The sequence below is a fragment of the Lactobacillus sp. MRS-253-APC-2B genome (genome assembly GCF_012843675.1).
GTDB classification, from domain to species: Bacteria; Bacillota; Bacilli; order Lactobacillales; family Lactobacillaceae; genus Limosilactobacillus; species Limosilactobacillus pulli.
Genome location: NZ_JABAFO010000010.1, coordinates 1 through 55,186 on the forward strand (window position 1 = coordinate 1; position 55,186 = coordinate 55,186).

Sequence of the window (55,186 nt, forward strand, 5' to 3'; positions counted from 1 at the left end):
TCAATCGTAATGATTGATGACCCTGCACATTTGTGTTCGTCGAAACTGTATTCAGTTTTCAAAGGTCTACCGTTGTTTGCTCATTTCAAACAAACAACTTAATCAGTTTAACAAATTGTCAACTACCTGTCAAGAACTTTTTATTAACATTTCTTAGCAAGTCGGCGAAAAGTAATGAATCTCAAGCAATCAGCAACTCATCGCCGCGACAACGTTATCTAATATACAAAGATTGTCATCATATGTCAACGACTTATCAAAAGTTTTTCAATTATTTTAAAAAGTATGAATATTAAGCTCTATTAACTTTAATTCATTCTGTAAAATTCGAATATTCTTACGAATATAAGCGGAATTAGTCGTCAACCTATTATTGAAAAATTTTTAATCAATAAAAAAACGCCGACAAAGCTGCCGACGCTTCTTTAAATCAAGCACAAAATTATTTGGTTGCATCAAATACGAAATTAGATGGCGTAAATTTGACGCGGTATGCACGGTAAACGTATGTCCGGTCAGTTTTCGATGAACTGATAGTCAAGTTAAATACCTGGTTGTTGTTCTTATCAACTTCGATAATATTGCTTTGACTACCATCATGCTTGTAGCCAAAGTCAATCAAGGTATTGCCATTGCTTAAACGCTGTGCCGAGCCAATCACCCGTGTAAAGTTATCCTTACCCAAGCTCTTACCATAAGACCAAGTCTGCTTGATGGTTTTCTTCTTAGTATCAATCGTGTACTGAACCGCTTGTGAGTACTTGCCAGATGTCTTGGCATTACCGTTTGTGACATCAATGTTGTTATCATAAAGCAACACTTTTAGTTTCCCATTTTTACTGCTCAAAAGCGTCAAATCATGCTGATCACCGGTAATCGTCGTACCTTTGGCTGGTGTCAACAGTTTGCTGCGATACTTCTTTGGCCATGAGCTTTTCTTTTTGCCAGAGTAGATCCAGTTAATTTTACCTGACTTATAGTTGATCGACATTGTTATATCCTGATTACGTGCTGAAACCAAGAGATTACCCGTCTTTTGATCATAGTAAAGCGAGTTCATGTGCAGCCAGTCGATCTTGCCACCCTTGGTTGTAGTACTGCTGTAGTTGCGGTACATGCTTGAAGGCAGCAATTTCTTAAAGTCGATTACCTTGACCGTCTTACCAGTCTTGTAATCAATTTCGGCGATCACGTCTTCCGCGTACTTGTCACCGCCAGAGATCGTTACCAACAGATTATGATTTGACAGTTCAAGCGCGTCATGATGAACCGCGGTAATGTATTGTTCAAGTGAGCTCTTACCAAGCTTGTCGCTGAAACGATAACGCCGATAGATGCGGCCAAGGTAATCAGTTTCAGATAAGATGTTGTAGGACCCTTTATTGCCATTCGTCCGGTTTTGAATCAGCAAATGACCATTACTGAGCTGAACAAACGTGTGCCGGCTATAAAGCGTTGAATACCAGCGAATATTACCATCAGCATCGACAGCAAATGGTTCTTCAGAGGTCTTGTTGATGTAGGTCAGCTCGTTATTGCCGATCTGCATCTTGGACTTATTGCTCTTTGAAACCGTGATCTTAGTCTGGCGCAGGTTCTTAGGCAGCTTGCCCGTTTTAATGGTAAACGTTTTTTGTTCCGTCGTGCCATCTTTGTAGGTAAGCGTGACGTCAAGCTACCCCCGAATAAAATTCGGGGGCTTGTAGACTTCACCCATCAGTTCATCGCTGAATGAGTTACTAGCTACAATTTGCCTAGATAAAGCCAGCGCAGCAACATCTCAGATAATAAATTATCTTCGGATGGCACTACGTCTTACAGCCAATAACTAGGCCATTTAAGATCAAGCTAACGCTTAATCTAGGGGCGCAAGTTTCCAAACGTCCCTTTCTAAAACTAATAAATTGCTTCTAGATTCTGGTCGGGTCTGCTTAGCAAGCGTTGCCCCTTCGCTAAGATATTCAAAGCAGCATTGTGATCACGAATGTGATGAACATGGCAATTAGGACAAGTCCATTCACGATCATGAAGAGTTAATCGTTTGGTACCTTTGCTGCCCATCACGAAGCCGCAATCATAACAAGTTTGGGTTGTGTAAGCTGGATTAACTTCGACAAACGTGCGTCCATACAGCGGGGCCCTATATTCCAGCATACCCAAAAAAGTCCGCCAACCAACATCGGAAATACTCATTGCCAGGGCATGATTTTTAAGCATATTTTTACTCTTCAAGTTTTCCGCAACTACCAAATCGTGGCTCTTGATTAGTGCAGTCGAGGTTTCATGAAGAAAGTTTAGGCGCCGATTACGAATCCGTTGATGGATTTTGGCAACGACCAGCTTCTCCTGCTGGTAATTCTTGCTTGCCCACAAAGGACGATGCTCTTTTTTGGCACGCCGTGCCCGGCGAGAAAGAATTCGTTGGTGTTTTGCCAAGTGCTTCTTGATGGCACGATAATAGTGGGGATTAGCAACCTGCTTCTGATCACTGGTAGTAAGAAAGTTTTCGGTGTTTAGATCAATACCAACTGCTTGATTGGTATTGGGTAAAGCCTGGTGGAACGGCTCATCACTTTTAAGCAGTAATGAAACGGTCCATTGCCCGGTCGCGTAGTGCTTAATTGTAACAGTGGCAATCCGTACCAACCGATTAGTTGGCAATGAACGGTGTAATTTCACCTTAATAGAACCTAACTTCGGTAGCTGAATATGGTTATGATCTAAAAATTTGATTGACCCATTATAAAGTGAAGGAGTTCCCCCGTGTTTCTTTACGGTTGCACTCGAATAATGATTGGAAGTCGAATATGACTGAACAGAACGGCTTTTGCACTTAAACTTTGGTTTTCCGGCAGTGTGTACTTTCCGAAACATATTCCAAGCGGCTTTATAATTAACTTCGGTATTGGTGAACATATCACTATCAAGGTCATCATCACCAAGCCAAGGATATTGTTGAGCAGTGATACGAGCTAAACCAGTCGGCCGTTTCTGGCTCTTCTTAATTACCTTGCCGTTCTTGTCATAACGCCAATATGCTTCTGGAATTGGGTATCGCTTATCAAGTTTGTTTTTGATAATTCTACTATCAGTCCAGCTATTAGCTAACAATTGGTTATAAATGAACCGTGAAGCATTCAGATTCTTCCACAAAATCTTTTCTTGTTTCCAATTTGGATATAAGCGTAGCTTTAGTCCCATCATATATGGCAAATCTTCTTTTTTCGGCATGTTATTTCACCCCCCTTTACTAATTTCCATTGTACTACTAAATATCGGAATGCCACATTTACAACGCCAGCACTAGTCAACGAGACGAAAGATATTCTAAGCACATTGCCAATCTTCATGATATTACGATAGAAAAAATGGAAGTGATGCCAGATCATATTCATATGTTGATCAGTTTTAAGCTCAAGTATTCAGCAACGAATATCGTTAAGGCACTAAAGGTTGGCAGTGCGCGAATATTCCTGCGTAATCATTCAGAAATCAAGCAAAAGCAGTACTGGGACGGCCATTTGTGGTCACGTAGCTATTACATGGGGACACTACTGCACTAATAAAGGGGCATTCCTCCCCCGATTAAAATCGTGGGATTCCTGCCCGAGTTTTAATTGAACCTGGTTGGAGTAGTTGGCATAAAGCCCCACGATCGGTACCTGATGCGTAGTCTTATACCCCTTAACCGTATTGGTAATCGAGGTGTTATCCGTCTTGCCGACAACCGTGTAAGTTACCTTAGCGACCTGGTCTGTTTTAAAGATCATCAAGGCGGTCAGCGGCGAGGTGCCATATGGATTAACCTTGACGTAAGCATTATTCAGCGTCCGCGTAGTACTTTTGACGATTTTAGCGTAGCTTTTGGTCTGCTTGGATGTTGGATTATTCTTCAGCAGATGACTGTTGATGTTCTTAATAATCTGCTTATCAAAAATCACTCCGAGCGAATAACGACGATAGCCCAGCCAGCCGCCAACGCCGCATAAGACCAGCAGCAACGCAATCAGTACCAGCCAGCGTCCCTTTTTGTGATGCAAACAATCACTTTCCTTAAATTGAATTAATATTCTGCCTTGATTGATACTCTATCGAAAGCCCGACCATCAAAGCTGATATGCAAAGTTTAAAAAAGAATTGCGAATCCTTTTAGGAGAAGTTTTGAATAAAGAAACGACAAAATGTAAATTTTATACGATATAAATTTTGCGTTTCTTAATTTTTGCCTTTAATAAATTCATCAAAAAGTCAATTTCAGCGCTTTTTTGACATTTAGCAAGCTTTTCGACAAATAGCGAAATTTAATCCTATTATTACTTGGTTTTTGCATTATAATAGGAATGTAAGCACTTTAATCACGATAATTCATCAGAAAGGTGGCTGTTCAATGAGTACTCAAACAAAATTTTCTGAAAAAGACATCGTTAAGACCAACCCGATCTTCTCACGGACGCGGACGACGATTGAATCGGCATTTTATGCCAACAATATGACACATATTGCCGATACCGCGACTGCTTATCGTTTGGCGGCTGACAACCCTAATACCATCGTTACCGACCTGCCAATCAAGCATACCGAAGAACTGGGGCTGCCAGCCGATGCCAAGATGCTGGTTGACAACCATGGTCAGATCGTGGGCCGGACTGCGGCAGCACGGCGTTTGATCGGTTCACCAGACGTTGATGCCGAAAAAATCGATGGCGTCTTGCGCGAAGCTATCTATGAAGGTCATGAACGCGACTTTTACACGACGGACGTAATCGTGGGGCTAGATGAAGACTTTATGGTAAAGGCGCACTTGGCTCTGGCAGAAGGCTTTGAGGTCAATCTGCTTTCCTACATGCTCAACTTCCAAACAGCTACCGAAAATTGGCTGAAGCGCTATGCCGATTCACGGGCCTATGACGAAGGCGACATCTATCTGTACTGCGACCCATACTGGAGCAATCCTGACTATCCACATGGCCTGGTTGTCATCGATGCTCAGCACAATGCGGCCGCGGTTTTGGGGCTGCGCTACTTTGGCGAGCTTAAAAAGTCTACTTTGACACTGGCCTGGGCAACCGCGCACCGACATGGTTTTACGGCTTGTCACGGTGGCGAAAAGACTTTCCACTTCAGCGACCGTGATGATCAGACTTTTGCCTTCTATGGGCTTTCCGGATCAGGCAAGTCTACGCTGACCCACGCTAAGCACGACGGCAAGTTCGATATTACCGTGCTGCATGACGATGCGTTCGTAATCAATCGTGAGGACGGCAGCTCCACGGCTCTTGAACCTGCCTATTTTGACAAGACCAACGATTATCTGCCAGGCAGCCGCGAAATTCAGTACTTTACCACGGTGATGAATGTTGGCGTCACGCTTAATGAAGCCGGCCAAAAGGTACTGGTAACTCAAGATCTGCGCAATGGCAACGGGCGGACCATCAAAACGCGCTACGCTTCTACCAACCGAGTGGACCGCGAAATTGCCCCAATCAACGCCGTCTTTTGGATCATGAAAGATGACAGTCTGCCACCAGTCGTTAAACTGACTGATCCCGTCACCGCGGCTACGTTTGGCCTGACGCTGGCTACCAAGCGCTCTACCGCTGAAAACGTGGTGGGAGCTGATCGCAATGCCCTGGTTATCGAACCATTTGCCGACCCATTCCGTGCCTATCCATTAAGCGAGGACTATCAAGACTTTAAGGCTTTGTTTGAAAAACGCCATGTTGACTGCTATATTGTCAACACCGCCAACTTCAACGGCTTAGACATCCCTAAAGAACTGACATTGAAGGCTTTGGAAGACATTGCCCAAAACCAGGCCGCCTTCCAGCCATTTGGCAAGCTGGCCAACATGGAATACATTGCCTATGATGGCTATCCTGTCGACTTTAACGATGCCGAATACGTGACTAAGCTCAAGACGCGCCTTGAAATTCGGCGTGATTGGGTTAAGAACTATGAAGCTCAGCACTCGGGCGAAAAGCTTCCATCTGAAATTCTGACCAGTCTGGATAATCTGATCAACTCCCTAAACTAATTAAATACTAACAACCTTGATCTTCCAGCGCTGAACTGCTTAATGCGGCTCAGCGCTTTTTAGATGCGACGTCAAACTTTTTCGCGCGACAAGATCATAGTTTTGATCAATTTTCATAACATGGTTGGTCAGCCAGATTTGATATTGATCAACATAATACGGATCAATCGGACGACAGCTGGCTTCATAAAAAACACGCTCCCGTTCTATAATATAGCCAATCAGCGCCTGCCTCCCCATTTTGGTGGCCGTATCGGGTAAAAGTCGGCGCGGCCCTTCAATTTTTGCCAGCGGCACGACTTGCGATGGACGCTCTACTTTATAATCAAGTTTTTGCTGAGTACCAAAATATCCTTTGACGTAGCTGGCAACCCGACCATCAAACTGCAGCAAGTCGCCAGTCAACAATTCGCCTAAAGCTAAGAAGCCTTTCGTATAGTTAAGCCATAAATGATCAGTAATCAGTTCCCCAGTCTCTGATAAGGCAACTTGGGTGAGTAAGAGCGTCGGCTGATAGTAACGATATCTTTTCTTATAGCCAACGCGTTCAAAACGATCGATAAACGTGTGTCGCTTTTGGCTGCCGAGCTGCTTAAGCTTTTTTCTCATTTTTTCTGCTTCCTTTCTCAAATCATCTATCAGCGTCTTCATAAATGCTTTAGTCGATTTAAGCAGAAATGCATTTTTAGGGAGAAAAGTTCTGAATTTACGTAGCATAATATAAAAAGCAATCGCACACCACCAGTTTCCCAAAAGCTGGTATAGCGGGATTGCTTTTCTCAAAGTCGTTATCGATTATTAATTTTATCTTCCAGCCAGGCCAATTGATTTTCTTGGCGACTGATCGCCCGAGCTAAAATCAAGTAATGGCCATAATGCTGATCAATCTGTTCTTGACGGCTGAACAATGTTTGTCGACGCTTGCGCAGGTGATTAAGACTGTTGCTGACCAATTGAATCTGGTGCTTAAACAATTTTTCCAGTCGCGGATCATTACGATCATTGATGAAAAAAGTCTTTAAAGAAAAAAGGTCTTTGGATACTGGGAGCTTATCAACAGGTTCCATCAGCCAGTCGTTAATAATCTCATGTCCATAAGCTGTTAGACGGTAATGTATCTCTTTATCATTATCTTCTTTGGAGTAGCTTTCAATCCAACGATCTTGTTCCATACGCTTTAGCTCTGGATAAACCTGACTATGTGATGATTGCCAAAATTCCCCGATATCAAAGCGAAACTCATCCATAATCTGCTTTCCAGTACAGTCCTTATTAAGCAGGATCCCCATAATAACATAGGGCAGTATCCTTTTTTGCGGCATTTTGCAGCATCCTTCCTTATCTGATTCTGCAAAACATTATATAACAAGCTACTTAGCCAGACGATGGTAATTTTCATCAAAGAAACGGCCATTGCGAATATCGTCAGTCATGCCGGCATAAGGGGCTTCATTGATGACTTCTTCATTATCCTGACCAGCGTCGCCCATGTAGGTAATCGTCGCAAACTCAGGCACTACTAATTTTGGATAGGTTTCATACTTTTCACGCGATTCATGCATTAAATCAATGTGTTCGTTTTGGAAACAAACCGTAATTTCTGGATGTTCCTGTACCCATTTTGGAAAGAAAATCGTACCATTAAGCTTATGTTCATTAGGAACGAAATCCAACGCGACATCAGTTCCCGTTGGTTCAGTCCAGGCAATCTTGTAAATTCCTTCCGTTAATTGATGAATGTGCGCTGGTTGATCCTTAACCCAACGGCCGGCAACCATTCCGCCATGAATCCGATAGTCAACCGTATGATCATTTTTAGCGTACCATTCATATTCCCAGCCATTGTCATACGTATAGATGAAATGTGTTCCCAAAAAGTCATCCAGCGTTTTGAAATGTTTGTCCATGTGATTTAAGTTTGCCATATTTATTTCCGCCTTTCATAAATGTCGTTATCAACATAAAATAGATTATCACTTTATGTCGTTATCGTCAAATATCACCGACTAAAATAATTTGACCCCCATTCCCAAAAATACTTTTGAGAATGAGGGTCTATTGAAAATTTTTGGATTTATTTTAAAGGCTTAATAACACGATTAATCTTCACTTTGTTTGGGCAAAGCAAACGATACGATCAGCGCGATAATTGCCAAAGCCAGCGTAAAGTAAAGTCCCGTGTGTACCCCGGACGTAAAACGCATCGCTTGGCTGCCAACTGCCGCATGCCGGCCTAATTCCAAGAAACTGGTAGCCAGAGCAGTTGCCAATGCTCCAACGATCTGCTGCATCGTATTCAAAATCGTACTGCCATCACTGGAGGCTGGTCCCCGCAATGCATTTAGAGCACTGGTCTGCGCTGGTGACATTGCCAATGGACAGCCAATCATCAAAATCACGTGAGCCGCAATTACATATGCAACTGCAGAATGATCAGTCGTCAAAAGCAGCATGACGATCCCGACGATGGCAATCACAAAACCAATCATGACTGGACGCTTGGCCCCAATTGAATCATACATCCGTCCAGCAAACGCGGAAACCAAAGCATTTACCAGACCACCTGGCAACATGACGATCCCAGTTAAGGCAACGGCCAACAGTAAGCCATTTTGCAGATACATTGGCATCAGATACATGGCCGAAAGAATAATACCAAAATCAAGCATGACCAATACAGCGCCAATTGTAAATGCCTTAACTTTGAAAACGCGCAGATTTAAGATCGGCGTTTCTAGTTTCAGCTGACGAATCACATAAGCAATCAATACCAAAATCCCAACCGCAAACGAGCCTAAAACTGGCCAAGAACCCCAGCCATCCAGACTGGACAGACTCGCGCCAATTACCAGACCAGAAAAGCCAAGCACGGATTCAATGATTGAAAGCAGATCAATGTGAGGACGCGTTGGCTGACCAATGTTTTCCAAAGCAGTTACGGCCAGGCATAAGGCGATGACCAAGAAAATTTCAAATGACCAAAAGATCCAGCGCCAGGAAAGCTTGGCCAGAATCAAACCAGTCAAAGTTGGCCCAATTGCCGGGGCAAACATGATTACCAAAGCGCAGATGCCCATAATGCTACCAATCTTTTTTGGTGGGAAAATCTGCATCACAATCGTAAACATCAGTGGCAGAATCAGACCGGTTCCAATCCCTTGAATCATTCGACCCACCAATAGAACCGCAAAGTTAGGCGCCAGTGCTGAAATTGCCGCACCGATAATAAAATCCAGCAGGGCAAAAATCACAATCTGGCGAATCGTAAACCACTTGGCAATCAAACTGGACAGCGGCAAGACGATCCCAATAACCAGCATGTAGCCAGTCACCAGCCATTGTAAGACGGCCGTACTGGTATGAAAGACGATCATCAGCTTTGGCAGCGCGATGTTTAATGAAGTTTCACTAAACATACCGACAAAAGCCCCCAAAAGCAGACTGGCCATCGTCAAGCCAGGGTGTTTGACGCGAAAAGCAGGTTCAGAAAAATTTTGCATATATTTTGCTCCTTTAATCAAATTGACTTGATTAAAGACCAAACAGCAAGCAGACTTAATTTGATGTATTCAATTAACGCTAACTCTTAATCTTAATCAGCATGTTTGCCATTCTAGCAAAAATTGCCTCGGTTTCGTAAGTACTTTTTTTGTAAATGGCAAATTTTTTCTAAAATCACCTGTCTTGCGCTTTTATCAAGAAACTTTGATACGATTTGCTGCAGTTGATCATATACAAATGTAATGTTTTTAATTACAATTAACACAAAAATATAAAAGAAAGCAGGTATCACAATGCGCAAACCAGTTCCCATGTTAGACAGCCATCTGTCAGGCGATGAATTTCTCAAGCTGATTGTCGATAGTTTTCAGTCCGTTGTGTTTGGCACGGTTGATCAAAATGGCGATCCCCATACCAACGTCGCTGATATCGAGGTTTTAGACGGCAACCGGCTGATTTTTGCAACGACCTATCAAAAACCATTTTATCAACGTTTAAAGATTCATCCCCGCATCTCGATCACGGCTTTAAAAGGCAGCGAAACTCTGGACAGTGTTGGCTTCACCTTAACCGGCACGGCAACTGAGGTCAATCAGCAGTATCTGGAGCAGATTTTTGACGCTCGACCGGAAATGCAGCAGATTTCATTAAATCATTCTGAACGACGCAGCATTTTAAGACCATTTGCCATTACGCCGATTACCGGTTCGATTTACGACCTGCGCCAACAGCCGATTTTCCAGAAGCGAATTGAATTTTAAAGCTGGCTGTCTCAAAACTCATCTAAAACAGCACGACCCTGCCGCAAATTTTGCGTCAGGGCCGTTTTGGTATGCTTAACTCAGATATATCGTTATAGAAGGCTATAATCCTCTTGTTATTATGATGTGCTTACATTCCATTTTCTATTTATAATTATCTCAGATCGCCTAGACAGATTTTGTCTACATGAAAATATAAATAAAAAATTAGGGAAATTCCATGAAAACATATAAATCAACTACCAGCGAACGGCAGCTTTTCATCTATCAGCAATTGACTGCCGGCCGCCATATTCAAAAATTACAGCTAGCCAAACAGTTTACCGTTGACGCGCGGACTATTCAGCGGGATTTTGCCAATCTGCGAGCATTTATTGATGAATATCTGCCCGAATACACGCTGAATTATGACCGTCAAAACAATTCCTACTGGCTGTCTGCCAACGGGATCGGATTAAACAAGGCGCAGTGTCTTTGTCTCATCAAGATTCTAACCGCCAGTCGGGCCCTCCCCAAAGATCAGCTGATCGAGCTTTCCAATCGTCTTTTAAAAATTCTCGACGAAAAAGATGCTCAAAAAGTCAAACAATTGATTAGCAGCGAGCAAAGCACATATCAGCCGCTACGTAATCTTCAAAATAAAGACTTGATGAATCTGATCTGGAACTTTTCGGAATATACTCTCCTGCATCGAACCATTCGCATCGACTACCGCAATCAGGCCGGCCATATCAAAGCGCACACTATTATTCCGTTGGCGCTGACGTTTTCTGACAACTATTTCTATCTCATCGGCTACACCAATACATATCAAAAAAACATCATCTACCGCTTGGATCGCATTATTGATTATCACATTTCGCAAAAAAGCATCCCACAATCCGAATGGCAGTCTCATCAATGGAATGAGGGTCTGACCAAGAAAAAGCTGCAGCTGATGTATCCCGGCAAAAACGTTAAGATTCTTTTTGAATACCGCGGTGTCGTTGAAGCGGCGCTGGATAAATTCCCGCTTTCCAAAATAGTTCAACCAAAAACCGATCAGCAGCCGGCGATTATTGAAGTCGAAACTTATGATACCGGCGCGATGATGTGGCTGCTTAGTCAAAAAGACATGGTTACGGTGCTTGAGCCAGAATGGTTTCAGAAACAGATGATCACGACTCTGCAAAAAATGCTCAGTAATTATCAATAAAGACAGAAAATGGCTCCACCACGATCTTCGTGACAGAGCCATTTTCATTTTGCATTATTTTGCTTAAGCAACTGGATACGCAACTTCCTGATTTCCCTGTTCAAAGGCCGTCAGATGATTCTCAACTCGGTAAAGCGCCTTGCTGAATGAGTCAAGCTACTCCCGAATAAAATCCGGGGGCTTGTAGACTTCACCCATCAGTTCATCGCTGAATGAGTTACTAGCTACAATTTGCCTAGATAAAGCCAGCGTAGCAACATCTCAGATAATAAATTTGATTGGTGGACTTTCATCCTGGTAGTATCAGTATTTCTACCATTAATGGCTGCATAGACGCCATAGAATGTCATATAATACAAACATGATGATTAGAAGGCCGGTGCGCAAAACGGTGTTGAGGTAGCTCCTCACGTACCGAACCGGTTGAGGGCGCTTAATAGGCGCTCTTTTTTACTAGCTCACAGCGTTAATGATGTGGGCTTTGTTTTGGATCTTTGTCAAATCGTAATTGTAGCTTAAGGGGACGGCTTTTGTCCTCTTTTTAATACCCGAAATCTAATATCAGCACTCACCAATACAAGATAGTGTAGATCCAACATACCAAGCTTAAAATGTCTGAATGGCATAAAACCGACCAAACAAAAACGCCCACTGGAATGCGCGATGTTGCGCTCTCCAGGCGGGCAGTCGAAATATATCGTGATCGGTACGCTTATGCTGATGGTCACGGCTATCTGTTCACTACTAAACATCATACACCGATTCAAATTTCAGCATTCAATACTTTCTTGAGAAACGCAGCTAAGAAGTTAGCAATTGACAAACCAGTCAGCTCTCACATCTTTCGCCACACTCATATCTCTAAGCTGGCTGAGCTAGGCGTGCCGATATACGTTATCCAGCAGCGGGTTGGCCACTCTAATAGTCGGGTTACTCAGGAAATCTACACACACGTTACTCATGAAGCGCTTGTGAAAAATCTTGATCAATTGGAAAATTTATGATAAGTTGGCTACTTATTGGCTACTTAGGACTGCAAATTGGCCAAAAATTCACAAACTCAATTGGCATTTTAAAAATTAGGCAAAAAGAAAAACCCTTGCACAGCAAGGGTTTTGGTCGACACTCGACTACTTAACGTCGCGACGGCGTTCAGGAATACGAGCGGACTTACCAGTACGTTCACGCAGGTAGTACAGCTTAGCACGACGAACGCGACCGTAACGGACAACTTCGATCTTAGCAACACGTGGGGAGTGAACTGGGAAAGTACGTTCAACACCGACACCGTTACTAATCTTACGAACAGTGTAAGTAGCAGAAATGCCTGCACCGTGACGCTTGATAACGACACCTTGGAAGATCTGGATACGTTCACGAGTACCTTCAACGATCTTGGCGTGGACGCGAACCGTGTCACCGGCGCGGAATTCTGGAATGTCATCGCGCAGTTGGCTGGCGGTGATCTTTTCAATCAATTGGTTTTGACGCATAATATTTTTTCCTTTCGTCGATATTCTTGCCCGATTTCAGCAGCGGAATACCGTTGTTATGGCCATAAAAAGCCAAGACATAATATAACATATTCCCCTAACGACTGCAAGGTTAAATTACTTGACAACCTTTTTAAACTGCTGATTCAGGTTTGAATGCTTGATTCCATAGGCAAAGTAGATTATCAAACCAATAACGAACCAGCCAATCATCAGCAGTTTGGCATCAATATTCAAACCAGCAAAAATAACGATTGAATAGACAACCGAGATGGCTGGCAAAACCGGATAGCCCGGCATCTTAAACTTGGCTTCCGGCAGGTCGACGCCTTCTCGTTTCCTTAACGCGTAGATTCCCAATGAGACAAAGATAAAGGCAATCAGGGTTCCGGCCGAAACCAGCGTCGCCAAAAACGTAAATGGAAATACGGAACCGAGAATCATCGCCAGCACCGTGATCAGCCACAACGCGTGATCGGGAACGTGCTTATCATCAATATGACCCAGCCGGCTTGGCAGCAGACCATCCCGCCCAAACGCATAGATCAGACGCGATGAGGCCAGCAGAATTGCGATCAAGGCTGAAAAAATCCCAATCAAGGCTACCACCGAAAGCAGGTTGGCCGTTAAATAATGACCTGAATGCCGCAGTGCCCAGGCAGCCGGTTCGGCATTATTGGCATAGCGGCTGTATTTAAACATCCCCACTAAAACCAGCGAAACGGCAATGAAAAAGCCTGTTCCCAACAGCAGCGTGCCAATCAATCCTTTGGGCATCGTGTGCTGAGGATCCTTGGTTTCAGCAGTATTGGCCGCAATTGCATCAAAGCCCACATAGGCGATGAAAATCTGCGAAGATCCAGCCAAGATCCCCTGCCAGCCTCCAAAAGTCGTTCCTGGTCGGTGTGCGGGGATAAACGGTACATAGTTTTGCGGATGAATGGCAGTCGCGCCAATTACGACAAACATGATAATCACGATCAGCTTGACGGCCACGATCGTATTCTCGACGCGGCTGACCTGATGAATGCCACGTGCGATCAAGCAGCCGACAATCAATATCGCCATCGCCGCCAAAATATCGACATACGAGCCCTTAGCCGGATTAAAGCCACCAGTCAGGGCAACTGGCAATTTAACGCCGAAACTGCCCAAAAAGCCCTGCATATACGCCGACCAGCCCGAGGCAACGAACGCTACGGAGATAAAATATTCCGCCAGCAGCGCCCAGCCCGCGATCCAGCCAAAAAACTCGCCAAACAAAACGTTCATCCAAGAAAACGCCGAACCGGCAAACGGCAGCACTGAGGCCGTTTCCGCGTAGGCCAAGGCAGAAAGTCCCGCCCCGATTGCCGCCACGATAAACGCCAATGGTACGGCTGGTCCGGTATGTTCAGCAGCTACGATCCCTGGCAGAGTAAAGATCGCCGTCCCCACGACCATCCCCGTCCCCAGACCGATCAGATCCAAAGTCGTCAATGAAGGCTCCAGCGATGCATCCTTGAGCTGATAGACGGTTGGATCTTCTTTTGCCAGCAGCCGTTTTAAAAACTTATTCTTGATCATGCGCGTCGCCTACTGCATCGTTGGGTCTTCACCCAGTTTAATGTCTTGAAGCATAATCTGCTGCTCGCGGGACAGTTTGGCCTGTTCAAGCAGATCGGGGCGGCGTTCCCAGGTGCGCTTTAACGATTGATACATCCGCCACTGCCGAATTTTTTCATGATTGCCGCTGGTCAGCACTTCTGGCACCTTCATCCCGCGAAACTCAGCTGGCCGCGTGTATTGAGGATATTCCAGCAGCCCATTGCTGAACGAGTCGCCCATTGAAGAAGACATATTGCCCAAGACACCTGGCACGAATCGCACCGTGGCATCAATCATAACCATGGCCGCCAATTCACCACCGGTCAGCACGTAGTCACCTAGCGAGGCTTCATCGGTTACCAGCTGGCGAATTCGTTCATCATAACCTTCATAGTGACCGCAGATAAACGTCAAGTGTTCTTCTTGGGCCAGTTCTTGAGCGTAGTCTTGATCGAACTTGCGCCCAGCTGGATCCATTAAGATGACACGGCCTTTCGGATAGTTTTCTTTTTGAGCTTCTTCATCAATTGCCGCCATCGCATCAAAAATCGGCTGAGCCTGCAGCAGCATGCCGGCACCACCACCAAACGGCGCGTCATCGACATGATTGTGCTTGTCGGTTGTAAAATGACGAAAATCAGTTACATGAATATCCAAAAAACCATCATCCTGAGCCCGCCCCACGATTGACTGACCCAACGTTGGCTTAAACATGTCCGGAAACAGACTTAAAACATCAATTCGCATTATTCCAGTCCTTCCATTAATTCAACGTCGACTTCGCCCTTGTCCAGATCAACGTTTTTGACAACATCATCAATTACCGGCAATAAAAGATCGCTTTGACCGGTTCGTTTGACGACCCAGACGTCATTGGCACCTGGCGAAAGAATCTCTTTGATTACGCCCAATTCGCGTCCTTCCAGCGTCTTAACCGTCAAGCCAATGATTTGATGGTAGTAGTATTGACCCTCTTCTAAAGGCTGCTGTTCGTCTTCAGTCACCATTAATTCGTGGTCACGGAAACTCTGCACGTCATTGATATTGTCATAGCCTTTAAACTTAACCAACCACATTCCCTTATGCTGACGCGCGCCAGCAACTTCCAGGCGTAATGGCTCACCGGCAGACTGCTTTAGATAAAGGACCGCGCCATTTTGGAAACGCTCTTGAGGAAAATCAGTCGTGGCAATCACGCGAACCTCGCCGCGAATTCCATGCGTATTGACGATTTTACCAACATTATAATATTGCATTTAAAAAATCCTCCGAATAATAGAAAAACTCCCACAGAGTTGGTGTGGGAGTTTTTATTTAATGTCGATGGTCATTAATCACCAACCGGACTTTCTTAGAGTTGGGCCGCTTAGAACGCATGCCTTCGACTACGGTACGCAGTGCGGAAGCAACATGTCCCTGCCGACCAATCACGCGACCGACGTCAGCCGGATGAACGTCGAGGACGTACCGGTGATACCGATCAGTCTCTGATTCGGTGATGCGAACTGCATCCGGATGCTTGACCAACGGCGTGACCAGGGTACGAATCAGTGTCTCTAGATTTGTCTCAGTCATGACTATTTACCACTACTTCTTGGAAGCGTACTTGGCTTCGTGCAGCTTCTTCATGATACCAGCTTTTTGGAACATGTTGCGAACAGTATCTGAAGGTTGGGCACCCTTTTGCAGCCAGTCCATAACGGCGTCTTCGTCGAACTTAACTTCCTTTGGAGTGGTCAGTGGGTTGTAAGTACCCAGCGTCGTGATGAAACGGCCATCACGTGGTGAACGTGAGTCGGCAACCACGATACGGTAGAATGGGCGCTTCTTAGAACCCATACGCTTTAAACGGATCTTTACTGACATTGATTCACACCTCCTTGATTTTTTCTAACAGCTAATAATATACCAGTCATTCAAGTGAATGTAAAGTATTTTTTCTTGACAGGCTAAACTTTTTTCAAAAACATTGTTGCATCAATAATAGTCTATCAAAATTTCTAAAATTAATACAAGCTAAATAAAAAATCCCCGCCTGATTGATAGGTAGGGATCGTTTAATGATTAGTCGCGCCGCAGCTGCATGTGTTTGGCACTGATGCGTGAGACCAGCATCATCAAAAGCGTCCAGACAACCACGCAGGTGATCAATGTCACGATAATAGCCGTTTCGGCAGCTTGGCCGGTCAGATTGATCGACCAGTTGGCGCCGATGAGTTCAAAGATACCCAGTTTACTTAAAAATAGCGTCAGATAGTAAATGACAAACATTGCCAAAATTGGGCCACCGATTGCTACGATAAGCTTCCATTTCCGACTGAGCAAGCCAAAGAAGTAGCCGATTGCCATTGCCGTCATCGTCGTTTCAAACAGCAGCAACAGCTCAAACAACAGACCCCACCAAATTGAAATCGAGTTATTGTAGATGATTTTCTCAGATAGCGAACCGTTTGCCAAGAAGTTGAAAATAATAATTGCCAATTCTTGGATCAGTGTGATTACTACGGCGCTGATCATTTGCGAGCGCCACAAAGTCTTGCGTGAGATACCGTTTTGAATCGTCCATTTAAAATTGCTGTATGGCGTGATCAAGAAATAAACAAATGGCGTAACGCTGGCAATAAACGTCCAGCCGCTAAAGATCCCGCGCAGATCATCCAATAAGTCACCAAAGCCAATTCCTCCAAAGATCAGGTTGACAATGGCAAAGAAAACTTGAATTGCGGCCAGCCAGATTGCGGCAATCACAAAGTCCCTGCCGCAGCGGTATAGGTCAGTTCGAATCACGAGTTTTTGTTTTGCTGAAATCATAATGCTCCCCCTACTTCTTCGTCAGATAGATAAAAGCCTGCTGCAGGTCCGGATGCTTGATTTGAATCTGATCCGGAATCTCCTTTTCTTCACTCAGCGCGCCACGTACGAACGCGGTCTTGATGCCAGCTAGACTGCGCGTTCCCAATACGTTTTGATCCTTAACGTACTCTTCAACCAGCATTGCCGGACCACTGATTACAAACATCTCAGCTAAAAGATCATCAACATCGGCATCAACCGTAATCTTTTCATTATCCAGAATAAAGATGTGCTCAACCAGCTGCTGGATCTCCTCAATCAGGTGCGTTGACAACACATAGGTCTTGACGTTTTCTTCATAAGCCTTGAGCAGTTCTTGGTAAAAAACGTCGCGATGGTTGGCATCCAGTCCCAGAATCGGTTCATCCAAGAAAACATAATTAGCGTTGACCGATAATGCCACGATCAGCTTAGCCGCCGTCTGCAGACCGGTCGAAAGATTACTCAGTTTTACGTTCTCGTCTTGAATATCAAATTCTTTTAACAGCCGCCGTGCCCGATTAAAATTAAAGCTGCCATAAGAAAGATCCGCCATTTCCCACATTTGTTTTAAAGTCACGTGCTTAGGATAGAGACTGACCTCGCTCATCAGATAAAACTGCGTTAATGCCGCGTCATTATCATTGATATCATCATTCCCCAGCTTAATCGTACCGCTGTTTGGCAGGATTCGATTAACGATCAGATTCAATAGCGTTGACTTACCGGCACCGTTGCGTCCCAACAGACCATAAATCTTGCCCGGCTCCAGCGTCATATTGATGTCGTTTAAAATCGTCTGGCGGCCATAGTTTTTATTCAGGTGACTGATTTTTAATGCTTCCATCTTGGTACCCCCGTTTAATCAATTCAATCAAATGTTCTTCAGTAATTCCCAGCTTGCTGGCCTCTTCCAGCAGGCTTTTAATATAGGTTTCATAAAATGTGTCTTTACGTTCTTCAACTATCTTGGCTTGAGCTCCCGCTGCTACAAACATTCCCAAGCCGCGATGCTTTTCTAACAGCCCCCGATCAACCAGCTGTCGCATGCCTTTGAGCACGGTCGCCGGATTGATATGCAACTCTTGAGAAAGCTGCGTAGTTGAAGGCGCCTGCTCTCCTTCCTTCAACAGACCGGTAAAGATCATGTCTTCCAATTGATCAGCAATCTGTTGATAGATTGGCTCCGTTTGGTCAAATTCAAACTGCATGACCAGACCTCCCTATTTATCTCCTTGGTTAATTACATAAGTAACTAAGTAAATAATACCAAAGCTTTGTTTTTTTGCAAGTATCAAATAAAAAATATCTGCTGCTAATTAAGCAAAACGCTTGTTCCATAAGGCTTTTGACGATCCAGAATTATCAGTTCGTGCATCATTCAAGATCTATTTTCAATTTGAGCCGACTCAATGAGTAACCAACAACTAACTAGCAGCTGAACTTTCTGAGCATCAATTACAGCTGCTGGTGATTTTGGTCATCCAATGCTGTAACAAGTTTTTTGGACAAATTAAAAACCCTGCCTCGCAGTTGAGACAGGGTTTGAATTAAGTTATTCGTGATTGGTTTTTAACTTGGCTGAATAAAGAAAGTCACCAAACCAAAACCATATTTTAGCGGCGCTTGTGCTTGTTGCGCAGCTTCCGCAGTTTTTGCTGCTGCCGCTTTTTGGCTTGCCGAGCCATGCGATTCATCGCCATTTGACCCATCTTGCCGCCCATGCCAGGCATCTGACCGCCCATCATGTTCTGCAGACCGCCAAAATTGCCGTTGGTAACCTGCTTCATCATCTTGCGCATCTGGTTGAATTGCTTGATCATCCGGTTAACCTCAACAATCGGCCGACCAGAACCAGCTGCCAGACGTCGCCGCCGACTTGGGTTCATCAGATCAGGGTTTTCTCGCTCTTCAGGCGTCATTGACAAAATGATGGCCTTGATGTGGGCAAATTGCTTAGGATCAATATTGATGTTCTTCAAAGCCGGATTGTTGGCCATCCCTGGCATCATCTTTAAGATGTTTTCCAGCGGACCCATCTTGGTAACCTGATCCATCTGCTCCAAAAAGTCGTTGAAGTCAAACTCGTTGGCGCGCATCTTGTCCATGGTTTCTTGGGCTTTTTCCTCATCGAAGTTCTTTTGAGCCTTTTCGATCAGGGTCATCATGTCCCCCATGCCCAAAATTCGTGAGGCCATACGATCTGGATGAAAGACATCGAGATCTTCCATCTTTTCACCCTCACCGACAAACTTGATTGGCTTGCCAGTAACCGCCCGAATCGACATGGCCGCCCCACCACGGGTATCACCATCCAGCTTGGTCAAAACAACGCCAGTGATATCCAGCTTATCGTTGAACCCTTCAGCCGTCTTAACCGCGTTTTGACCAGTCATGGCATCGACGACCAGCAGAATTTCATTTGGTTGAGTCAGATTTTTGATATTGACCAACTCATCCATTAATTGCTCGTCAATCTGCAGCCGCCCAGCCGTATCGATGATTACATAGTCGTTATGATTCTGCTTGGCCTGCTCCATCCCGTCTCTAACGATGTCGACGGGATCTTTTTCTGTGCCTTCCTCAAAAACCGGCACGCCAATCTGATCAGCGACCTGCTGCAGCTGCGTAATTGCGGCTGGTCGGTAAACGTCGGCCGCGATAAACATTGGTCGGGCGTTTTCTTCATTTTTCAGACGCAATGCCAGTTTACCGGCCGTCGTCGTTTTACCAGCACCTTGCAATCCGACCATCATGATTACGGTTGGAATGTGTGGTGCCTTGTTCAGCGGTACGGCTTCCTCACCCATCAGCTTGGTTAATTCTTCATTAACGATTTTAACGATCTGCTGAGCAGGATTTAAGCCCTTGAGTACCTCGGCTCCGGCGGCCTTTTCACGAACCGTTTTGACAAAGTCCTTAACAACGGCAAAGTTAACGTCGGCTTCCAAAAGTGCCAACCGGATCTCACGCATGGTTTCGCGCAGATCGGCCTCCGTCACTTTGGGCTTGCGCCGCAGTTTTTCCATCGCCTTTTGCAGACGATCAGTCAATCCTTCAAATGCCATTTTTTACTCCTCTTTTCATCAGGCCGAGCAAATGCAGCCGATGAGGTTAATTTATAGTTCAAACAGTTTCTATTATAACAAAAAGATTTTATCATTATAAACTACTTGGCAGTGAGTTATAAATCTTTTAGCCATTCCACCCGTGTCCTAAGCTGCATCGCGCTAACTTAGACCATTCAATCAGTACTTAAACTATTCTGATCACGTTCTGAGACCTTAATCAGATCCCAAACGACAAAACAAGCAAATATTCGCGTTCTAGGCTGCTGTAGCAATATCAATCAAAAAAGCTGGTCAACTCAATCCGAGTCGACCAGCTTGATTTATTCTTCTTCCATGTTTTCCATATTGGCAATCAGATTATTCAATTCGGCATCATCTGGATAATGCTCCTTGACATAGCGTTGAATCCGATCCGCCTGGCGATTGCGCATCTCAAAATCAGCATAGAGGTGCAATTTGTCCTCATAGCTTTCCAAAATTTTTTCGGTCCGCTTGATGTTGTCATAGACTGCCTGCCGCGAAACCTCAAATTCTTCGGCAATCTCGCCAAGCGAATAGTCGTCGGCATAATAGAGCTGAATATATTCGTTCTGCTTTTTGGTCAGCAGTGGCTGGTAGAACTCAAACAGTGCGTTGATACGCTCGTTTTTTTCAATATCCACGGCCAGCACCTCTTATTTTTCGACAACCAGACCTTTGAATAGTCCGTAGACAAAGTCGCCAGCATCAAACTTCTGCAAGTCGGTAACCTTTTCGCCCAGGCCAACGTACTTAACCGGCAGATGGAGCTCATTTCTAATCGCCAGCACGATCCCACCACGCGCCGTACCATCCAGTTTGGTCAAGACGATGCCGGAAACATCAGTACTTTCCTTAAACAGTTTGGCTTGGTTCAAGGCATTTTGACCAGTCGTGGCATCCAAAACCAATAGCACTTCATGCGGTGCATCCGGAATCTCACGCGCCATGATCCGCTTCATTTTAGCCAGCTCGTTCATCAGATTGACTTTATTTTGCAGTCGGCCAGCCGTATCAACCAGTAAAATATCATAGTTCTCTTCTTTGGCCTTCTTGACCCCGTCAAAGACAACTGCGGCTGGATCACCATTGGCTGGGCCCATGACGATATCAACGCCATCACGCTTAGCCCAAACGTCCAGCTGCTCAACAGCCCCAGCTCTGAACGTATCACCAGCTGCCAGCAGCACGCGCTTGCCTTCATCCTTGAAGCGCTTGGCCATCTTACCGATTGTCGTGGTCTTACCGGCACCATTGACCCCGACGAACATGATGACAGTTGGACCTTCTTTTGCAAAGTTGAGGTCGGGATTTTCATCAATCCCCGCGTCCTCATAAAGATCAACCATCTTTTCAATGATGACGTTGGAGACATCCTGCTTGCTCTTGGCATTTTGCAGCTTAACCTCTTCACGCAGCTCATCAGAAATCTTCATTGCCATATCATAGCCAACGTCGGATTCAATCAAGAGGTCTTCCAAGTCTTCAAAGAAATCCTCGTCAACGTGACGGAAATTAGCTAAGAAGTGGTTCAATTTGGCGCCAAAACCGATCCGTGACTTTTTCAGACCGCGATCATACTTTTCAGTCGTGGATTCTTCAGTCTGACTTTCCGTTTCGTTTTCAGCTGCGACAGCTTGTGAGTCACTCTCCGTGTTTTTGTCATCATCAGCCTCAGTCGCTTTATCTTTCGTAACGTCAGCCGACTGTTCTGCTGCTTCGCTAGCCTCGCTTTGAGTTGATGCTTTTTCGGTTACATCCGCAGTCTCACTTGCAACAGTATCGGTTACTGATGCAACTTCATTGGTTTCAACCGTTGATTTGTTTTCATCATTAGCTTCTGACTCAACTGCTTGTACCTTTTCAGCAACTGCTGACTGTGCCTGTTTTGATGCCACTGCTTCATCACTAGCTGCCGATTCAGTAACTGATTGAGCTGATTGGACCGCTTGTTCTTTGGCCGCAGCAGCACTTTGTTGAGCAGCCTGTGATTGAGCTTGTTCGGCTGCTTCTTGAGCTTCTTTACGTGTTGCATCAGACTGAGCGGCCTGTTCTTTGGCTGTAGCAGCACTTTGTTGAGCAGCCTGTGATTGAGCTTGTTCGGCTGCTTCTTGGGCTTCCTTACGTGCTGCATCAGACTGGGCCGCCTGTTTTTCGGCAATTACAGCGGATTTTTGCTTGGCTGCAGTCATTGCCGCATCTTTTTCATCAGCCTGGTCAGCTGGCTGAGTAGATGCTGAAGCGGCCTCACTGACTGCAGATTCTACTGATGCTTGGCTTGCTGCGTTTTCAGTAATTTCGCTAGCCACAGCTGGGCTCTCCACCGCTTCTGCAGTTCTGCTTTCACTGACAGCACTCTCACTGGCCACAGTTTCAGCGACTGTAGTTTCGCTAGCCGCAGCTTGGCTTTCAGCATTTTCGCTAGCCGCGGATTCCGGTACTGCTTCTTTTTTATGCTTGGACTTGCGACGAAAAATATCAAATAATCCCATTATTGCGCCTTCTTTCTAATCTAGTTCTGATCTTCGTCATTCAACGCTTCTTGTACGTCAACCGAAACCATCTTGGAAACCCCGGACTCCTGCATGGTGACCCCATACAAAACGTTGGCATTCATCATGGTCCCTTTTCGGTGCGTAATCACGATAAACTGTGGTCCATCCTCACCGAAACGCCCCAGATACTTGGCAAATCGATCAACGTTAACCTCATCCAAAGCAGCTTCGGGCTCATCTAAAATGGCAAATGGCACCGGCCGCACCTTTAAAATGGCAAACAGCAGAGCTATCGCCGTCAGTGCCTTTTCCCCACCAGAAAGCAGACTCAGCTGTTGGTTGCGCTTGCCAGGCGGCTGGGCCATAATGTCCACCCCGCTAGTCAAAACGTCATCTGGATCCGTCAGTACCAATTTAGCCTGACCACCCTCAAAAATTGTAGCGAACGTTTCGGCAAAAGCGGCTGAGACCTCCTTAAACGTCTTAACAAAGCGCGTCTTAACCTGTTCATCCATGGCATTCATGGTTTCTTGCAGCTGATCGCGAGCCTTTTCCAAATCGGCTTTTTGACCGGTTAAGAAGTCGTAGCGCTCTGAAATCCGTTCATATTCCTGAATGGCTCCGGTATTGACCGGTCCCAGTTCGTCTAGACCGCGCTTCAAAAGCTTCAGCTGACGGTTCAGCTCGTCATCGCTCAATGGACTGAGTTCCTGTCTGGCATCAGCCAGCGTCATTGAATAAGTCTCGCTCAAACGATTCAGGCCCTGGTCAATTCTCATCTCCAGACGTGCCCGCTGCGCCTTGATGCCAGAAAGGTCTTCGATAGCTGCCCGCTGCAAGGCCTGTAGCCGATCATTTTGCTCATTGGCGTCCTGCAGCTGATCATTTAGCGTTGTTAGTTTTTCATCACAGCTTTCCAGCTGCTTTTGCGCATCCTGCAGCTGCTGTTCAGTTTCTTTTAAGGCCGCGGCCGTCGTTTGACGATCATCGGCCTGCTGCTGATCATTTTCATCCAGTAACTGCAGCTGCTGCTTGAGCTCAGCCAAACGTTTTTCAATATCCTGGCTGCGTTCTTCAAGCTCAGCTGCCTGTTCTTTAGCCTGGCGCAGTCGTTCACGTGCCACGGCCAGCCATTGCTGCATTTCATGGAGCTGCTCAAGCTGCGCGCTGGCGTTGTTTTGCAGATCACTTTGCTGCTGCTTGATCTTTTCCATATCGGCCTTTAGCTGCACCAACTGATCAGCCAGCTGCTGCTCGTTTTCTTTGGCCGTAGACATTTCGCGTTCAAACTGTTCTGGATTGCCGGCTGCATTGGCTTGGTAATCTAACGCCTTAAGTTGGCGCTTGAGTTCAGCCAGCTGACTGTCGGCCAGTTGCTGATTGGCCTTCGCCTCATTCAGCTGCTGATTGGCCTGGGCCGTCTCATTTTGAAGACTGGCAAGGGTCTGCTGGTTGCTTTGACGAGCCTGTTCGAGCTGTCTAACCTTTTGCTCTAATTCACTGGCATGCTGCTGTTGGGCCTGCAGCTCTTGTTTCATCTTTTCGACCATCTGCTGCTGGCTCAACAAACCGATCCGCTGACTGCGGCTGGCCCCACCGGTCATGGCACCGCTGGTATTGATCAGCTGGCCATCCAGTGTAATCACGCGAACCTGATGCTGGCCAGCCTTGGCGAGCTGCGTGGCATGGTCAAGATTGTCAGCCACGATCGTATTGCTCAATAAATGATCGATGACGACCTGGAAACGTGGATCATATTGAATCAGTTCACTGGCCCGACCGACGAAGCCTGGCAGCGTCCGCAGGCGATCTAGATTTCTTGGCTGATAGCCGCCACGGAGCGTATCCAGTGGCAGAATCGTTGCCCGACCGCCACGCTGTCTAACCAGATAATTGATGATCTGCTTACCATCGTTTTGCGTGGCTACGACCAGATGCTGTAATTGTCCACCCAGCACTGTTTCCAGAGCCGTTGTGTATTCTTGCGGTACCTTGATCAGCTCACTGACTGGACCAAACAGGCCATTAAACTGCCGACGCTGCTTTAAGACGTTTTGAACGCCACTGTAGTAACCAGTGTAATCAGCAGCCATAGCTTGATAGTTGTTGACGCGCGCCTTGCAGGATCTAACGTCGCCCAGTGCTTGATACCATGCTTGCTGGATATGTTCATATTGCTGCTGCAGCTGACTTTGCTGACTGCGTTCTTGATTGAGCTGAGCCGTTTTTTGTACCAATACGCTTTGGGCATTTGAAACGGTCTGGGCCTGTTGATCAGCATTTTGCTGGGCAGTCTGCAGACGTTCTTGGATATTCTTCAATTCGTCGCTGTGCTGTTGATACTGACTGAGCGCCTGTTCATGACTGCGCTTTAAAAAAGTCTGCTGGTTGCGAGCCGTTGCCTGTTTTTGCAACAGATCAACCTGCTGATCACGCATATTTTCCAGTTGCTGAGCCAACTGTTGCGAGCGCTGTTCGGCACTTTGCGACTTGGCCTCGTTTAGCGCCTTTTGATGCTCTTTGATAGACTGCTGTTGTTTGGCAATCGACTCGTTTTGCGATTTCAGCGTGTGATTTGTTTCAGCAAGCTGTGCCTCAAGCTCATTTTGCTGAGCCATTAAACGCTGCTTTTCATTCTCACGTTGCTCAAGGCGAACTGATGAAAGCGACTGTTTGCTGTTGAGCTTGCCGATCATCGTAGTGGCATCCAGGATCTTTTGCTGCAGCTCGTCTTTGACCGTTAACAGTCGTTTTTGCTGTGCTTGTTGCTGCGCCAGTTTTTGGGCAGCCGCTTTAGCCTGCTCATCATATTCGGCTGCCATTGATTGTGAATTTTCCTGTTTGGCGACAACCTGTTTTAGGGCTGTCTGATCAGCATCCAGCTGGCGGACCGTTTTGGTTTTGTCCAACAGATCAAACTTGCCCTTTTGCTCCAGATAATCTTGAGCCAAGGCACTCTGTTCGGCTAGCGGTTCCAATTGATCTTCCAGTTCGGATACGATGTCGTTGACTCGGTTCAGATTTTCACGCGTGGTATCCAATCGTTTTTCAGCCGTTGCCTTGTTTTGCTTGTATTTTGATACACCAGCCGCCGTTTCGATGATGGCACGGCGATCGGTTGGCTTGCCATTGAAAATCTCGGCAATGCGGCCTTGTGAGATCACAGAAAACGACTCACGACCAACGCCAGAGTCAACAAACAGATCAACGATATCTCGCAAGCGGACCTGCTGATTGTTGATCAGATACTCGCTGTCGCCGTTGCGATACAGCTTGCGCGTGATCTTGAGTTCAGAAAAGTCACTGTTCAAGTAGTGGTCGCTGTTGTCAAAAGCAATCGAAACCAGAGCCCGATTCAACGGTGCCCGGTCTTCAGAACCATTAAAAATGACATCTGCCATTTTGTTGCCTCGCAAGGTCTTGGCTGACTGTTCACCCAAAACCCAGCGAATAGCCTCGATGATGTTTGACTTACCACTACCATTGGGACCAATAATCCCGGTCATTCCTGGGCGAAATTCAATTGTTGTTGGTTGGGCAAATGACTTGAAGCCATCCAACGTAAGCGACAATAAGCGCATCGGGATTCCCTGCCTTTTAGTTGTTTTTGCGCAGCTGATTCAAAGCTGCCTGGGCCGCCTGCATTTCAGCATGCTTCTTGGAGCTGCCAATGCCTTGTGCGATCGGCTCGCCATTCACACTGACGCTGACTTTAAACTGTGGATCGTTTTCGGTGCCTTCTTCACTCAAGAGATGGTATTCAATGTCGACATCCCCATTGCGCTGCAAGAATTCCTGCAGACTGGTTTTGGCATCAACGGCATGATCAAACCAGCCCATGTCCAGCTTAGGGAAGATAACACGATGAATAAACTTTTCGACGGCATCACGGCCTTGATCTAGGTACAGCGCACCAATAAACGATTCAAAAATGTCACACAATAGGCTGGCCCGCTGACGTGCACCGGCCATCTCTTCACCATGGCCCAGCCGAATGTATTGATCAAAATGGCATTCCTTGGCAAACTTGGAAAAACTGTCCTCACATACCATTGCTGCCCGTAGTCGTGTCAGTTTGCCCTGTGGCAGCTCAGGGAAGCGCTTGTAGATATATTCAGAGACAAACAGCTGCAAAACGGCATCGCCCAAAAACTCAATTCGTTCATAGTACTTGAGCCCTTGGTGTGGATGCTCGTTAACGTATGAAGCCTGCGTAAAGGCCTCCGCCAGCAGATCTGGGTTGTTGAAATGAATGCCAAACTCCTTGGCAAGATAGTCTTCTAATTCCTTAATGGGGAAAACTTCCTTTCTGTTTGATCGAAAATCTTTGGAAAAAAAGACCGCCGACAAAGTAATGCTTCATCGCGGTCCCGGTGATTTTGCTTATTTTTTGTCCTGTTGATGGGCAGCGATGTAATCAACCACTTCACCGATCGTGCTGAGCTTTTCGGCTTCGCTGTCTTCGATTTCAGCACCAAAAGTGTCCTCGACTTCCAGAACGAATTCTACAAAGTCAATGGAATCGGCATCCAGGTCGGTCTTTAAGTTCAGGTCTTCCGTAATTTTGGCCCGATCAATGTCAAAGTGATCGGCTACGATTGATGAGACCTTGTCAAAGATTTCCTTTTTATCCATCGTCTGTTCTACCTCACAATTTTAATTTGAACTAACTTTTCCTATTGTATTAGTTTTTGGCTTGATTGTCCATGTTTTCCTCGGGACTGAAGTAGTCAACGGCCTCTTTGATAACGCCCGTTTGAATCATGGTGCGAATCTGACCGATCGTATTTTTAACCGCTACTTCATCAGCCGAGCCATGAGTCTTAACGACTGGTGCCTTAAGACCCAACAATACGGCCCCACCATAAGTTGACGTGCTCATCTGTTTGGCAATGTTTTTAAAAACCGGCTTTAAGAACAAATAGCCCAGCTTGGCCCGCAGACCGCCATTTAAGATTCCGTTTTTAATCAGCTTCAAAAACATCTTGGCAGTTCCCTCGGTGGCCTTTAAAGCCGCATTGGCCGTCCAGCCGTCACTGACTACGACATCCGCCTTGCCTGCCAACAGCTCGCCAGCTTCCACGTTGCCGATGAAGTTTAAGTTATCCTCTGCCTTAAGCAGCTGGTGAACCTCTTTATGCAGTCGATCACCCTTGTCTTCTTCGGCACCATTATTAAGCAGAGCCACGCGCGGATTCTTGACGCCCAGCACGCTTTCGGCATAAAAACGGCCCAGGTGCGCGTATTGAACCAGATTGCGCTCCTTGGCCTCAGCATTGGCACCACTGTCAAGGTAGACAAAACTGTGACGATCACTGCCCGGCTCAACGATTGGCAAAACGCTGGTCAGTCCAGGACGATCGATCCCCTTGATGCGGCCAACGATCAAAAGTCCCGATGCTAAGATGGCGCCGGTATTGCCAGCAGAAAAGAACGCATCGGCCTTGCCTTCCTTAACGGCTTGAGCAGCACGAACGATTGATGAGTCTTTTTTACGGCGAATGGCCCGCACTGGTTCCTCGCCCATTTCAATTTCTTCGGTGGTTTCAATCAAATGCAGCCGCGTCTTGTCTTTAATCAGTGGCGCAACTTTTTGCGGATCGCCATACAGATCAAACTCCAGATCCGAATACTGATCGCGTGCGGCTTCAACTCCGGCAACGATTGCCTGGGGGGCGTGGTCGCCTCCCATGGCATCTACGGCAATTTTAATCATATTTTCTCTCCTTAATCAAAATGCGTTTCCAGCTGATGGCGTCTGAGATATAGTACCAGCGGCTGATTCTCGTCTTTTTCATCCCAATGCGGCGTATCCAAAAGTGCTCCGGCATCAGCCCGGGCCGTCTGCAGCATCTTTAAGTCACCGATCGGATCGCCAACCTTAAATTGTGGCAGCCCTGATTGATTGGTGCCCAAAACGTCGCCTGAGCCTCTCAGTTCAAGGTCACGCTGCGCCACTTCAAAGCCATCCGTTGTTTCAGTCATGGTCTGCATCCGCGCCTGGCCGTCTTCAGTTTTAGGATCGGCAATCAGCAAACAATAGCTCTGCCGCTGACCACGACCAACCCGGCCGCGTAATTGATGCAATTGGGCCAAGCCAAAGCGATCCGCGTCATAGATCAGCATCACTGAGGCATTCGGGTTGTCGACACCGACTTCAATCACCGTCGTTGCGACCAGTACCTGCAGCTGATTATCCTTGAATTTTTCCATAACCGCGGCTTTTTCATCGCTGCTCATACGGCCATGCAGCAAGCCAACCTGATAGTCAGGCGCGAAATATTCAGCAAACTTTTCATATAAGTCAGTAGCATTTTGTACATCGATTGACTCCGATTGCTCGATCAATGGACTGACCACATAGACTTGGGCACCTTTAGCCAATTCCTCTTTTAAAAACGACAGTGCCGCGCCGCTTTGATTCTCTCGCAGCCAGCGCGTTTCGATCGGCTTGCGTCCTGCCGGTAATTGATCAATGATCGAAACATCCATCTCACCATAAGTCGTAATTGCCAGCGTCCGCGGAATCGGCGTGGCCGTCATTGCCAATACGTCAGGATTATCGCCTTTTTCGCGCAGGAGCTGACGTTGGCGAACCCCAAATCGGTGCTGTTCATCGATAATGGCCAGTCCCAGATTGGCATAGTCGACCTTGTCTTGAATCAAAGCATGCGTTCCCACGATCAGATTAACGGTACCGGATTTGATCTGATCAACCAGCTGCTGATGCTGTTTGGCCGTCATCGAACCGGTCAAAAGGCCTACATTGACGTGCGTACCTTCAAAAATTTGGGCCAGTTTGGCGGCATGCTGAGCTGCTAAAATTTCAGTTGGTGCCATTAAAGCAGCCTGATAGCCAGCATTGACCGTAGCCGCGATTGCTAGAGCAGCCACGATCGTCTTGCCTGATCCTACGTCACCTTGCAAGAGTCGATTCATCTGATAAGGTGCACGCAGATCACGACAGATTTCGTTGACCGAGCGTTTCTGCGCGTCAGTCAGCTCAAATGGAATCGTTTTGATGAATTCCTTGAGTTCTTGATTATTATACAAAATCTGGTTGCCATCAGCTTGGCGGTGTGCCTTGCGAATCGCCTGGAGCCGCAGCTGAAATAAGAAAAATTCCTCATAGGCAGCTGCTTTTTGGGCCTGCTTAGCAACAAAGGGCGTGGTTGGCCAGTGCATCTGTCTGATCATTTCACGGCGCTCCATCAACTGATAGCGCTGACGCAGCGAAATCGGCAACAACGTAGCGATTACGTCTTTATATTGATCGTAGGCCTGTTTGATTAATTTGCGCAATGTTTTTTGTGAAACATGCTTGTTGGCCGGATAAATCGCACCCAGCTCCTGTTCGTGTCCTTGCGTGATCAGCTTGGTACCCAGAATCTGCTGGCGTGCAGCATCCCATTTGCCCATTACGGTGACATGCGTATTTAAAATCACACTGTTCTTTAAGTATGGCTGATTAAAAAAGGTCGTCATGACCACGTTGCGATCAACCAGCAGCCGAAAGCTCAAGCGGTTGCGGCGGTAGCCATAGCGCGTCAAAATCGGTTCAGATGTTACCGTACCATGAACCGTAACTTTTTGACGATCTTTAGCAGCACTCAGATCAGTTGGGGCAAAGTCGTCATAGCGTGATGGAAAGTACGTCAGCAGGTCCTCAACCGTTTTGATGTCCAGCGTTGCCAGATTCTCAACCGTTTTAGGCCCGACCCCTTTGATGCTTGCGACCGGATCCTGCAGACTCTTCAAGAAAATGCCCCCTTTTTCTTAGTAGCTAAAAAGTCGTGCCGCCTGCTGACGACACGACTTGATTACGCCAATTCAGCGCTGATATTTATTCAACGGAGATCAGGTATGGGTAGACTGGTTGTCCGCCATCGTAGATCTGGACATCCAATTCATCATCAACATCCAGAATAGCTTCTTTAATAGCTTCAGCAGTCTCTTTATCGCCATCGACCCCGTAAAGAATCGTTACGATCTCGCTGTCTTCATCCAGCATCTGCTTGACCATTTCAATTGCCGCCGTCTTAACGTCAGCGGCCGTGTTGACGATCTTGCCGTCTACGATGCCCATGAAGTCGTCTTTTTTAATCGTTTGACCATCAATCGTAGTGTCGCGCACTGCGTTGGTAACTTCACCACTCTTAACGGTATCCAGGTTGCCTTCCATGTTAGCCTGATTTTCTTCCAGATCTGCCTCTGGATTAAATTCCAGCATTGCGCTCATGCCTTGTGCAATCGTCTTGGCATGCACAACTTTAGTCGGAATGTCGGCCACCTCAGCAGCTTGGTCAGCCGCCATGAAGACATTGCCATTGTCTGGCAGTACCAGCGCCTGCTTGGCACCACTTTCATTGATGGCTTCGGCAATTTCTTGAATGCTTGGATTCATGGTTTGACCACCATTGATCACGTGGGTAACGCCAAGACTTTCCAAAAGCTTGGCAATCCCATCACCGGAGGCTACAGCAATCACTGCCGTATCCAAAGCCGGCTTTTCAGCTTCCTTGGCCTTTTCCAGCGGCGTTGGCTCACCTTCGTCTTTTTCCATGATCTCCTCTTGCTGCCAGCGCATGTTGTCGACCTTGACCGTTTGCAGATCACCAAACTGCTGACCCCAGGAAAGTACCTTGCCAGGGAATTCAGTGTGGACGTGAACCTTAACGACCTCATCGTCATTGATTACCAGCAGACTGTCACCCAGCTTGGCCAGATAGTTATAGAAGGTATCGTAGTCAAACTTTTGCGTGACCTGCTTACCGCGACCGATCCGCACCATCATCTGCGTGCAGTAGCCATACTTGATGTCGTCAGGATTAAGCTTGCCTTGCGCACTTTGGTGATGCTTGGCATTGATCATCTCGTCGATTTGCGCATTATCAGGCTTAGCCAGGTCGTTTTCGACTACCTTGCCGCTTAATGATTCATAAAATGCCTGCAGCACGAATACCAACCCCTGACCACCAGAATCAACTACGCCGACTTCTTTTAGAACCGGCAACAGATCAGGCGTCTTTTGCAAGGCTGTTTCGCTGACATCATAGATTTTTTCCATGATGTCAACCAGATCCTCATTACCGGCCTTAACCTCGTTCAAACCAGCCTGAGCCGATTCGCGAACAACCGTCAAAATCGTCCCTTCCGTAGGCTTCATGACTGCTTTGTAAGCCGTTTGGGCACCGTTGGCATAAGCATCAACAAAATCCTTGGCCGATAATTCCTGCTTGTCAGTACATCCCTTAGCAAAGCCACGGAAAATCTGTGACAGGATCACGCCGGAATTGCCTCGCGCACCCATCAAAAGGCCCTTTGCCAATGCTTGTGCCAAATCGCCAACGCTGGTGCTGGTAGCATCACGTTCATACTTGGCACCGCTGGCCATTGACATGCTCATGTTGGTTCCCGTATCACCATCCGGAACCGGGAATACATTCAATGAATTAATGAATTCGGCTTGAGCGTTCAGTTTGGCGGCTGCCGCTTGAACCATCTTACCAAATTCAAGATTAGTAATCTTGGTAACTGTCAAAATCAATTCCTCCCGTGGCACGTCTTAATCATCGCCCAAAACGCGAACGCCTTGAACGTATACATTGACCGCATTGGCCGTGACGCCCAGCATGGATTCGAGGTTGTACTTGACCTTTTCTTGGACGCTCTTGGACACTTCTGAAATCTTCGTGCCATAGCCAACAATGATGTTAACGTCAACGGAAACGCCATTGTCTTGCTGACGAACAACAACGCCCTTGCTATAGCTGTCATGCCGCAGAATCTGGTTGACGCCGTCCTTCAATGGATTGCGACTTGCCATGCCTACCACGCCATAGTTGTCGGTAGCGGCGCCGCCTACGACCGTTGAGATCACATCATTAGCAATATCGATCGTGCCAGACTTTGTTTTAATCTTAACTGCCATCTTCAATGGCCTCCCTTAATCGTTTGTCATCAAGTTGATATCTCTATCATCTTACCATAGCACAGCAATGTCAAAAAGCAAATTAGCCCACATTGCCTGAATCTATCGACAAAAAAATAAGCCGCCCGCAAGGCGGACAGCCTATGTTTTTGGACTAAACCCGAGTCACTTTACCCGACTTCAGGGTACGTGCTGAAACGTAAACCTTCTTTGGCTTGCCATTTACCAAAATGGTAACCTTTTGCAGGTTTGGCTTCCAGGTACGACGACTTGAGTTAAGGGCGTGTGAACGCTTGTTGCCGAAGCGCGTCCGCTTACCGGTCATGAAATCCTTAGCCATGTGGAACCCTCCTCTCCTCATCAGTTATTTTCTCCGCGCTGAGGTGCGCGCTGTAACTCACCTAAATAATTTACCATAGGGGGGCTTTCAATGCAATAGTTTTCTTTCAAGTATTTTCACTTGACACCTTGCAAAGGCCCCTGTGAATAGGCATCACGACTTTGAATAACGGCCACGATACCACTGTCAAAAGAAAAATGATTGACCGTTCCGACAAACTCGTTGCTGGACCATGAGATGGGCAGTGAGCTGTCAAAATGATCCAGATTGTACTTTTCATCCGGCAGCGTCAACCCCGTGACCGGCGTCAGATTGACAAACGCCAGATATGGCATCTGGGGGACCTTATGAATCTCATAACTGCCTGGCTCATAAAAGTCAACTGTATTTTGCCGATCAATCAGATGAATTCGATCCAGATACTGACGGTATGGATCCATTAATGGCGTATACAGATTGGCCAACAATTGATCGAGCCTGCCACCCGTAGTCCCCCAGATCGTAATTGATGCCGGCTGATAATGTTTCATCGCCAGTAAAATCCCAATCTGAGTATCAGTATAGTCTTTTTCTGGTGGGTAGATGTCGACTTGCTGCACTGCAGCTTGCACTCTAGCCAACTGCTCAGGCGTGCTGGAGTCAAAGTCGCCCGCTGCATATGCGGGAACAATGCCGTGCTCAAGCAGACGAGTGGCACCTAGATCAACTCCCAGCCAGGTCTCAGAACGTCTTTTTTCAACTTGATCATAGGGAATCAGAGTTTCTGGTCCGCCCACCATGATATTGATTTTTTCGTCCATTAATGATTATCCTCTAAAAAAACGCGACGAATTGCTTCGTCACGTTTTTGTTCTGATTACTTGGTAGCGTCGCGCAGTGCTTGAATGCGAGCCAGTGGGTCTTCAGCATTGTAGACGTAGGAACCAGCAACGGCAACCGTAGCCCCGGCCTTGTAGCAGTCAACAACTGTTTCATTGTTGATCCCACCGTCGATTTCAATATCAAAGTCGTAGCCATTAGCCTTCTTGATGGCATCCAATTCAGCAATCTTGGCAACCGTTTCTGGCAGGAACTTTTGACCACCAAAACCTGGGTTGACCGTCATAACCAAGACTTGGTCTACCATGTGCAGGACCGGCTTGATCATTTCAATCGGCGTACCTGGGTTGATAACGACTTCAGCATCCTTGCCGGCGTTTTTGATCAGCTGCAGCGCACGGTGAATATGCGGCGTTGCTTCAACGTGCACGCCAATGTTGTCGGCACCTGCTTCAGCCATCACTGGAATCAGGTGTTCTGGGTTTTGAACCATCATGTGAACATCCAGGTACATGTCCGTAATCTGGCGGATGGCCTTAACAAAACCAGGTCCGTAAGAAATACTTGGAACAAACGTACCATCCATCACGTCAATGTGCAGTTCTTCGGCACCAGCTTGGTCAACCAGCTTGATGTCTTTTTCAAGATTCATGTAATCGGCGCTCAAAATCGATGGAGCTACTTTAATCATAATCCTATTCCCTCGTTTCAATAGTTTGGTTTTTGGCTGACAATCAGCTCATTAAACTGAACGTAATTGTCATACCGGCTCTTCATTATTGTACCATGCTCAACCGCGTTCTTCACGGCGCAACCAGGTTCTTTTAGATGCAGGCAGCCGCGAAACTTGCATTCTGGGGCCAATTGCTGCATTTCTGGAAACAGTTTTGGCAGTTCCGTGACATCCATGTCAAAGTCTTCATAAGAAGAAAAGCCTGGCGTATCGGCAATCAAGGCTTCGCCGACATGCAGCAGACTGACCTTGCGCGTGGTGTGTCGCCCTCTCTTCAAGGCCTGTGAAACCTCACCCGTTGCCAGATTCAATTCTGGTGCCAGATGATTTAAAAGCGTTGATTTGCCGGCCCCGGTCTGGCCCATCATCGTAACGATATGATTACTGAGCAGCTGCTGGAGCTGAGTCAGTGATTCTTTGCCAAACGGCTGGCGTTGGGCAATCACTGCATAGCCAATCTGGCGATAGCCGTTTAAGACTGGCTGCAGCTCATGCCATTCATCATCACTTAACAGATCAGTTTTTGAAAAATAGATGACGGGTTCAATGGCTTGTTTTTCTAAAGCAATCAGCTGACGATCCAGTAAGTTGCTGGAAAACTTGGGTTGTTTGGCAGCCGTAACCACGACAGCCTGATCAACATTGGCTACTGGCGGCCGTCGCAATTGGTTTCTGCGGGGCAATACCTTTAGCAAATAGCCATCTTCAAACTCGACTTGATCGCCTACGATCGGCTTGATGCCGCGCTTGCGAAAGTTGCCACGGCCACGCGTACGAAAGACCGTACCGTCAGCAAGCACGTCAAAAAAGCCGCTGAGCGATTGTTGGATGATTCCTTGTTGCACTTTGCACCTCAACTATCCTGTAATATTCGTCGCGCTCATAATCGTCTGACCGTTGCGAATTACTCGGTAGGCACCGGTCTGGCCACTACGCAGCGTAAATGGTACGTTGATCGTTGTTTCTTGATTGATGGTAATGTCTTGATATTCCATTGTCAGATTGTGGTAGGCATCACGGATATATACCTGTACCCGATTTTCTTTTTTGCCGCCACTGCTATCAAACGGAATATTGATTTGAATGTTGGTGGTACGCAGCTCATCAGAATTGCTGGCAATCTGAACGGTCAGCGTATCGCCATGCGTCAGTTTGCCGCCTGCTTTTGGCGTCTGCTGAATCACATGGTTGGTTGCGACGGTCGTTGAGTTCTTTTGCGTTGTCGTCAGCTGCAGCTGATGCTTATTGGCAAAATCCTGCACCTCGCTGATGTCCTTGTCCTTAAAGTTTGGAATCGTAATCTGCTTTTTGCCGGCACTAACCGTCAGCGTAACCGTCTGTTGGCTGGGATTAATCGTCGTACCGGAACTGACGCTTTGCTTGATGACCTTGCCAGTTGCGACAGTATCAGAGTACTTTCTGGTCTGTTTAACGACAAAGCCTTTGTCACGTAATTCATCGGCCGTATCCGAATAGCTGTCGCCAACATAATCAGCCATCTTCCAGGTTTTGACGCCGCGGCTGACAACCAGATCAACCGATTGACCGGCATACGCATGACGCTTGTTGCCGGCCACCTTGACCACATGATTTTTGGCTACCGTTTGACTGGTCTTTTCGGTAACGTTGCCTAGGCGTAGATGATGCGCCTGCAGCTTTTTTTCAGCCTGCGCCGTAGTCAAACCATCGACATCAGGAATCGTGACCGTTCGATGCATGTACATCCCGACCCCGGCACCGATCAAGGCCAATGCCACCACGATCACGACCGCCCACTTGCGGATGGGATGCCGCTGGATGGTACGCTTCATGCGGTTTTGCCGAGTCGGCGTCAGCTGTTTGGTGTCGTCATCAACTTTTTGGGCACTGGCTGCTTGTTGATCAGCAGCTTCTTTAATGGCGTTAAGATCCAATACCTTGGTCTCTTCGTTGCTGGACTGCTGACCAACGACGTACTTAGGCTCATTGGCACGTGACGGATCCAGCGAGGTCTGCAGGTCAGCCGCCATTGCCGCTACATCTTGATATCGATCACAAGGGTGTTTGGCCGTAGCACGATAGACCACATTTTCCAAGGGCTGCGGAATCTGTGGGTTGAATTTGCGTACTGAGGGAATCTCATCGCGGAAGTGTTTTAATGCAATCGATACCGCCGTTTCGCCTTCAAACGGTACTTGGCCCGTCAAAAGCTCAAATAAAATAATTCCCAAAGAATAAATATCTGACTGCGGCGTTGCAATGCTGCCGCGTGCCTGCTCTGGTGAAAGGTAATGTACCGAACCCAGCAGGCTGTTGGTTTGTGTCATTGAATTTTGCGATGCCGCCATGGCGATCCCAAAATCCGTAATTTTAATATTTTTATTGTCATCGATTAAGATATTTTGCGGCTTAAGGTCGCGGTGAATAATACCATTGGTGTGGGCCGTCTGTACCGCGGCTAAGACTTGCTCCATGATATCGATGACTTGCGGCAATGGAATTGGGTAGTGATCATGAATATAGGTCTTCAGATCAGTCCCCTTAACATATTCCATAACCATGTATTGGATGCCATGCTCCTCGCCAACGTCATAGATACCCACAATATGGGGATCGTTGAGCTGCGTGGCCGCCATGGCTTCTCGTTCAAAGCGGCGTTTAGTGCTGGGATCATCGCGCAGATCCAAGCGCAATAGCTTGACTGAGACATCGCGATCCAGCACCAGATCGTGAGCCAGGTAGACATTGGCCATGCCGCCCTCACCCAGCGATTTGATTATCTTATACCGGTGATTAAGCTCATATCCGGGTTTCATTGATTTTATCTCTCCTGATCATTTTGGCTGATCAGAACGGTGATATTGTCCGGACCACCAGCTGCATTGGCTTTTTCAACCAAAACGCTGCACTTGTCTTCCAGCGGTGCATCGCTTTGCAGCACCTGGGTCAATTCCTGTTTGTCAACAGTTTTGGACAGGCCATCCGAGCACATTAGCAATTGATCACCGGGCTCAAACGGAAACACATTGACATCGATCTGCGCGTCATTAGAGATTCCGATTGCCCGGGTTATAATATTGTTCTGTGGTGACACGGCAGCTTCCTGTTCGGTTAAATCGCCGTTCTTGACTAACTCATTTACCAAGGAATGATCAACCGTGACTTGAGTCAAGACGTTTTGATGCATAATATAGCCACGGCTGTCGCCAATATTGGCGACAACGATTTTTTGTTGATCATTAAAGAAAATGGCGGCTACCAAAGTGGTCCCCATTCCTTGATATTTTTTATTCTTGCGTGATTCGTCAATGATTTGATCATTGATCTGCTGCACCTGATCAGCAAGCCACTGTTTGGCAGTTGCCTCATCATTGGGCGCAGACTTTAAGAAGCGCTGACCGAGAGCCTGGACAGTCGTTTGTGCAGCTACATCGCCGCCTCGATTGCCACCAATTCCATCAGCAACCAAATTCAGCTGCTTTCCAGAATTCGTGGTAAAACTATCGACGCGATCTTGATTTTCAGATCGCTGTTGACCAATATCAGATTGATAGGCTGTTTTCATGGGTCTAAGTTCCCTTCTACAAACGTTGCAGGCTGCTGATAAAGAATCCATCAGAGCCATAATCACTTGGCAAAATTGTCAAGGTTGCCCCCGTTCGCGCGTTTTTCAAGGCACGCGCCGTTTGAGTTTTAAGCAGCTTAAAATCTGGATGGGCAGCCAGAAATGCCTGCACAGTACCATCATTTTCCTGCTGTAAAATTGTGCACGTACTATATGTTATTATACCGCCTTTTTTCACTTTTGGGGCAACTGCATTTAAAATTGCCAGTTGAATTTCGTGCAGCTGCAGACTATCGCTAAGTTTTTTATCGTAGCGAATCTCTGGCTTGCGGCGTAAAAGCCCAATGCCACTGCATGGTGCATCAACTAAGATCTTATCAAAAGATTCATCGGCAAACTTTTCATCAACCTTGCGCGCATCCAACTGACAGGCATGCACGCGATCAGCTACGCCTAAACGCTGCGCATTTTTTTCAATCAGCTTGATCTTGTGAGGGTGAATATCCAATGCCGTAACGCTGCCGCCAGATTTAACGTCTAAAGCTGCCGCAATCTGAACGGTTTTACCGCCAGGTGCCGCACAAGCATCCAAGACCTGATCGCTCGATTCGACTTGCATGCTTTCTACAGCCAGCATGGCACTTTCGTCTTGGATCGTAACCAGACCATCCAAAAAGGCTTGCGTATTGATGACATCCCCACTTTTGACCACCAGGCCATCTCTTGCAACCTGACTTTTTTCAATCTCAACGCCCTGCTCTTTTAAGACATTAATTGCCTGGGAAATGGTCGTCTTAGCCAAATTGACCCGCAATGAGACACGTGCTGGTTCGTTAATGGCAGCAAAAATCTCATCAGCAGTCCGCTGACCATACTGCTTGGTTAACTCTTCAACTAGCCATTTTGGCAGGCTGAATTCAACTGAACGGCGCTCAATCGGATCCTGGATATCGCTAGCGCTGCGTAGGCCTTGACGCAAAATCGCATGCAAAACGCCAGTCACAAAGCGTCGCGTGCCCGGATTGCCAAGCGTTTTGGCCAACTCAATCGATTCGTTGGTAACCGCCCAATCTGGTATGCGATCCAAATATTGGTGCTGATAAATTGACATCAAAAGAAGCGTCTTAACCCAGCTTTCGGTTTTCTTGCCCTTAATAAACGGAGCCAGCCAATATTCCAGCGTTAATTTATGCTGCAGTACACCATAGACCAAGTTGGTAGCCAAGCGCTTATCAACTGCGCTTAACTGACTGTTTTTTAAGACCTGGTTTAACTGCAGATTGGAATAGGCGCCTTTTTGCAGGACCTGATCAAGCGTTTTTAAAGCGGCGCCCCGTGCGGTATTGATCTGCTTATTCTTCATCGGTGATTGCCTGAACTCCTTGCTTTAGATTCTGATGACCATTCAAATAGGAAGTAATGTCCATCTCGCGCTTGCCCTTTGGCTTGAGGCGGTTGATCCGGTAAGTCGTACCATTGCCGGCCGCCAAAATCAAGGCATGTTTTTCAACGCGTACAACTTGACCAGGCGCCAGATCAGTCTTTTCATCCAGTGGCGTGACGTCATAAATCTTGGTCTGAATACCATCGATGATCATGTTGCCAATTGGGAATGGACGCAGACCACGAACCTTGTCATCAATACGATCAGCTGGCAGGCGATAGTCAATGCGCTCTTGTTCACTGCTAATATTTGGTGAAAAGACGACTTTTTCTGGATCCTGCTTGACTGGCTGAACATCGCCTTTTGCCAATTTGGGCAGAGTTTCCATCAAAAGATCGCGTCCCAATCGACTCAGCTTTTCAAACATCGTACCGCTATCGTCATTTTTGGTGATTGGAATCGCCTTTTGGGCAATAATATCGCCAGCATCCATGGCCTTAACCATATACATGATCGTTACACCGGTTTCTTGATCACCGTTGATAATTGAGTACTGAATTGGTGCTCCACCACGATATTTAGGCAAAAGCGAGCCATGTACGTTAATTGCCGCGATTTTGGCTGCTTCAAGCATCTTGACGGGCAAAAACTGGCCAAACGCTGCCGTAATCTCAAAGTCAGGTGCCAAATCGATCACCCGCTGCATCTCGGGACTGCCGCTTAGTTTTTCTGGCTGCAGTACCTCAATTCCATATTTAACGGCCAGTTCCTTAACCGGCGTGGCCCGCAGCTCATGTTTGCGGCCTACTCGGCGATCAGGCTGCGTAACGACGGCCTTAACGTCATATTGATCATCATTGATCAAGGCTTGCAGAATCGGTACGGCAAACTGTGGCGTTCCCATAAATACGACTGATAATGACATAATAAAAATCCTTTCTCGTTACATAAAGTACTGTGGTTCCGGATCAATGCTGACCAAGGTATCCTGTCTGCTCTTGGCCTGCGTTTGTTTCATGACATCAAGCAGCAATTCGTGCAGCTTTTCATCATGCTTGTATTTAACGATAATCTGATAATAGTATCTTCTTTTCATCCGGGCAATTGGCCGTGGCGTTGGGCCCAAGACAACCGTATCCTTACCCAGACCGGCGTTCAATTGATCTTTGATTGCATAAATCGCCTTGGCAGCTGCATCTTCATCCTCGTTGCTGGCCATAATACGCACAGTGTAGTAGTAAGGCGGATAACCGGCCTGATAGCGAATGTTCATCTCCGCTTTAAAAAAGTCTTCGTAGTCATGCAATTGAGCATAGCGAATCGCGTAGTTATCTGGATTAAACGTCTGAATCACGACATGTCCCGGCTTATCGGCTCTTCCGGCTCGTCCACTGACTTGACTGAGCAGATCAAACGTCCGCTCACTAGCCCTAAAGTCTGGTAAATCAAGCCCCGTATCGGCATTCAAGACCCCCACCAAGGTAACATTGGGAAAATCCAGTCCCTTGGCAATCATCTGCGTGCCCAATAAAATATCGGCTTGATGGGCACCAAATTCTTTTAAGAGCTTGGCATGCATCCCCTTGTGCCGCGTCGTGTCAACGTCCATGCGAATCACACGAGCATTGGGCAGCAGTTTTTGCAATTCGGCAGCGACCTTTTCAGTCCCCGTACCATAGTAGCGAATATGGCGGCCATGACACTGCGGACAGACAGAAGGAATTGGCTCTTCATGACCACAGTAGTGACACTTCATGGTATGTGAGTCCATGTGCAGAGTCAAAGAAATATCACAATTGGGACATTTCAGCACAAAACCACAGTCCCGACACATGATAAATGAAGAAAAGCCCCGGCGATTCAGCATCAAGATACTCTGCTCGCCTTTTTGCAGCCGATCGGTTAATAGACCCAGCAAGCGATCCGAAAAGTTGGTCTCGCCATTGCGCTGCATTTCCGGGCGCATATCAACGACTTCAACCGGTGGCAACGGCCGCTGATTGACTCGCGTTGGCATCTTCAATAATTGATAGACACCAGCCAGAGCCCGGGCGCGACTTTCCAGACTGGGCGTGGCCGATCCTAGAACCAATGGCGCGTGATGATATTTAGCACGCCAGCTGGCAACGTCGCGGGCATGATAGCGCGGCGTTTCGTCTTGCTTATAGCTGGTTTCGTGCTCTTCATCCATGATAATCAATCCTAGATTTTCTAATGGTGCAAATACCGCTGAACGGGCACCAACCACGACCTGAGCCTCGCCACGCTCAATACGACGCCATTCGTCATAGCGCTCGCCATCCGAAAGGCTGCTGTGTAAAACGGCCACACGCTGACCAAAGCGCCGCCGCACACGATTAACCATCTGCGGTGTTAATGAAATCTCCGGCACTAGCAGCAAGGCCGTCTTGCCCATTTTAATTGCCTTTGCCATCGTCTGCAGATAGACCTCGGTTTTGCCAGATCCGGTAACGCCTTGCAGCAAAAAAGTCTGATTCTGTTTTTGTTCAATGGCCTGATCGATCTTTGCAACGGCTTGTTTTTGATTGGGATTCAATTTTAACGGCGCATCCAGATGCTGATCATCAGGAATCATGCCGCCTGGCGTTCGGTAGGTCTCAACGGCAGTTTTCTTGAGCCAGCCACGCTTTTCGCCGACGTTAAACGTTGCCGCCTTTAAACCCGATTGCTGCATCGCCTGCTTTAGTTTAATGGTTTTACTATCAAGACTTTGCAGATATGAGATCAACTGCTGCTGGGCATGGGCGTTGGCCCGAATCCCCATCCGCTCGTCTTCATACTGCTCAAACGACATCAAAGGCTGAATCGCCGTTTCTTTTTTGATGCGAGCCCGGTCCTCAACCTGGTATTCAAATGAGACCCTGCCTTGACGCTTGAGCTTAAGCAGCTGACTGACGACTTTGGGATCGTTTTGGCATCGTTCAAAGTCCAGTTCATCTTTTCCATGAAATAATTCCAGTGCCGTCTGCTCGTCAATTTCGTCAATAATACGGACGACCCGATGACTCTTGGCTTTTAAGGCGTTGGGCAGCATCGTGTACAGACACGAGATCCAAAAAGCATAAGTCTGATCGGCCATCCATCGACTCAGTTTTAAAAGTTCTGGATTGACGACCGGCACCAAATCCATCAGCCCGGCAATTGGCTTGAGCGTCCCATCGTATTCGGTCGGCTGATCGATACCAACGACAAAGCCCTGTACTTCACGCTTGCCCCGACCAAACGGCACGATTACGCGCATCCCGACTTGAATCTGGTTTTCCAGTCGCTTGGGGATTGCGTACGTATATGGTTGATCAGTCTGCATCGTTGGTACGTCAACGATTACCTGTGCCAGTTCGGCCATCTAATCACCAGCTTTCAACAGTTGATTTGCCAGGTCAACGATTTTTGCGGCAATTTTTTGCTTGGACTGACGCGGCCATTTTAAAGGTGCCTGGTTCGGCCGCAAAATCGTAACGGCGTTGGCATCTGAGCCAAAACCGATGCCTGGTTTGGAGACATCGTTAGCCACGATCACATCGGCATGCTTTTTAGCCAACTTGGCATTAGCATTTTGCAAAAGATCGTTAGTTTCGGCCGCAAAACCGATCACTGCCTGCCCCGGTTTTTTTTGGGCACCCATCGTAGCCAAAATATCTTCAGTTGGCACTAGATGCAGCGTCAGGGTGCCGTCACCATGCTTTTTGATTTTTTGATCAGCCAAAACAGCCGGACGAAAATCAGCAACGGCCGCGGCCATGATCAAAGCATCCGCATGGGCAAACTTTTGTGATACGGCGTCAGCCATTGCCTGCGTAGAAAGCGCTGTTGTAATCGCGATGTTTGGTGATTGCGGCAATTCAACCGAAACGCTGCCGACAATCAATTCAACCTTGGCTCCTGATGCCGCTGCTGCCTGGGCAATTGCAATCCCCATCTTGCCTGAGGAACGGTTGCCCAAATAGCGAACCGGATCCAATGCCTCTCTGGTACCACCGGCCGTAACTACGATTGTCTTACCCTTCAGTTGACCATTGGCAGCCGATGATTGAAGCGGTTGTTTGGTCAAACAGTTTTGTACCTGCTTGACGATCTCAGCTGGTTCTGGCATCCGCCCCTTGCCGGCATATCCTTCCGCCAACATACCATCTGCCGGTTCCATAATGATCACGCCGTCTCGTTTAAGCTGAGCAATATTTCTTTGGGTGGCAGGATTGTTCCACATGTGAACATTCATAGCTGGGACTGCCATCTTGGGCGCACTGGTAGCCAAAAGTGTGGCTGAAACGGCATCGTCAGCCAGTCCATTTGCCATTTTTGCCAAGATGTTGGCGGTTGCTGGAACCACCAGTGCCAAATCGCTCCAGTCGGCCAGTTCGATATGCGGTACCTGACCATTAAGCGTGGCTGACCATTGATCAATCAAAACCGGATGCTTAATCAGAGCTGCCAGGGTCGCTGGCCCAACAAAGCGCGCAGCATTTTTGGTCATCGCCACGCGTACTTCGTGTCCCTGCTTTTGCAAGCCACGAACAACTTCAACTGCTTTGTAGACGGCAATTCCGCCTGTCATATGCACTGCAATCTTTGCCATGTTTGCCCCCTTGATGAAAATAAAAAGAGCAGCACCAAACCCTTGTCTGGTGTCGCTCTTTGGCAGCTGCAACTAGTCTTGCAAGTCTTCCGTATGATCAGTATCAATCGTTACCTTGCCGGCTTCGATTTCTTCTAGCGCCATCCCGACCGACTTGATTGAGTCGTAGTGATCCAGCAGCAGTGGATGATCTTGTGCCAATTCCTCGGCTGCGTGGTTGTCCTTTGACTGATCTGCGTTTTCTGCCCGCCACTTGTCTGCACGGTACTTATCGATTTCGTGTGCCCGCTTGCTTGCCAGCATAATCAGCGAGTAGCGAGAGTCAACGCGCTTCAGCAATTCATCGACTGATGGAAAAAGAATCATTTTTCTGAATCTCCTAACATTTCAAGGTAATCCGGCATTACGCGAGGTACCCGCAAGCGTTCGGAACGAATGATGTCCTTGATCTTGGTAACGGCATTGTCGACCTGATCGTTAACCACGGCATAGTCGTAGTTTTGCATCATTTGAATCTCACCGAATGCTTTGTGGATTCGTTTGTTGATGACCTCCATGCTGTCGGTGCCACGATGGATCAAGCGCTGACGCAATTCCATCAGGTCCGGCGGCGTAAGAAAAATGAAGACGCCATCAGGACACTTGGAGCGAACCTGCATGGCACCGTTGACTTCAATTTCCAAGAAGACATCTTTACCTTCATCTAGCGTATCATTTATATATTTTAAAGGGGTGCCGTAATAATTGTCAACATACTTGGCATATTCCAGCATCTGCCCTTCGCGAATGTGCTGCTCGAACTCTTCTTTTGATACAAAGAAGTAGTCCTTGCCATTGACCTCACCTGGCCGTGGCTGCCGCGTCGTCATTGAGACTGAGTATTGAAAATCATTGCCAGGCTGACTAAACAGCGCCTTTCTAACTGTTCCCTTACCAACGCCTGATGGACCAGACAAAACAATCAGCATTCCTCGCTTGCTCATATTGCTTCCATACCTTCTTTTCTCATTGCTCTTTTAATGATTAATGATAACATATTCTGCTTTGGTTTCGCGCATAAATTTAGCGATCATGTGGCATGAATCTGCATTTTCAATTACTGCGGCTGCCCAATGCCAGTTAAAAATTTAGACGATCCGGTTCGTTTTTCAAACCAATGGCGAACCCTCAAATGACAAAACCTTCAAACTAAACAAGATCGTTTTTCACTAATGAAAGATAGCCAAACAGCCTGTCATTAAAGGAATCTAACATGATCTCAGCACTATTAAAAAATTAATTGGAATTTACTGCTTGCGTTTTTGAACACTCGTTCGTATACTATAGTCACAAACGAGTGTTCGGAGGAATGATCATGCAAAATCAGCGGCAATCTATCATCAATCGTAGTACCAAAATTATCTCGCAAGGTCTGCACCATTTGTTCGAGCCAATTGAGTTCGCCCCAATTCCAGACCTGCTGAATCCCCAACCAGATTTTCAAAGGAAGCTTTTTATAAAAAAGGCCCTGGCTGATCACTTGTTGGTCTATGTGCAGCTGATGCCCAAAACCGCTGCCGGCCAACCAGTCGAAGCCCGTGGCTATTTAAAGTCGTTTGGTCAGAACCGCTACCTGATTCAATCAAAAAATCTTTCCTACTTCTTTGATTTTGATCAATTACGCTACATTGCCCATCCCGTTAGAGGTCGGGAATAAAGTCCGAAAATAGAAAAAAGGCTGAAGATTGCGTCATCCAAAACGTTGATCTTCAGCCTTTTATAATCACTAGAACAATTACTTTTTCCAACTTCTTTTATTTGTTACGGAACGATTTACAACATATGTCTTATTACGGAATATCTCACTTAAATAAACTACAACATGTAGATTGTTATCTACATTTAGTAATGTTATATTATTCTGGTTAAAAAAAGTAAAGGAGGGATTTCATGACAAAGCGACGAACCCTTGATCGGGAAAAAGTACTTGCTACTGCTGAAAAATTAGCCGATGAACAAGGGCTTGAAGCTTTAACCATGCCCAATCTGGCTAAGGCACTCGATATTCGCTCGCAATCGCTTTATAACTACGTTGCCAACCGCGAAGAAATGGTGTCGCTGACTGGTGCTCGGTTGATGCAGCAAATGTACCGGCAGGTCGTTGATGGCATTATCGGCCTTTCCGGTTCCAAAGCCTACTTGAAATTCGCGGATATCATTCGTGATTTTTTGTTGGCTCATGCCTCTTTATCCGCAATTTTGTACCATGCCCAGCGTTTCTCAACTGACTCGGCAATGTATCACGAAATCAAGCGAATGATCAAACTGGTGGATCAAGTCGTCGATGTTGATGGCAACCGGCTGATTTCATCGCATGTGTTGGTAGGTGCCGTTTTAGGCTATATTTTCCTTGAAACGGCACCGCTCTACCAAGATGAGGATGAAGAAACCGCCACTGCAAATTACCATCAAATGCTTTTTCGGCTGATCGACCCGGTTGAAAAAGCCTCGGGCATGTAAGCTGCAATTTTTGTACATTATTTTTTATATAAATAGGTAAGGAGAAATTTTGAGATGCGATTTATTAAAAACCACGTTGGATCCTTGATCGCGTGGATTCTCATCGTTGTGATCTCGATCTTCATGCTGCCTAATGTCAATCAATTAACGCGTGAGCACTCGACAATCTCACTGCCTGCTAACGTGCAAAGTGAGGTTGCCAGTACGATTGGCAATCATTGGGGACATCATCAAAACAACACTTATCAAGTCGTTGCCGTCTTTAACAATAAAAACGGCGCGATGTCTAAATCGGATCAAAAAAACGTCAATAAGACGATCCGCTACTTAAAGCGGCATAAATCCGAACTGGGCATTAAGTCCATGTTGACCCCATATGAAAACTCGGCTACCAAGAAGAACCTGATCTCTAAGGACAAGACCACTGAACTGGTCCAAATGAACGTTTCGAAAAAAGAAACCGTTTCAAACATCAACAAAAAATTAACCAAAGCCGTCAAGACCAATGGCATTCGGACCTACATTACTGGGGCCGATATCCTGCAAGACGACTTTTCCGGAGCTATTCAAGAAGGGATCAAGAAGACTGAGGTCATCTCGGTTATCTTCATCTTTATTGTCTTGATACTGGTCTTTAGGTCACCGATCGTTCCATTGATCTCACTGTTAACGGTTGGGGTTTCGTTCATTACTGCCTTTTCAATCGTTACCAACTTGGTTAAGAACTTTAATTTCCCATTCAGCAACTTCACCCAAGTTTTTATGGTTATCGTTTTGTTTGGGATCGGGACCGACTACAACATTTTGCTCTATGATCGGTTCAAAGCCAACCTGGGGAATGGAATGGATAAGTTTGAGGCCGCCAAAAATGCCCAGTGGAATGCCGGCAAGACGATTTTAATGTCGGGATCTTCCATTTTGATTGGTTTCTCAGCCCTGGGTCTAGCCCGCTTCTCGGTTTACAAATCAGCATCCGGGGTTGCCATCGGGGTTGCCGTTTTGCTGATCGTTTTGCTGACGTTAAACATGTTCTTTATGACGACCATGGGCAAGACCATGTTCTGGCCGGTCAAGACATTCAATGGTGAAACGGAAAGTCCATTCTGGCGCTTCTTGTCCAAGCATTCCCTAGCCCACCCAATCATTGCATTGGTCTTGGTATTGGCTGCTCTTTCGCCATTTTACTTCACTTATCAAAACAAGCTGAACTATGACGATACGGCCGAAATTTCTGACTCAACGCCATCCAAGCAAGGATTCCTGGTTGTACAAAAGCACTTCTCTAAAGGGACGGCTGAACCGGCTACCCTTTACATCAAGTCCAACCACACGCTGGATAATGAAAAAGATCTGAAGCTGATCGACCAGTTAACGGAACAAATCAAACATACCAAGGGCGTTAAGACCGTGGCTTCCGTTACTCAACCATCTGGTTCCAAGATCAAAAAGCTTTACGTTACTAGTCAAATGAAGACGGTCAACAATGGCGTCTCCACGGCACGTAACGGGATCAGCAAATTAAGCGCCGGCAGTCAGCAGATGACAAATGGGCTTAACTCGGCCGCAACTGGTACCAACCAGCTGAATAGCGGGATTAACTCCGCGGCTACTGGTGCCAATCAACTGACTTCCGGTCTGGCGCAGCTCAGTTCTGGCGGCAACCAAATGACGAATGGTTTAAACCAGCTTAGTGCCGGCAGCCAGCAGTTGGTCAACGGCATGAACCAGATGAGCCAGCAGCTCAGTTCCCAATTGACCGGCGCTAATGCCTCGCAGCTGCAGCAGCTGGAAAGCGGTCTGCCGCAGATCAATAATGGGATCCAACAGCTGAACAGCGCTCTGCAGAGTCAAGGAACGTCAATTGATACGACTGGCATTCAAAACAACCTGCAAAACGTTGCCAGCCAGGCTCAAATCATCGGTGATCAACTGACGCAAGCCGGCAACACCTTAAGGAGCATTCAAGGAGCTACCAGTTCTTCTAGTTCAGCCAGCCTTAGCTCGGTTATGACCCAGTTTAAGGCTGCGGAAAGTCAAGCCAACCTAAATGACCAGCAAAAAGCCGTGATGGAAGGTGCCATGCAGCAGATTCTTGGCGGTATTCAAAGCCAGATTGCCTCTCAGACCAACAGTCAAACCAGTGCTTTGAGCAGTCAGCTGCAAAGCGTGGCTCAAAACCTGCAGGCGGCTGGCAATGCGGACAAGTCACTGGCTGGCTCACTGCAAAACGTCGCCGGTTCGGCATCCAGCCTGCAAAATCTCAGCACCCAGGTTGCAACGCTGAAGGCTCAGGTTGCTCAATTGGCCCAAGCCTCTAACGTTGCGCTGCCAGGTGCCGTTTCAGCCTTGCAGCAGTTAACCAGCGGTCTCAACCAGATTCAAAGTGCGCTGGGTCAAGGTACCAGTGCTTTAGGTCAACTAAACACTGGTATCAATAAGCTGGCCGCTGCCTCACCACAATTGAGCAATGGGATCAACTCCGCTTACTCTGGCAGCCAACAGCTCAGCTCCGGTATGGGACAGCTCAGTTCCGGCAGTCTGCAGCTCAACACTGGGATCAACAAGCTGGCGCAGAGCTCGCCTCAGATTACCAATGGCCTCAACCAGCTGAATTCTGGGCTGGCATCTGGTCAAAGCTATCTGACAGGCCTGCAAAAGTCAGCCGCGGCAGAAACCTTCTATATTCCAAAGTCGGTTCTGCACAGCAAGACCTTTAAGCCGGCAATTGACAACTACATGTCATCCAACCGCAAGACTACTAAGATTACGATTGTCTTTGACACCAACCCTAGTGATGAAAAAGCCACAAAGGATGCCGAAAACATCTCTAACATGGCTCGCAAGTCATTGAAAGGCACTGCTCTTAACAATGCCACGGTTGCCATGGGCGGTCAGTCTTCACGGATCAACGACATTAAGAACACGGCCAGCGGCGACTTTGTGCGGACCGCAGCCATCATGCTGATTGGGATTGGCATTGCACTGATGCTGATTACGCACTCGCTACTGCAGCCGGTCTACATTTTGGGCTCACTGCTGTTGGCCTACATTTCATCACTGTCAATCAACCACTGGCTGGTCGGTATCTTCATGCACCGCAGCATGTTGGCTTGGAACACGCCGTTCTTTAGCTTCATCATGCTGATTGCCCTAGGGGTTGACTACAGTATCTTCTTGATGACGCGTTATCGTGAAATCGACGAAAACAAGTATCTGCCAGGCGAACGAATCTACTATGCCTGTGCAATCATCGGGACCGTCGTTATCAGTGCCGCTATCATCTTGAGTGGTACGTTTGCTGCTTTGATTCCATCTGGCATTCCAACGCTGATTGAAGTTGCCATGACGGTGATCGTTGGTCTGATCATCTTGGTAATCATCTTGCCAATCGTTATGACCAGCACGATCTACTTGAGCTATCCAATTCGTAATCACGTCAAGGATAATCAAAACAAGCGCAAAGATTAATCAAGCATAAATCAAAAGAGCTCGCTGCCTGGCGGGCTCTTTTCTTATATCGACATCCGGAAATTCGGCAGTCCCAATACTGGGGGCCATTTATGGACGGGTAGTTTATCCGATTGTCTTGTTATTCAGCTCCCGACATCCTTGAATTGATCATCGGTAGCTTAACATCACTAGTCGTAGAATGATCCGTCTTCTGCAAAAACTTTGGCCAGTCCATCAACCGCCCGCTTAAGTTTTTCCATTGAAGCCGCGTATGAAATTCTAAAGTACCTTACCGGGAGCTTGGTGAAGGCCGCTACCGGAACAATGGCTACTTTGGCTTTTTCCGCCAGATGCTCTGCATAGGCCATTGAATCACCATCAAAACTGTCTGGAATTTTGACCCACAGATAAAAGGTCCCCATCGGCTTAGTGTAGTGGAAACCAATCTTATCCATGGCGTCCATTAAGAACTGTCGACGCTGATCATATTCCGTCTTCATTTGAGCAGTATCAGCCTTGCCATGACGAAGCACTTCTTCAGTGGCATCCATGTTCATCGTAGCATTAGTCGAAATTGCTGCTTGATGAACTTTAGTAAGAGCTTTTAAGACATCACTCGGTCCACAGATATAGCCGACCCACCAGCCAGTCATCGCGGCATTCTTGGATACCCCATTGACATAAAGCGTCTGGTCTGGCAAAAGCTTAGCCATTGGCAGGTGCTCGCCTTCGTAAAGCAGATCAGCATAGATCTCATCATCCAAGATAGCAACGTTGTAGTTCTTGAGCAGATCAGCCAGTGCCCGTACCTCGTCAGGAGTGTAGGTGACACCGGTTGGGTTGACTGGATAGTTAAGTACCAAAACCTTTACTTTTTCACCATATTTATCCAACGCCTTTTTCAGTAATTCTGGCGTCACCTTAAAGTCAGGCTCTGCCGTTTCCAGTTCAACCGCTTTGGCATCACGCATCTCAGCGTTGATTCGATAAAGCGTGTAGGCAGGACAAGGAACCAGCACGACATCACCCGGCTGACACAAACCTGTAATGATCGTACTGATGGCCCCACTGGCACCTTCTGCAACGAAAATCTCGCTTTCCGGATCGTAATGAAGGTCTAAATCGTCTGCCAGATATTCACTGATTGCGCTGCGCAGCCCTGGCGTCCCTCAGTTATGCGCGTAATGCGTATGGTCGTTAAGGATGCTTTTAATGGCCGCCAGCTTAACATGATCAGCCGTCTTGAAATCTGGCTCGCCGATAGTCAGGTTAACCATTTCTGGATCACTGCCATATTTATTGTTAAGGACCCGAATCAATGATGGCTTGGCAAACTTTAAGCTTTCTGGAACCAACGATGCAATTTTACTCATGGAAACTTCCTCCTTATGACTTATCGACATAATAACAATCTGTTTTTACTTGACTACCAGCACATCGGCCTTAGCATGACGAACAACATAATCTGTGTGAGATCCCTGCAGCATTTTTTCAACGGCATTGATCCCTGTACTGCCAAGGACAATGAGATCAATATCGTGCCGCTCCGGAAAATCATAGGCAAGAATGGTTTTGATACTGCCGATAACGACCTCGGCACTGGCATCTGCTCCCTTATCCTGCGCTTTTTTCAGATATGGCTGTAAACGTTGCTTGGTACGCTTGGCAAAGTCTTGATAAAAGTCTTCGTTGACCCCAAATGATGAATCCATCCCGCGGTCACGATTGACTACCCAAACCAAATACAGTTTCGCTGAAAAAACCTTGGCCAGATCAACTGCAGTTTCAAAGGCTCGATCAGCACGCTTAGACCCGTCAATTCCGACTAAAATATTTTTATAGGCCATTTTAATCAGCTCCTTTATAATCTAGATTTAAAAATTAATGCAAATATCCCCAAAACAAATATATTCTGAACCCAAACTCAGCTGACAAATTTCAATTTAATAGGCGTTTAATATAAAAATGCCCTGCCATCATCAGCTTATTTCTGCTGACAATCACCGGGCATTTTTAATTATTATTTTTCATTTGATTCGTAGAAAACTGGGCCATCATCTTCAGGTTTCTTTGGCAATGCGTCTGGGATAATTATCGCCGCAATTACATAAAGAACGATCGATGGCACAATCGCGGTGAAAAGAGCCAGAGCAGTAATTACAAGTCGTACGATCGTTGAGTCAAAGCCAAAATAATCCGCGATCCCGCCACAAACACCAGCGACAATCCGATCGTTTGATTTCGTCAGTTTTTTCATAATGATCCCCCCTATTTAATGGTCACGTCACCATCTGAAGCATTGACTTGCAGACGGTTTGGCGCAGTTTCGTTTTGAGTAAGCGTGCCACCATTTTCACTGGACTGATTGAATAAACGATTGTCGCCGTCACTAACCGAGGTCGAGTAGCCATCAGCTTTAGTGTTCAATGCTTCTACATCGCCATCCTTAGCTGTAATCGAGTAACCATTTGTAATGGTGATGTCGTTAAAATGAACGTCGCCATCCTGGGTACTGAGATTGCCACTATCCAAGGCAACAGAATTCATTGTAATATCCGAATCAGCCGTCTGAACCAGCGTCTTGGTTAAAGTAGAATCATTAACGGCAAGATCGTTGTCGTTAAGGTGCAGCTGGCCACTATTGATCGTTAAGCCATTAAAAGCAGTATCCGTATCGTTAAACCGGAAGTCGACCCGCTCAATTTCCAAATTGCTCAGACTTACCTGACTGGCATCATTTACCTGCAAGTCATATTTTTCGATTTTCATCTTGGCAGCTGGTTCTTGAATGACTTGGCCATCATTAACACGTAGCTGCAAATGCTTGAGTTTTACGTTCTTAGGTACTGTGATCGTCAGTCTGTCGTTTGCGACGCCATAATAAAAGCCAGTTGAAGAAAAACTAAAGCCATTAAAGCTAAAACCATGCTTACGACTCTTGGAATTGATGATTATCGTGCCGTTTTTCTTTGCAATGGTTGGCTGATTGCTCTTCTCACCAGCATACTTAACAGAGAAAGTCTTGCCCTGTTTGACAACGACATTCATATCGCTTACGTCTGCCTTAATCCGCTCAGCTTTAGCATAGGTCTGGGTCCGTGTTGTCTTGGCTTTTGATACCACATGCGGAGTCAAGCCGTCAAAGATTACTGCTCGCTGACCATGCATTCCAATGCCAAACGCCAGCATAACAGCGCCAATCACTGTGATGACCAGACCGCTTACGATGGCCTTTTTCATTTTGCTGCCTCCTTTTTGATGTACCTGTAATAGACGTGCTGAACGAGACGCGTGCATGCCTTAACGATCCAGACAGAGCAGCCCCAAACGAGCGGAATGACGATCAATAACAGTCCCAGTCCAATCAAGCCGATTCCCAGATAGAAAAGGGCCGTCCCCAGGTTGGTAAACAAAAGACTCAGACCAGTAAAAATGGCTGCCGCCGTCAAAAAGATGCCACCACCAGCAAGCGATATGACCACCACCACGCCACTAAAGACGACTGCAAAAATGGCAATCAGCACGCTCAGCAGAATCAAACCGATAATTAAGGTTGCCGGGGTGGCCAACAGCGCAAGGATAATCAGCCATGTCGTCTTGATCTTGGTTTTGGAGACAACCCGCTGATCTTCAGCCTCTTCTTTGATAGAGTGATCGGCAAGAATTTTTAAGGCAAGCTGACGCGGCGTTCCTAGTTCCCGCTCAATTTCTGCTTTGGTATCAATGCCGGCATCTGCCAAATACTCACTGTAAAATTCAATGACGTCATCAATCTCATCATCGGGCAGCTTGCGAAGGTAACGTCTTAACATCTGCATGTACTTTGCAGTTTCAGAAGTCATGTGTCTGATCCTCCTTTAAAGGATAATTGCTGGCCTCAAAAATCGAATCGAGGCTTTCCTTATAGTCTGTCCATACCTGCTTGACGCGTGCCAGATGCGATTCACCAGCAGACGTAATGCGATAATAACGGCGATTGCGTCCGTGATATGGCTGATCGTACGTTTCGACGAACTGATCCTTTTTTAGCCGGCGCAGCACTGGATAAAGGGTGGATTCTGAAATCGTAATCGCTTTTTGCATGTCTTGCGTCAGCGCATAGCCGTAATAATCTTTGCGTTCAAGCAGCGCCAGTACCAAGCCATCCAAAAGATCAGCTGAAACTTGAATTTTCATTCCTCGTTTCGCCTCTTTTCACTTTTATTTTATAATATTATATCGTATATAATATATTGAGGCAAATAGATACCGCTGAATTTTAATTGAGACGCATACCGTGCTCAACCGTAGATAGCAAGCCAATAAAAAATGGGACTCCTGTCACTTGACAAGGCGTCCCATTTTGATCTTCATCAATCAAATTTGATAAAGTTTCTTTGATTTGTTATTAATCGAAAATTCCGCAACTTCAGATAGTGGCTGGATAATCAATCGCATCTAGATTGATGTTTCCTAGTTTAGTTATATCAAACAATATCTAGTGATATGATATAACTCACTTTCGCTTAACCTAATTAAGCCAACCTCTGAACCTTTCCTCCTTACGGAGTTCGGGTGGGCGGACGACGCTCTCGAGGAACATCATCCTAAAGGACGACTTTACAGCTCTTTCGGCCTTTGCGCTTTTTCGTGAAACGTTTGGACGGTATGAGAATGGCCGAGGTCATTACTCAGTGACCATCAATTCAAGACTAGCCCTACCTAGAACGACGGGTTAACCTTGACGGGGTGCAATCCGACTCCCTCTATCTCCTCCACTTTTACCGAGGCAAAAGCATCGGGGACTGCTTTTCGTAGAATTTGAAGTGCGCCATTCACATCAGCGTTGATTAACGTTCCATTATTGGAACGGAATAAGCCACGCTTAATACGGCGCTTGGCTGGCGCTAGACCACGGCTCTT

The 55,186-nt window shown here is 46.7% G+C and carries 52 protein-coding genes and 2 pseudogenes; 8 read left to right on the forward strand and 46 right to left on the reverse strand.

The annotated features are described in order from the left end of the window. Positions 1 to 442 precede the first annotated feature (442 nt). Both HF864_RS06230 and HF864_RS06235 read right to left on the reverse strand, forming a co-directional pair. Complete coding sequence (locus HF864_RS06230) at positions 443 to 1,621, reverse strand: aryl-sulfate sulfotransferase (protein ID WP_346774611.1); 1,179 nt, start codon at positions 1,619 to 1,621, stop codon at positions 443 to 445. Positions 1,622 to 1,896: 275 nt separating this feature from the next. Beyond that, the gene (locus HF864_RS06235) at positions 1,897 to 3,231 is read right to left on the reverse strand and encodes an RNA-guided endonuclease TnpB family protein (RefSeq protein WP_169462142.1); all 1,335 of its coding nucleotides are present in this window, start codon (positions 3,229 to 3,231) and stop codon (positions 1,897 to 1,899) included. Between the two features lie 36 nt (positions 3,232 to 3,267). On the opposite strand from HF864_RS06235, the pseudogene tnpA reads away from it, so the two are divergent. Then, positions 3,268 to 3,563, forward strand: a pseudogene (gene tnpA / locus HF864_RS06240) (IS200/IS605 family transposase); the annotation flags it as partial. Here tnpA and HF864_RS06245 read toward each other — a convergent pair. Then, complete coding sequence (locus tag HF864_RS06245) at positions 3,552 to 4,040, reverse strand: aryl-sulfate sulfotransferase N-terminal domain-containing protein (RefSeq protein ID WP_240936888.1); 489 nt, start codon at positions 4,038 to 4,040, stop codon at positions 3,552 to 3,554. The pseudogene tnpA and the gene HF864_RS06245 sit on opposite strands and share 12 nt — an antisense overlap. A 347-nt stretch (positions 4,041 to 4,387) precedes the next feature. On the opposite strand from HF864_RS06245, the gene HF864_RS06250 reads away from it, so the two are divergent. Continuing rightward, positions 4,388 to 6,034 carry a phosphoenolpyruvate carboxykinase (ATP) gene (locus HF864_RS06250; RefSeq protein WP_169462143.1) on the forward strand — a complete coding sequence of 549 codons (1,647 nt, stop codon included), beginning with the start codon at positions 4,388 to 4,390 and terminating at the stop codon, positions 6,032 to 6,034. A 39-nt stretch (positions 6,035 to 6,073) separates the two neighbouring features. Here HF864_RS06250 and HF864_RS06255 read toward each other — a convergent pair whose 3' ends face one another. From HF864_RS06255 to HF864_RS06270, 4 genes are all read right to left on the reverse strand, one after another. After that, positions 6,074 to 6,643, reverse strand: a complete 570-nt coding sequence (locus HF864_RS06255) for a hypothetical protein (RefSeq protein ID WP_169462144.1) — start codon at positions 6,641 to 6,643, stop codon at positions 6,074 to 6,076. Between the two features lie 179 nt (positions 6,644 to 6,822). Further along, the gene (locus HF864_RS06260; RefSeq protein ID WP_169462145.1) at positions 6,823 to 7,356 is read right to left on the reverse strand and encodes a PadR family transcriptional regulator; all 534 of its coding nucleotides are present in this window, start codon (positions 7,354 to 7,356) and stop codon (positions 6,823 to 6,825) included. Positions 7,357 to 7,404: 48 nt separating this feature from the next. After that, positions 7,405 to 7,941: a phenolic acid decarboxylase gene (locus tag HF864_RS06265; protein ID WP_033935200.1), complete on the reverse strand. Its 537-nt coding sequence runs from the start codon at positions 7,939 to 7,941 to the stop codon at positions 7,405 to 7,407. A gap of 192 nt (positions 7,942 to 8,133) precedes the next feature. Further along, the gene (locus HF864_RS06270) at positions 8,134 to 9,534 is read right to left on the reverse strand and encodes a DHA2 family efflux MFS transporter permease subunit (RefSeq protein ID WP_169462146.1); all 1,401 of its coding nucleotides are present in this window, start codon (positions 9,532 to 9,534) and stop codon (positions 8,134 to 8,136) included. A gap of 294 nt (positions 9,535 to 9,828) precedes the next feature. On the opposite strand from HF864_RS06270, the gene HF864_RS06275 reads away from it, so the two are divergent. The 3 genes from HF864_RS06275 to HF864_RS06285 all read left to right on the forward strand — a co-directional run bounded on the left by HF864_RS06275 (position 9,829) and on the right by HF864_RS06285 (position 12,495). Then, the gene (locus HF864_RS06275; protein ID WP_169462147.1) at positions 9,829 to 10,296 is read left to right on the forward strand and encodes a pyridoxamine 5'-phosphate oxidase family protein; all 468 of its coding nucleotides are present in this window, start codon (positions 9,829 to 9,831) and stop codon (positions 10,294 to 10,296) included. 220 nt (positions 10,297 to 10,516) lie between these two features. Then, positions 10,517 to 11,491, forward strand: a complete 975-nt coding sequence (locus HF864_RS06280; RefSeq protein ID WP_169462148.1) for a WYL domain-containing protein — start codon at positions 10,517 to 10,519, stop codon at positions 11,489 to 11,491. 611 nt (positions 11,492 to 12,102) lie between these two features. Then, a complete protein-coding gene (locus HF864_RS06285) occupies positions 12,103 to 12,495 on the forward strand; it encodes a tyrosine-type recombinase/integrase (protein ID WP_169462149.1) in 393 nt (130 codons plus the stop codon). Positions 12,496 to 12,621: 126 nt separating this feature from the next. Here HF864_RS06285 and rplS read toward each other — a convergent pair whose 3' ends face one another. The 31 genes from rplS to gmk form a co-directional block, all read right to left on the reverse strand. Beyond that, on the reverse strand, positions 12,622 to 12,984 hold the full coding sequence (gene rplS / locus HF864_RS06290) for a 50S ribosomal protein L19 (RefSeq protein WP_006499633.1): 363 nt from the start codon (positions 12,982 to 12,984) through the stop codon (positions 12,622 to 12,624). Between the two features lie 117 nt (positions 12,985 to 13,101). After that, positions 13,102 to 14,550, reverse strand: a complete 1,449-nt coding sequence (locus HF864_RS06295; protein ID WP_169462150.1) for an amino acid permease — start codon at positions 14,548 to 14,550, stop codon at positions 13,102 to 13,104. Positions 14,551 to 14,559: 9 nt separating this feature from the next. Then, entirely contained in the window at positions 14,560 to 15,318 is a 759-nt protein-coding gene (gene trmD, locus HF864_RS06300; RefSeq protein WP_169462151.1) for a tRNA (guanosine(37)-N1)-methyltransferase TrmD, read from the reverse strand. After that, positions 15,318 to 15,827: a ribosome maturation factor RimM gene (gene rimM, locus HF864_RS06305; protein ID WP_006499629.1), complete on the reverse strand. Its 510-nt coding sequence runs from the start codon at positions 15,825 to 15,827 to the stop codon at positions 15,318 to 15,320. Before rimM ends, trmD begins: the two co-directional genes overlap by 1 nt. Before the next feature lie 58 nt (positions 15,828 to 15,885). Then, positions 15,886 to 16,146, reverse strand: coding sequence for a KH domain-containing protein (locus HF864_RS06310; RefSeq protein WP_033935154.1), 261 nt, complete (start codon positions 16,144 to 16,146; stop codon positions 15,886 to 15,888). A gap of 12 nt (positions 16,147 to 16,158) precedes the next feature. Next, on the reverse strand, positions 16,159 to 16,437 hold the full coding sequence (rpsP, locus tag HF864_RS06315) for a 30S ribosomal protein S16 (RefSeq protein WP_033935155.1): 279 nt from the start codon (positions 16,435 to 16,437) through the stop codon (positions 16,159 to 16,161). Between the two features lie 198 nt (positions 16,438 to 16,635). Then, positions 16,636 to 17,382, reverse strand: coding sequence for a hypothetical protein (locus HF864_RS06320; protein ID WP_169462152.1), 747 nt, complete (start codon positions 17,380 to 17,382; stop codon positions 16,636 to 16,638). A 10-nt stretch (positions 17,383 to 17,392) separates the two neighbouring features. Continuing rightward, entirely contained in the window at positions 17,393 to 18,250 is an 858-nt protein-coding gene (locus tag HF864_RS06325; protein ID WP_169462153.1) for an ABC transporter ATP-binding protein, read from the reverse strand. Beyond that, the gene (locus tag HF864_RS06330; RefSeq protein ID WP_169462154.1) at positions 18,219 to 18,614 is read right to left on the reverse strand and encodes a GntR family transcriptional regulator; all 396 of its coding nucleotides are present in this window, start codon (positions 18,612 to 18,614) and stop codon (positions 18,219 to 18,221) included. The genes HF864_RS06325 and HF864_RS06330 overlap by 32 nt, the downstream gene beginning before the upstream one ends. A 405-nt stretch (positions 18,615 to 19,019) precedes the next feature. Further along, positions 19,020 to 20,471 (reverse strand): signal recognition particle protein, encoded by a 1,452-nt coding sequence (gene ffh / locus HF864_RS06335; RefSeq protein ID WP_169462155.1) that lies wholly within the window; start codon positions 20,469 to 20,471, stop codon positions 19,020 to 19,022. Between the two features lie 323 nt (positions 20,472 to 20,794). After that, positions 20,795 to 21,136, reverse strand: coding sequence for a putative DNA-binding protein (locus tag HF864_RS06340; RefSeq protein ID WP_033935160.1), 342 nt, complete (start codon positions 21,134 to 21,136; stop codon positions 20,795 to 20,797). A gap of 12 nt (positions 21,137 to 21,148) precedes the next feature. Continuing rightward, positions 21,149 to 22,684, reverse strand: a complete 1,536-nt coding sequence (gene ftsY / locus HF864_RS06345) for a signal recognition particle-docking protein FtsY (protein WP_169462178.1) — start codon at positions 22,682 to 22,684, stop codon at positions 21,149 to 21,151. A gap of 320 nt (positions 22,685 to 23,004) precedes the next feature. Continuing rightward, positions 23,005 to 26,568 (reverse strand): chromosome segregation protein SMC, encoded by a 3,564-nt coding sequence (gene smc, locus HF864_RS06350; RefSeq protein WP_169462156.1) that lies wholly within the window; start codon positions 26,566 to 26,568, stop codon positions 23,005 to 23,007. A 16-nt stretch (positions 26,569 to 26,584) separates the two neighbouring features. Then, a complete protein-coding gene (gene rnc, locus HF864_RS06355; RefSeq protein WP_169462179.1) occupies positions 26,585 to 27,280 on the reverse strand; it encodes a ribonuclease III in 696 nt (231 codons plus the stop codon). 90 nt (positions 27,281 to 27,370) lie between these two features. After that, positions 27,371 to 27,622: an acyl carrier protein gene (acpP, locus tag HF864_RS06360; protein WP_006499618.1), complete on the reverse strand. Its 252-nt coding sequence runs from the start codon at positions 27,620 to 27,622 to the stop codon at positions 27,371 to 27,373. Positions 27,623 to 27,671: 49 nt separating this feature from the next. After that, positions 27,672 to 28,700 carry a phosphate acyltransferase PlsX gene (gene plsX, locus HF864_RS06365; RefSeq protein WP_169462180.1) on the reverse strand — a complete coding sequence of 343 codons (1,029 nt, stop codon included), beginning with the start codon at positions 28,698 to 28,700 and terminating at the stop codon, positions 27,672 to 27,674. A gap of 14 nt (positions 28,701 to 28,714) precedes the next feature. Then, complete coding sequence (gene recG, locus HF864_RS06370; protein WP_169462157.1) at positions 28,715 to 30,745, reverse strand: ATP-dependent DNA helicase RecG; 2,031 nt, start codon at positions 30,743 to 30,745, stop codon at positions 28,715 to 28,717. A gap of 85 nt (positions 30,746 to 30,830) precedes the next feature. Further along, entirely contained in the window at positions 30,831 to 32,528 is a 1,698-nt protein-coding gene (locus HF864_RS06375; RefSeq protein WP_169462158.1) for a DAK2 domain-containing protein, read from the reverse strand. 24 nt (positions 32,529 to 32,552) lie between these two features. Further along, positions 32,553 to 32,918: an Asp23/Gls24 family envelope stress response protein gene (locus tag HF864_RS06380; RefSeq protein ID WP_006499614.1), complete on the reverse strand. Its 366-nt coding sequence runs from the start codon at positions 32,916 to 32,918 to the stop codon at positions 32,553 to 32,555. Between the two features lie 154 nt (positions 32,919 to 33,072). After that, positions 33,073 to 33,258: a 50S ribosomal protein L28 gene (rpmB, locus tag HF864_RS06385; RefSeq protein ID WP_006499613.1), complete on the reverse strand. Its 186-nt coding sequence runs from the start codon at positions 33,256 to 33,258 to the stop codon at positions 33,073 to 33,075. A gap of 116 nt (positions 33,259 to 33,374) precedes the next feature. Next, entirely contained in the window at positions 33,375 to 34,058 is a 684-nt protein-coding gene (locus tag HF864_RS06390; RefSeq protein ID WP_169462159.1) for a thiamine diphosphokinase, read from the reverse strand. Positions 34,059 to 34,114: 56 nt separating this feature from the next. Then, the gene (gene rpe / locus HF864_RS06395; protein WP_169462160.1) at positions 34,115 to 34,768 is read right to left on the reverse strand and encodes a ribulose-phosphate 3-epimerase; all 654 of its coding nucleotides are present in this window, start codon (positions 34,766 to 34,768) and stop codon (positions 34,115 to 34,117) included. Between the two features lie 17 nt (positions 34,769 to 34,785). Beyond that, positions 34,786 to 35,655, reverse strand: coding sequence for a ribosome small subunit-dependent GTPase A (gene rsgA, locus HF864_RS06400; RefSeq protein ID WP_169462161.1), 870 nt, complete (start codon positions 35,653 to 35,655; stop codon positions 34,786 to 34,788). A 12-nt stretch (positions 35,656 to 35,667) separates the two neighbouring features. Next, the gene (gene pknB / locus HF864_RS06405) at positions 35,668 to 37,605 is read right to left on the reverse strand and encodes a Stk1 family PASTA domain-containing Ser/Thr kinase (protein ID WP_169462162.1); all 1,938 of its coding nucleotides are present in this window, start codon (positions 37,603 to 37,605) and stop codon (positions 35,668 to 35,670) included. A 5-nt stretch (positions 37,606 to 37,610) separates the two neighbouring features. Continuing rightward, entirely contained in the window at positions 37,611 to 38,354 is a 744-nt protein-coding gene (locus HF864_RS06410; protein ID WP_169462163.1) for a Stp1/IreP family PP2C-type Ser/Thr phosphatase, read from the reverse strand. A gap of 16 nt (positions 38,355 to 38,370) precedes the next feature. Then, entirely contained in the window at positions 38,371 to 39,717 is a 1,347-nt protein-coding gene (gene rsmB, locus HF864_RS06415; RefSeq protein ID WP_169462164.1) for a 16S rRNA (cytosine(967)-C(5))-methyltransferase RsmB, read from the reverse strand. After that, on the reverse strand, positions 39,707 to 40,663 hold the full coding sequence (fmt, locus tag HF864_RS06420) for a methionyl-tRNA formyltransferase (protein WP_169462165.1): 957 nt from the start codon (positions 40,661 to 40,663) through the stop codon (positions 39,707 to 39,709). The genes rsmB and fmt overlap by 11 nt, the downstream gene beginning before the upstream one ends. Positions 40,664 to 40,681: 18 nt before the next feature. Next, positions 40,682 to 43,105 (reverse strand): primosomal protein N', encoded by a 2,424-nt coding sequence (gene priA / locus HF864_RS06425; RefSeq protein WP_169462166.1) that lies wholly within the window; start codon positions 43,103 to 43,105, stop codon positions 40,682 to 40,684. Next, complete coding sequence (gene coaBC, locus HF864_RS06430) at positions 43,106 to 44,335, reverse strand: bifunctional phosphopantothenoylcysteine decarboxylase/phosphopantothenate--cysteine ligase CoaBC (RefSeq protein WP_169462167.1); 1,230 nt, start codon at positions 44,333 to 44,335, stop codon at positions 43,106 to 43,108. Between the two features lie 72 nt (positions 44,336 to 44,407). Continuing rightward, positions 44,408 to 44,701 carry a DNA-directed RNA polymerase subunit omega gene (rpoZ, locus tag HF864_RS06435; protein WP_169462168.1) on the reverse strand — a complete coding sequence of 98 codons (294 nt, stop codon included), beginning with the start codon at positions 44,699 to 44,701 and terminating at the stop codon, positions 44,408 to 44,410. Beyond that, a complete protein-coding gene (gmk, locus tag HF864_RS06440) occupies positions 44,698 to 45,318 on the reverse strand; it encodes a guanylate kinase (RefSeq protein ID WP_006499602.1) in 621 nt (206 codons plus the stop codon). The genes rpoZ and gmk overlap by 4 nt, the downstream gene beginning before the upstream one ends. Positions 45,319 to 45,689: 371 nt before the next feature. Here gmk and HF864_RS06445 point away from each other — a divergent pair, with 371 nt between their 5' ends. The 3 genes from HF864_RS06445 to HF864_RS06455 all read left to right on the forward strand — a co-directional run bounded on the left by HF864_RS06445 (position 45,690) and on the right by HF864_RS06455 (position 50,302). Further along, positions 45,690 to 46,031 (forward strand): hypothetical protein, encoded by a 342-nt coding sequence (locus HF864_RS06445; protein ID WP_169462169.1) that lies wholly within the window; start codon positions 45,690 to 45,692, stop codon positions 46,029 to 46,031. Between the two features lie 233 nt (positions 46,032 to 46,264). Beyond that, positions 46,265 to 46,834, forward strand: coding sequence for a TetR/AcrR family transcriptional regulator (locus tag HF864_RS06450; RefSeq protein ID WP_169462170.1), 570 nt, complete (start codon positions 46,265 to 46,267; stop codon positions 46,832 to 46,834). A gap of 54 nt (positions 46,835 to 46,888) precedes the next feature. Next, positions 46,889 to 50,302 (forward strand): MMPL family transporter, encoded by a 3,414-nt coding sequence (locus tag HF864_RS06455; RefSeq protein ID WP_169462171.1) that lies wholly within the window; start codon positions 46,889 to 46,891, stop codon positions 50,300 to 50,302. Between the two features lie 170 nt (positions 50,303 to 50,472). Here HF864_RS06455 and HF864_RS06460 read toward each other — a convergent pair whose 3' ends face one another. The 8 genes and pseudogenes from HF864_RS06460 to HF864_RS06490 all read right to left on the reverse strand — a co-directional run. Further along, positions 50,473 to 51,441 carry an aminotransferase class I/II-fold pyridoxal phosphate-dependent enzyme gene (locus tag HF864_RS06460; protein WP_277346627.1) on the reverse strand — a complete coding sequence of 323 codons (969 nt, stop codon included), beginning with the start codon at positions 51,439 to 51,441 and terminating at the stop codon, positions 50,473 to 50,475. Between the two features lie 12 nt (positions 51,442 to 51,453). Further along, on the reverse strand, positions 51,454 to 51,657 hold the full coding sequence (locus HF864_RS09470; protein WP_240936889.1) for a hypothetical protein: 204 nt from the start codon (positions 51,655 to 51,657) through the stop codon (positions 51,454 to 51,456). Between the two features lie 45 nt (positions 51,658 to 51,702). After that, entirely contained in the window at positions 51,703 to 52,131 is a 429-nt protein-coding gene (locus HF864_RS06465) for a universal stress protein (RefSeq protein WP_169462172.1), read from the reverse strand. A 173-nt stretch (positions 52,132 to 52,304) separates the two neighbouring features. Beyond that, the gene (locus HF864_RS06470) at positions 52,305 to 52,541 is read right to left on the reverse strand and encodes a PspC domain-containing protein (protein WP_205882310.1); all 237 of its coding nucleotides are present in this window, start codon (positions 52,539 to 52,541) and stop codon (positions 52,305 to 52,307) included. Between the two features lie 11 nt (positions 52,542 to 52,552). After that, the gene (locus HF864_RS06475; protein WP_169462173.1) at positions 52,553 to 53,524 is read right to left on the reverse strand and encodes a DUF4097 family beta strand repeat-containing protein; all 972 of its coding nucleotides are present in this window, start codon (positions 53,522 to 53,524) and stop codon (positions 52,553 to 52,555) included. Further along, positions 53,521 to 54,126: a DUF1700 domain-containing protein gene (locus tag HF864_RS06480; RefSeq protein ID WP_169462174.1), complete on the reverse strand. Its 606-nt coding sequence runs from the start codon at positions 54,124 to 54,126 to the stop codon at positions 53,521 to 53,523. Before HF864_RS06480 ends, HF864_RS06475 begins: the two co-directional genes overlap by 4 nt. Beyond that, the gene (locus tag HF864_RS06485; RefSeq protein WP_169462175.1) at positions 54,116 to 54,460 is read right to left on the reverse strand and encodes a PadR family transcriptional regulator; all 345 of its coding nucleotides are present in this window, start codon (positions 54,458 to 54,460) and stop codon (positions 54,116 to 54,118) included. Before HF864_RS06485 ends, HF864_RS06480 begins: the two co-directional genes overlap by 11 nt. 525 nt (positions 54,461 to 54,985) lie before the next feature. Beyond that, a pseudogene (locus HF864_RS06490) lies at positions 54,986 to 55,186 on the reverse strand (RNA-guided endonuclease TnpB family protein); the annotation flags it as partial.

Coding starts and splice junctions, on each gene's coding strand:
- HF864_RS06235 (WP_169462142.1), bottom strand. CDS start 3,231: ATGCCGAAAAAAGAAGATTTGCCATATATGATGGGACTAAAGCTACGC.
- HF864_RS06250 (WP_169462143.1), top strand. CDS start 4,388: ATGAGTACTCAAACAAAATTTTCTGAAAAAGACATCGTTAAGACCAAC.
- HF864_RS06255 (WP_169462144.1), bottom strand. CDS start 6,643: ATGAGAAAAAAGCTTAAGCAGCTCGGCAGCCAAAAGCGACACACGTTT.
- HF864_RS06260 (WP_169462145.1), bottom strand. CDS start 7,356: ATGCCGCAAAAAAGGATACTGCCCTATGTTATTATGGGGATCCTGCTT.
- HF864_RS06265 (WP_033935200.1), bottom strand. CDS start 7,941: ATGGACAAACATTTCAAAACGCTGGATGACTTTTTGGGAACACATTTC.
- HF864_RS06270 (WP_169462146.1), bottom strand. CDS start 9,534: ATGCAAAATTTTTCTGAACCTGCTTTTCGCGTCAAACACCCTGGCTTG.
- HF864_RS06275 (WP_169462147.1), top strand. CDS start 9,829: ATGCGCAAACCAGTTCCCATGTTAGACAGCCATCTGTCAGGCGATGAA.
- HF864_RS06280 (WP_169462148.1), top strand. CDS start 10,517: ATGAAAACATATAAATCAACTACCAGCGAACGGCAGCTTTTCATCTAT.
- HF864_RS06285 (WP_169462149.1), top strand. CDS start 12,103: ATGTCTGAATGGCATAAAACCGACCAAACAAAAACGCCCACTGGAATG.
- rplS (WP_006499633.1), bottom strand. CDS start 12,984: ATGCGTCAAAACCAATTGATTGAAAAGATCACCGCCAGCCAACTGCGC.
- HF864_RS06295 (WP_169462150.1), bottom strand. CDS start 14,550: ATGATCAAGAATAAGTTTTTAAAACGGCTGCTGGCAAAAGAAGATCCA.
- trmD (WP_169462151.1), bottom strand. CDS start 15,318: ATGCGAATTGATGTTTTAAGTCTGTTTCCGGACATGTTTAAGCCAACG.
- rimM (WP_006499629.1), bottom strand. CDS start 15,827: ATGCAATATTATAATGTTGGTAAAATCGTCAATACGCATGGAATTCGC.
- HF864_RS06310 (WP_033935154.1), bottom strand. CDS start 16,146: ATGACTGAGACAAATCTAGAGACACTGATTCGTACCCTGGTCACGCCG.
- rpsP (WP_033935155.1), bottom strand. CDS start 16,437: ATGTCAGTAAAGATCCGTTTAAAGCGTATGGGTTCTAAGAAGCGCCCA.
- HF864_RS06320 (WP_169462152.1), bottom strand. CDS start 17,382: ATGATTTCAGCAAAACAAAAACTCGTGATTCGAACTGACCTATACCGC.
- HF864_RS06325 (WP_169462153.1), bottom strand. CDS start 18,250: ATGGAAGCATTAAAAATCAGTCACCTGAATAAAAACTATGGCCGCCAG.
- HF864_RS06330 (WP_169462154.1), bottom strand. CDS start 18,614: ATGCAGTTTGAATTTGACCAAACGGAGCCAATCTATCAACAGATTGCT.
- ffh (WP_169462155.1), bottom strand. CDS start 20,471: ATGGCATTTGAAGGATTGACTGATCGTCTGCAAAAGGCGATGGAAAAA.
- ftsY (WP_169462178.1), bottom strand. CDS start 22,684: ATGACTGCAGCCAAGCAAAAATCCGCTGTAATTGCCGAAAAACAGGCG.
- smc (WP_169462156.1), bottom strand. CDS start 26,568: ATGCGCTTATTGTCGCTTACGTTGGATGGCTTCAAGTCATTTGCCCAA.
- acpP (WP_006499618.1), bottom strand. CDS start 27,622: ATGGATAAAAAGGAAATCTTTGACAAGGTCTCATCAATCGTAGCCGAT.
- HF864_RS06380 (WP_006499614.1), bottom strand. CDS start 32,918: ATGGCAGTTAAGATTAAAACAAAGTCTGGCACGATCGATATTGCTAAT.
- rpmB (WP_006499613.1), bottom strand. CDS start 33,258: ATGGCTAAGGATTTCATGACCGGTAAGCGGACGCGCTTCGGCAACAAG.
- HF864_RS06390 (WP_169462159.1), bottom strand. CDS start 34,058: ATGGACGAAAAAATCAATATCATGGTGGGCGGACCAGAAACTCTGATT.
- rpe (WP_169462160.1), bottom strand. CDS start 34,768: ATGATTAAAGTAGCTCCATCGATTTTGAGCGCCGATTACATGAATCTT.
- pknB (WP_169462162.1), bottom strand. CDS start 37,605: ATGAAACCCGGATATGAGCTTAATCACCGGTATAAGATAATCAAATCG.
- HF864_RS06410 (WP_169462163.1), bottom strand. CDS start 38,354: ATGAAAACAGCCTATCAATCTGATATTGGTCAACAGCGATCTGAAAAT.
- rsmB (WP_169462164.1), bottom strand. CDS start 39,717: ATGAAGAATAAGCAGATCAATACCGCACGGGGCGCCGCTTTAAAAACG.
- fmt (WP_169462165.1), bottom strand. CDS start 40,663: ATGTCATTATCAGTCGTATTTATGGGAACGCCACAGTTTGCCGTACCG.
- priA (WP_169462166.1), bottom strand. CDS start 43,105: ATGGCCGAACTGGCACAGGTAATCGTTGACGTACCAACGATGCAGACT.
- coaBC (WP_169462167.1), bottom strand. CDS start 44,335: ATGGCAAAGATTGCAGTGCATATGACAGGCGGAATTGCCGTCTACAAA.
- rpoZ (WP_169462168.1), bottom strand. CDS start 44,701: ATGATTCTTTTTCCATCAGTCGATGAATTGCTGAAGCGCGTTGACTCT.
- gmk (WP_006499602.1), bottom strand. CDS start 45,318: ATGAGCAAGCGAGGAATGCTGATTGTTTTGTCTGGTCCATCAGGCGTT.
- HF864_RS06445 (WP_169462169.1), top strand. CDS start 45,690: ATGCAAAATCAGCGGCAATCTATCATCAATCGTAGTACCAAAATTATC.
- HF864_RS06450 (WP_169462170.1), top strand. CDS start 46,265: ATGACAAAGCGACGAACCCTTGATCGGGAAAAAGTACTTGCTACTGCT.
- HF864_RS06455 (WP_169462171.1), top strand. CDS start 46,889: ATGCGATTTATTAAAAACCACGTTGGATCCTTGATCGCGTGGATTCTC.
- HF864_RS09470 (WP_240936889.1), bottom strand. CDS start 51,657: ATGAGTAAAATTGCATCGTTGGTTCCAGAAAGCTTAAAGTTTGCCAAG.
- HF864_RS06465 (WP_169462172.1), bottom strand. CDS start 52,131: ATGGCCTATAAAAATATTTTAGTCGGAATTGACGGGTCTAAGCGTGCT.
- HF864_RS06470 (WP_205882310.1), bottom strand. CDS start 52,541: ATGAAAAAACTGACGAAATCAAACGATCGGATTGTCGCTGGTGTTTGT.
- HF864_RS06475 (WP_169462173.1), bottom strand. CDS start 53,524: ATGAAAAAGGCCATCGTAAGCGGTCTGGTCATCACAGTGATTGGCGCT.
- HF864_RS06480 (WP_169462174.1), bottom strand. CDS start 54,126: ATGACTTCTGAAACTGCAAAGTACATGCAGATGTTAAGACGTTACCTT.
- HF864_RS06485 (WP_169462175.1), bottom strand. CDS start 54,460: ATGAAAATTCAAGTTTCAGCTGATCTTTTGGATGGCTTGGTACTGGCG.